The organism is Rhodococcoides kyotonense (assembly GCF_900188125.1).
Lineage (GTDB): Bacteria > Actinomycetota > Actinomycetes > Mycobacteriales > Mycobacteriaceae > Rhodococcoides > Rhodococcoides kyotonense.
Genome location: NZ_FZOW01000009.1, coordinates 115,133 through 172,803, shown reverse-complemented (window position 1 = coordinate 172,803; position 57,671 = coordinate 115,133). Strand labels below are relative to the sequence as shown.

Below are 57,671 nucleotides of genomic sequence, written 5' to 3'. Positions count from 1 at the left end.
ATCGTGTCGGTCATGAATGTCCTCGAATCTCGGAGCTTAGTTGTTCAGGAGCACGACTTTGGTGACTTCACCATTGTGCTGGGCAGTCACTGCGTCGTTGATCTTGGACAGAGGGAACGTGGTGATCATCTTGTCGAACGCGAAGCGGCCTGCTTTGTACAGATCGAGCAATTCGGGAATGAAGACATCGGGATCGCTGTCGCCTTCGACAATGCCTTTGATGGTGAGCCCGGCCTGCATAGTGGCAACGATGTTGATCGGAAGTTCGACGGAGAAGTCCTTGGGTACGCCCACGAGGCCGAGCATGCCGTTCACGGCCATCGATTCTATGGCAGCTTTGATCACCGCGACGTTGCCCGTGGTGTCGAAGGCGAAGTCCGCGCCGCCGGCGATGATGCCGCGCACCTGCTCGGGCAGCGGCCCGTCGGCGGGGTCGAGAGCGTGGGTTGCACCCAATTCCAGTGCCAGCGCACGACGCCCTGCGTGAGGCTCGGACACTATGATCGTCGAGCATTTCTGAACGACGGCACCCAACACAGCAGCCAGGCCGACGGGGCCTGCGCCCAGGACCAACAGCGACGATCCTTCGGGGGCTGACATCGATCGCATGATTGCTCCCGCACCGGTTTGAATGCCGCATCCGAGAGGGCCGACCAGTTCCAGTGGAATCGACTTGTCGATCTTGACCACGTTGCGCTCGGAGGCCATCGCGTGAGTAGCGAGCGAAGACTGGCCGAAGAAGTGACCGTGAAGTTCGGCGTCGCCGAATCCGCCGAGAGGATTGGAGCCGTCCGGGCGGCTTCCGATGTAGTTGTACGCAACGAACTCCAGACAGTACGCAGGGCTGCCTTTCGTGCACGACGTGCATTTGCCACAGCTGTTGAAGGACAAGGCGACGTGGTCGCCGGGCCCTACCTTCGAGACATTCGCCCCGACTTCGATGACCACTCCACTGCCTTCGTGGCCCAGGACCAAGGGGTAGGGGAGCCCGTAGACGCCGTCGCGTGCCGCAATGTCCGTGTGGCATAGACCGACACCTGTGATCTCGACCAGTACCTCATGGTCGCGGGGGCTCTCGAGTGTGACTTCTTCGAGCGCGAAATCAGTGTTCGGACCGACGGACACTGCGGCGGTGATCTTCATACGGGCTAGCCTCTCGCGACTGCGTCCGACTCGACTCGGAACGACTTAACTCGAACGAAACAATGGGCCAACATTAGAATGGTCAGTCCGAAGTGTCAAGGGTCGTTCATCGCTTGGTGCAGTGCCACTTCTGCCAGCTACATGAGCCTGATCGCCGGCATTTTCAGTTCGACAGTCCCTGAGCAGTCTTGGCAGGCGCGGTCGACGGAGCTAGCAGGATCAGCGAGCCGTACATCCGGGGGAGTGTCCCTATCGCCCGCGTCGAGCGCAAGAAGCGCGGCTCCGTACGCGCCGGTGGTCTGTGGATCCGCGGGCACGTCGATGGGCAATCCCAGCGCCTCGCTCAGAAAGTGCACTGCTGCAGCGTTTTTGGCGACCCCTCCAGTCATGACTACGGGCTTCTTCTTTCCCACCTGGGCGATGAGTCCCAGCGTTCGTGCAGATACCGCTCGATGAACGGACGCCGCGATATCCGTGCGCTCGGAACCCGACGCCAGGAGCGAAACGATCTCGGTCTCGGCGAAGGTGGCGCACATGCTGCTGACCTCGAGATTCTTGTTGCCTGCCAGCGCGAGGTCTGCCAATTCGTCGACCTCGCATTCGATTGCCCGGGCCAGCACCTCGAAGAATCGCCCGGTTCCGCTGGCGCACCGATCGTTCATGGCGAAATCGTCGACCAAGCCGTCCTCGTCCACGGCGATCACCTTGCTGTCCTGGCCGCCGATGTCGATGATCAATCGAACACCGGGGCACAGGGCTGCCACTCCGCGAGCATGACAGGTGATCTCGGTGAACGAGCGTCCGACGTTCGGAACCAGCCTTCGCCCGTACCCGGTACTGATGGTCCCGGCGATCTCACCCGGGGTCACCGAAGCTCGTTGCAACGCTTCGGCAATCGCGCGGTGCATACCCGCGCGACTCACCGCACCCATCTGGATGGCGCTCGATCCCAGGAACGCACCCGACGCATCGAGGACGACTGCTTTCGCCGACGTCGACCCCAGATCGACGCCCATGTAGTAGCCCGTCACCGGAAATCAGACCCGGCTGCGACGGACATCGATGCCTTCGAGCATCGCGGTCAGACGACTTTCGAGAATCTCGTCCTTGTAGAAGGACGCGTCGGCGACGTCGCCCTCGAAGAACATCGAGGGAATGCCGAGCTCCTTCTGCGCGGACTTGGCAAGCAGGTGCTGAGGATTGGTGAATGCACGGCATGTTCGCGACGCGTGAAATACGATCCCGTCGATGCCGTAGTCCTCGCAGTCACGGTTGGTCAGATGCTTCAGCGTCTTGACGCCGTGGTTGGTAGGGCAAAGCAGATAGTGCTGCGCCATACCGAGAATTGGGTCCTCGGTGTCGATCAGGTGGGGCTCCTGCCAGAACGCATTGTGCGTGTAGCGTCCGCAGACCACCGCGACATCGGCGTCGGCGAATTTGCGTGAGAGCCATCCGAGCTTGTTCCAGTTCATGATTCCGTCGAAGTACAACCGGTAGCGCTCGTTGCGGACACCGGGAATCGAATTGTCCAGTCGGCGCTGCACTTCGGCTTTGACGTCGGCGAAGTACTGGACCAATTCCGGTCCGGCAGGCATGAAGTTGATGTGCGCGATGCTGGCGATCCAGTCCCAGTAGGTAGCTGGAGTCGGGGCTGCCCGGCACAGCGCCATTGCCTCCCTACGAAGCTCCGAAGCGCGCTTGATGTAAAACATGTTCTGCCGCAGAGCATCCCAATCGAAAGGCCGCCCCGTCATCGCTTCCAGGAAAGCGATCAGTTTGTGTAGCTGATCGGCGACGTACTGAGACGCCTGCACCCACTCCTCGCCGCGGAGGTACCCGGCGTCGGGTTTGTTGCTCGGTAGGAAGGGGATGGAGACGTTGAAGATCGGCACCTCCTTGCCGAAGACGCGATACGAGATTTCGTCCCACTGCTGGCCGGTACTGCATCCGGCGTATGCGTTGACGAAGAAATCGGGTGCGGGAAGACGCGACGCGAGCTGCTGCTGGTCCACGAGTCCGACAATGCCGTTCTCGTCCTCTGACCTCGCCTGCTCGGTGAGCACTGCGCACCCGAGGTGCGTGCGCGCATAGGAGCAGAGCTCTCCGATGTAGCCGTACTCCTCACCCGCGAGCTGGGCGGGCTTCTCGAGCTGCTGCGCGGCCAGCCGTGCAGAGAAGGCCTCCCCATGGCACCATTCCAGGCCGGCTGCCTGGAAGATCGGGTTGACGGCCGAGCCGTTGTACCAGACCACCTGCTTGCCGCGTTCTTCCGCGGTGAACAGGTTTTCCCAGTAGTCGCCGACCATGTTGGTGGCCGTCGGGATGACGATCTTGTTCGCGTTGCTGATCGTGGGTGCAGACACAGTTGTTTCCTCCGAAGATCTTCGAGTTGGGGGTCAGACAGCCGACAGATGCTTGCGCCGAATCTTCTCGACCATTGCTTCGACACGGGTTCTGATCGATTCCATCGGCAAACCCTCGTGTTCAGTCTCTATGAGCAACAAGGGAATCGAGTGCGAGCCCAGCGCCTTACGCAGCTCTGGATAGAACAGCATGTGAGGTTCGCAGAACTTCGCCATCAACACGATGACGCCCTGCGCGCCGCTCTCTCGGACCGAATCGACGAGGAAGCCATCCCAGTCGACCTCGTGCTGGACCCGCGTCGGGCACGGTACTGCAGTGTTGCGCCGCAGGTACACCGATGCAAGTGCCTCCATCGGGCTATCGAAAGGACCGATATCCGTTGATACGTAACGGGTTCCGTGGAAAAGATCGTCGTCGACGACGATGGCGCCGCATTCTTCTATGACGTCGAGAAGTTCTGGCTTGGGTGCGTGGCAGAAGTGCCCCGACAGGTGAACTCGAATTCGTCCGTCGCGGGGCACCGGGTTCGAGTTCTCGATGACCTCGCGCAGCAGTTCCGTGTGCTCCTCCTTGTCCATGACCATGCTGGACTTGACGAGTATCTGTATCTCCGACGGCGACAGTGCGGCGTCGCCGGAGCGCCTGCTCTCGAAGACCTCTCTCATCGCACGACGGTTGGTATCGAAGACGGCGATGCTGCGTGCCACGTCGGAGTCGCTGATACGGACGTCGGCGAAAGCCTCGAGTTCGCGGCGAAAGTCGGCCATCTTGCTCAGTACCTGCGGGAACGCCCAGTCGTCGCTCAGCGACGACATCAATTGACCGAAGTAGACGGGCTTGTCCCCCTCGTCCTCGCGGACGACGTCGACAGCTCCGAGGAGCTGAATGCAGTGGTCGGCGTGGAAGAAGCCGTCGTAGACGTCGAGTCGACCGAGTGCTGCTTGGTCCGCGACACTTCTGGTGTAGCCACAATTGAAATCGCCCAACAGGTTTCGGCCCACGGTGATGGGCTCGCGGTCCTCCTGGATGACCACGGGCAGCACTCCGACGGCATGCGCCAGTTCGGCAGGAAAATTCATCGGAAACACTCCGAGGGATTTACGCCCGGTTCGTCGTTTCCAGTGTGCGACATAATCGTTCGGGTTGTCGGCTGCGGCCTTCATCGTGCGCATTGCCTGTGTGATCGTCGACGGCATGGATCCTCGCCTGTTCTTCTCGGGGGCGTCGTGAAGGTGGCGTCGGAGCGCGTTCTCGGCTGTGACGTGCCCGACTCCAGCGATCATGCGCCCAAGTTGCACAGATTGCAATAATTGGTTCGAAAAAATGTACAACGTTGCAGCTGGAGGGAGTAGTCTTCAGCTCGGCGCTCGCGCACGACGGGTTCGTACGGACTCCACTGGTGACACGGAAAGGTGGATCTCTTGTGCACGCTCGAACGGGGGGGCGACATGGCCGTGTGTCGAACTATATTGTTGCGCAGTGATATTCGGGACGTTGACCCCAAAACTTTCCTTGACGAGATGTGCATCACAATCTATGGTCGTACCAATCGTGGCGAACTCCGTGCGATACCACGGCCTCTCCTTTGGCCGCGGCCCCCCTTCCTCATCCACCAGCCCCCTCGCAACGAGCACAGGAGAAGATATGTCCTTGTCCCCGCCTCCCGATACCGCCGACGCCCCCTCGAAAACCACCTCCAGGCGTGCAGCGGTCGCAGCGTTCTCTGGATCTGCGATCGAGTACTACGACTTGGTCGCTTATGGAACGGCAGCAGCTCTGGTCTTCGGCAATCTGTTTTTTCGCGACGTCAGCACGCATGTCGCGTTGCTACTTTCTTTTGCGACATTCGCTGCCGGCTATGTGGCTCGTCCGCTCGGTGGTCTGCTCTTCGGTTATGTGGGGGACAAGTATGGCCGTCGCACCGCAGTGCTCCTCACTATCTCGGTGATGGGCGTAGCCACGGTGTGCATCGGGTTGTTGCCCACGTACGACACGATCGGAGCTTTCGCCCCAATCCTGCTGGTCGTTCTTCGTGTTCTGCAGGGCCTCGCCGTAGGCGGTGAGCTGGGTGGGGCTGTACTGATCTCGGTCGAGCATGCGCCGCGGAACAAGCGCGGTTTCTACGGTAGCTTCTCCACCGCTGGTGCTCAGGCCGGAACTGTGCTTGCGACCATCGTGTTCGCGATCGTCGCGCTCATGCCCGACGAGGCGTTCAACTCGTGGGGTTGGCGACTTCCGTTCCTGCTCAGCGCCGTCATCGTTCTGGTCGGCATGCTGATCCGCCGCGGTCTGGACGAAACCCCCGACTTCAAGCAGAGCCAGCGCGACCGTGCATCGACGACGGTCGAGCACAACCCGATTCGCGACGCGTTGTCGCAGCATCCGATGACCATCCTCGGCATCACCTTCATCATGGCCGGGATGATGTCCATCTGGTACGTCATCACGGTCTACAGCTTGAGTTACGCCGTCAACCACTCCGAAATCCCGCGTACGAGCATGCTGTGGGTCATCTCTGCGGCCACGCTGGTTGTTGTTCTGATGAACCCGGTGTGGGGGTCGTTGTCCGATCGAATCAGTCGCAGCCGTCTCATCGTCTTCGGGCTTCTGAGCGAGGCCACGCTGCTGTTTGTGTACTTCGCGATGCTCGACGTCGGCAACCTCACCCTGATCTTCGTTTCGCTGGTCCTCGTCGCAGGCTTCGGTCACGCGGTCGTAAACGGAATTTTTCCTGCCTTCGTCGTCGAGAGTCTGCCTCCCGCGGTCCGGTACACCGCAGGATCCTTCGGAATGCAGCTCGCCGCGCTGTTGGCTGGCTTTGCGCCACTGGTCGCGACGGCACTCGAACCCACAGCTGGCGGCATCTGGACCGTCTGTGCACTATGTCTTGCACTGTGTGCCGTCGGTGCCTTCAGTGCTGTGTGCATCGTCAAAATACATAAGCCCCAGGATGATTCGACCGTTGATCCGGCATCGCCCGCAACGAATAATGAAACGAGCAGTGCGCAGTGACACACGCATCCACGACGCCACAGCCCTCGCAGCATCGAGGCTACGATTTCTCCGGTTCCGGCATCGTCATCGCCGGTGGGACATCGGGAGTGGGCCTCGCGACGGCCAGGTACTTCGCCAACGCAGGGGCCGAGAAGCAGGTGTTGGTAGGTCGAAACGAGCAGCGCGGCAAAGAAGCGCTCGCGAGTCTCGCCGAAACCAACCCTGAATGCGATGCGCTGTTCGTCGCAGCGGACGTCAACGAAGTCGGGGCGGCCGACGACGTAGTCCGACAAGCGCACGAGCACATGGGAAGAGTTGATGTTTTGGTCAATTCGACTGTCGCGCAGTATCAACCGACGTTGTTACATGACATTCCGGCAGACAAGCTGGTGGACATCCTCGTGCAGCAGGCCGTCGGGCCGATCTTGATGAGCAGAGCGGTCGTTCCCGTGATGCGTGAACAACGTGTAGGTGCGATCGTCACCATCGCCTCCGACGCGGCCAAGGTCCCGACTCCCGGTGAGACCGGAATCGGCGCCGCGATGGCTGCCATCGTGACGTTCTCGCAAACCCTCGCAGTAGAGGCGAAGAGATACGGGGTACGCGTCAACGTGCTCACGCCGTCGCTCATCGTCAACACTGGATCGTACGACCGTGCGATGAGTGCCGAGTTCAGCAGGAAGATTTTCGACAAGATCGTTTCGCAGGCTCAGCTGGGACTGACCGAACCGGAAGATCTGGCTGATGCGATTCTCTTCCTTGCTTCACCTCTGTCGCGCAGAATAACGGGACAGGTGATCAGCGTGAACGGTGGTATCTCAGTTGTCTGACGTGAGCGTGCACGGACGTTTGGTACGCAAGCGTGTTCGGTCGCGCGGCGACATCGAGGACGTGGAGATGCGCGGTCACGAGGCACTTCTACCCGGTGCGACGATCCGGGCGTCCCTCGCTGAATCTGCCCGACGTCATCCCGACAAGAGCGCGATCATTCACCTCGAAGCACCGGACTTCATGACGCCTGTCCGGGAGGTCACCTATTCCGAGCTGGCAACTGCGGTCGATGCATCGGCGGCGGTGTTTCTCGACCGGGCCGCGGGCGCGCCCAGCGTTGTCGCGGTCATGGTGCCGATGGTGCCGGAAGGGCTGTACGCGACGTGGGGTGCTCAACGAGTCGGCGTCGCCGTTCCGCTGAACCCATTTCTCGAACTCGCCTCGCTTCTCAACATCCTCAGACGCACTCATGCCACGGTGCTGGTTACGACGGCCGACATCCTGCTCGAACGCGGCGTGGACGTGTCTGCCGTGCTCGACGACGTCCCAACGCTGACCGACGTACTCCTCGTCGGCGACGACACCAGTACGTTCTCCACTGCGCTGACATCTCACAGAGGCCGCCGCGTCGTCGACTTCCTCGACGACGCGGAAAGGGACGCGATGGTCATGCCGACTGGCGGCACGACTGGCGCACCCAAACTGGTGCGAATGTCGCAACGCGGTCAACTTGCCATCGCATGGAACGTCGGTGCGTTGATGGGATGCGAGGAAGACACCGTCATAGGCCATGGCATGCCGAACTTCCATTGCGGGGGGAGCATCGCTCTCGCGTTGCGTTCGGTCGTCTACGGACAGACGCTGCTCACCCTCACCTCGGGTGGGTTCCGCTCGCAAGAAGTGGTGGAGCATTTTTGGGCGATCGTCGAGCGTTACCGTATGACGTCGACCATGGCCACTCCGACAACAGCTTTCGCAATCCTCAATGCCGAGTCAGTGCCGTCGGCGGCTACGACCCTGACGGACTTCAACGTGGGTGGAAGCACGGTGTCCACCGCTCTCATCAGAGCATTTCACTCACGGTTCGGAGTCTGGTTGCGTGAATGCTGGGGTGGCACAGAGTTTCACGGCACCATCACCGGGCACCCGAACGACGACGCCACGCCCCGAGTGGGTTCGGCAGGAAGGGCACTGCCGCATTCGCGCGTCAGAGCTGTAGTTCTGGACGCCGACGGCGAGTGGATCCGTGACTGCGAGCCCGGTCAACACGGCGAACTGCTCGTCGGCGGCCCGACTGTCAGCCCCGGATACCTCGACGCGCACCTGAATGAGGGGTTCTTCGTGGCGAGTGTGCCTGGCGGCGGTGACTGGGGACGGACCGGAGACCTCGGCACCGTCGACGCCGACGGATACGTCTGGGTGTCCGGACGCAGCAAGGACCTCATCATCCGCGGCGGACACAACATCGACCCGCGCGACATCGAAGAAGCGCTCGGCGCGCATCCAGCTGTCGAGGTGGTTGCAGCGGTCGGCAGACCGGATCAGACGAAGGGAGAGATGCCGGTGGCGTACGTTCAGCTCAAGTTCGGTGCGGTTGCCGAGCCGCAGGAGCTGCTGGAGTTCTGCCGCGAGCACGTACAGGAGAGGGCTGCTGCCCCCGTCCAGGTCACGGTCCTCGATCGTCTGCCGTTGACGCCAGTGGGCAAGATATCGAAGCCAGCTTTGCGCACTCTCGCGCTGCAAGACGAAGTGCGTCAGGTGGTTTCCGGGTCCAGCCGCGCACGCGTCGACTGCGAGATCGCGCTCGACGACACAGGACTCCGTCGCGAGGTCACAGTCACTCTGACGCCGGAGAGCGCATCCCGCGTCGATCTGGAGTCGCTGCAGGACAAATTGAGTTCCTACGAGTTCTTCGCGAGGGTCGAAGTGAGTAGATTCGTGACGACGCCGTAGGAGGAGAGAACTTGATCGTGTCCAACCGACTTGCTCAGCAGCCGCTGCCACCGCCGAGCGCGCGGTCGATGCTGCTGACAGTGATTGGTGAGTTCTTGTATGACTCGGAAGAAGGCGCCTGGACTGCCGCTCTGATGAAGGTTCTCGGTGGCATGGGCATCGAGGATCATGCTGCACGGCAATTACTTTCGAGAGCGGCGACGGCGAAGTGGATCGAACGTGAACGCATCGGACGTGGGGTCCGCTGGCACCTCGCTGACCACGGCCGCGCTCTTGCGGCCGACGGCATCACACGTTCGCAAGCGTACCTCGACAGTCCTTTGCCGTGGGACGAGCAGTGGTTGGTTCTGACAATCACTGTGTCGCAGCGCAAGAGCACAGTGCGCAATCGACTCAACGGTGGCTTGTCGTGGCTGGGAATGGGAAACCCAACTCCCGGCGTGTGGGTGACGCCGCACGTCGAACGCGTCCACGAGCTGAGCGAACTCGTGTCCTCACTCGGTTTGTCCGAAACGTCACTCATCATGGCCGGAAATGTGCAAACAGGGGGCCTCGACAATCATGAGATCGTCGAGCGGGCGTGGGATCTCACCGAACTGGCCACCAGCTACCGAAAATTGCTGAACCAGGACGGTGCGTCTGAGCCGAGAGACAACGACGAAGTGCTGCTTGCGTTCATCGAGCTGATCAGTCTGCAACAGAGGTTCATGCGACTCGATCCGCAATTACCCAAAGAACTGCTCGCGGAGTGGGTTGGCCGCGACGGGGCGAGTCTCTTTCGTCGACGACGGGAACAGTGGTCTGAACTGGCCCACTCTCGCTGGGCCAGCGTCGTTGACGAGTCGGCTCCCCGTTAGAACCTGCCTGGCGGTCTTCGGGCTCGCTGTGGAGAGTTCGGTGGTGATGACGTCCGCCTGGCGCGTGGGGCGAGTTCGATTGGAAATTCGGTGGCGCTGGCCCAGGCTTCAGTAGACATCGACTTCTGTGCCGGCTGTGGAATAGCTGTAGTGGTCGATGGTGGGGTTGAGTTTCCCTCGCCGGTGTTCCGGGCTGTTTGGCTTCGAGCAGACGAGGTTGGTGGCTCAGTTCGGCGAGGGCATGGGCCCACCTACATCGTTTGGGTCTTCCGCGAGGTAATGCTCACCGGTGTTGCACCGTCGCTCCCGGATGCCGCTGATACCGGAATCATGTTTCGTCGAACTCATCGCAAATGGCCACGACGAGGTCGACCGTGTGTGCGTCATTGGCGCCTTAGACTGACCAACCGCAATCGCTTTTCGCGGTGATGGACGTGTGATCGGTGGGGGATTCGGGTGGGTTCGTCTGGAACATTCGTAAATCGAGCGTGCCGCGAGAGTGTCATTACTCGTTTTTCACAGGGTCGGAATCTGGGAATCGTCCGGTCCATGTGGACCCAGCGAAGGTTGGAAATCAGCGCCGGATGAGCCGATGGACCTGAGCCGACGAAGCCAATTCATTCGGGTATTTCGCTGTCAAGTAGCTATCGAGTCCAAAGGGATCCGTAGCCGACTCGGAGACTGCGGGTTGAAATCAGTGCTCCAGAACGGGTTTCGCTCAGATCCGGCCCCTTTGGACGCGATGGACAGCTCATCGAGACGGCACCGGGCATTCTGAGGAGCTAGTCGGGGGTGCCACCGGCGCGGCCTCTTCACATCTGATCGACGATGTTCGCGTAGTGCCGCTGAAGGACTGGGACAACTGACTTCGACGCGGCCCACGAGGGTGTGGGTCTGGGCCGCGTCGATCAGGTGGTCAGCGCGAACTCGCCGACTGTTGTGCCGCGAAATCGATTGCCGTCCATGCCATTGCGATTGCGCCGTCGAGTACGGCTCGGTCGGCCTCCTTGCCGATGCAGGCGTCGGCGAACTCGGGTTGGTGATTGGCTGCCGGCATGCAATTCAGTCCGAGCATGGGGTGGATGGTCGGGACCACGTGCGACACGTTGCCCATGTCGGTTGCGGCACCGACCATCGCAGCCGGCAGCGCAGGAAATGTCCGACCGAGGGATTCTGCATTTGCGCGGTACGAAGCAAGCAGAGCGGCATCGGGACGTAGATCGGCATAGTCCGGTCCGCTCGAGGTGATCGACAGTTCGCATCCGGTGGCGAGTGCACCCGCTTCGAAGCAACGTTTTACGCGCGCCGTGAGCGCCTCCAATGACTCGGCCGTGTCGGAACGAACGATCCATCGTCCGGCCGCCCTGTCCGGGATGACGTTGACAGCGGTTCCGGCGTCGGTGACGATTCCGTGAATCCGATCGGCGCCGCGCGTCTGCTGTCGCAGCTGACCTATCGCGACCTGTGCGATGAGCATCGCGTCGGCGGCGTTGACCCCCGACTCGGGGTAGGCACCGGCATGCGCAGGTGTACCCGTGTACGCCACGTCGAATTGGGACACGGCCGTTCCTGGCATGGCCGCCATTTCGACGGCGGCCGGGTGAACCATCATCGCGGCGTGGATTCCGTCGAAGGCGCCGCGTTCGAGCATGAGGATCTTCCCGCCGCCACCCTCCTCTGCAGGGGTGCCGAGGAGGGTCACGGTCAACCCCAGACTGTCGGCGCTGTCGGCCAGGCCGAGAGCTGCTCCCACTCCGGCTGCCGCGATGATGTTGTGGCCGCATGCGTGCCCGATGTCTGGAAGGGCGTCGTACTCCGCGCAGATGGCGACGTGCACAGGACCTCTCCCGATCATTGCGCGTACAGCGGTGGGGAGGTCATAGCATCCGTGCTCGACCTCGAAGCCACCCCGACGCAGCTCGTCGGCTATCCACGCGCTGGCGCGGTGTTCTTCGAACCCCAACTCGGGGTTCGCGTGGATGCGATGGGACAACGTCAGCAGCCCCTGTTCATGTTGTCGAATGCGTTCTTCGGCAGCACGTTTCGCATCCGCGATGCTGTACGTCATGATCGTGCGGGCACCGGCGCAGCGGCCGTGTGAATGGATGAGGGCCGCGTCGCGGCGTCGTACGCTGCCCGAGCGCCGGTCGCGCCCATACCGCTGTCACCAGCCGGCTCGTAAAGCCTTTCCGGGCCACCGCCCTGCCACTGATTGATCCAGGTGACGCCCGCTGGGATACCCGCGGCCGCGGCGGCGTGCTCGGGGTTGTGCGTGTAGACGGTGGCCCCGAGAGCGAAGCGCGACGCACTTGCGCGCTCCAGTGCTTCCTCGAACGACGAGACGACGACAACGGGAGCGATGGGGCCGAATGTTTCCTCGGTCATCACGCGCATCGAATCGTCGACGTCGACGAGCACGGTGGCCGGATAGAAGAACCCCTTGCGCGTCGGAATGGCACCGCCGGTGAGGACGCGAGCCCCGCGCTCGACGGCATCGGTCACGTGGTGATGGACGATGTCGCGTTGCCGTTCGTCGACCAACGGTCCCAATACGGTGTTCGCATCGTGGCCGTCCCCTAGAGCGTATGTGGAGGCGGCATCGACCAAGGCGTCGACGAACGCGTCTGCTATGTCCCGATGTACGTAGATGCGTTCCATGGACGTGCAGATCTGCCCCGTGTTGACGAACGCACCGAAGGCGATGGCCGCGGCGGTTGCCTGCGGATCGACATCGGCGTCGACGACGACGGGATCCTTGCCCCCGAGCTCGAGGATCGATCTGCACAAGCGACCACCTGTGCCTGCACCGATGCGTCGACCGGAGTCGACGGATCCAGTGAAATGCACCAGCCGGATCGAATCGTGCTCGACCAGCGGTGCCCCCGCGCGGGCGTCGCCGAGAACGAGATTTACTACCCCCGGGGGCAGGGTCGACGACAGCTCGAACAGTCGAGCAGTGGACAATGGGGAACGTTCGGATGGCTTGATCACCACGGTGTTGCCTGCCGCGAGCAGCGGTCCGAGAGCGCCGAGCACCATAGGTATCGGAAAATTCCACGGCGTGATCACCGCGGTGGCGCCCAGAGGGTGACGCACGATCTTCGTCTCGCTGCCGTCGGCGCCGGGGAGCGTCTCGACGAATGGATAGGTCAGCGCCTCGTCCACGGCGGCGCGGAATCCCTGAACCGCACCGGCGATGAACGACGTGGCCAATCCGACCGGTTTGCCCATCTCCTGGCATTCGAGTTCGCCGAGTTCCTCGGCATGTTCGGCGATCGCGTCGGCCCATCGGTTCAGCTGTTCGACGCGTTCGGCAACCGACAACGCTGCCCACGCGGGCTGCGCTTCGACTGCTGCGGCGACGGCGCGGTCGACATCCACGGTTGATCCACCTGGTACGCGCGCGATGACGTCTTCGGTGGCCGGATTCACCAGATCGCGGAGCGATTCGCTGTGGGAGTCTTCCCACCGTCCGCCGATCAAGTTCTGCAAGATTCTCATCGGAAAAGTGTTGCCTTCCTTTGTGTATCGATGTCAGCGGATGCGGTCGGCCATGAGCTCGCCGACCATGATCGCCGTCAGGTTGGTGTTCGCCCGGGGGACGGAAGGAAATATGGATGCGTCGACGACTCGCAGACTGTCGGTCCCGAGGACACGACAGGACGGATCGACGACGGTGTCTTCGTGACCGGATGCGCCCATCCGGCATGTACTGGTGGCATGTTGCACGTCGCTGACTGTCGCGAGCAAATGGTCGTCGAGCTCGCTGTCGCTGTCGAGCACCGCAAAGAGGGCCTTGTTCTCGGTCTCGAGCTGTCCGTGTGTTATCGCGGCGACTGCCGGGTCACGGGCAAGCTGGACCAAGTCACGAATCCCATCTCGTAGACGAGACACGTCGCGCTCGTCGGAGAGCATGCGGGTATCCATCTGTGGGTGATTCGCCGGGTCCGACGAGGTCAACGTCAGTACGCCACGCGAGTACGCTTGATTGACCCAGACCCCGAATGCACCTGCCAGTGCACGCATGTCGGGGTTGGCCATGGCTACGACATTCTGATTCTGTGACACGAACATCATGTCTCCGACGGGCGCGTCGGGCGCACTGGTGTAGCGGACGCAGACATTCGTGTGCCGGTCGTCGGGGCTCTGGATCCCGGCCTCGTCGATCAGCGGGATCGACACCACCGCCATCGGATGGTCCTGGAGGCCGTGACCGACCGGAAGATCCTGCCGCACAGTAATTCCCAGAGATCGCAACGTCCCGGACGGCCCGATGCCCGACCGCATGAGAATCGCTGGAGAATGGACTGCTCCGGCGCTCAATATCACTTCGTCGGCATACTCGGTGACAATGCCACCGTCGACGATGATGCGGACACCGGTCGCGCGATCACCGGAGAAGACAACCTGATCGACCAATGCGCCGCCTCGAATTGTCAGCGTCGAGCACTCGCGTGCGGCCTCGAGGTAGGCGTCGTTCACCGATACGCGCTGACCGGACCTCGAGTTGATGGGGTAGGGCGAGACTCCGATCGCATGGGGCGCATTGACGTCCGGGGCCCATGCATGGCCCGCAGACAACGCAGCAGTGCACAGTGCAGAGTCCACGGAACCCCAGTTCTCCTGTGGCATCCGGTATATCGGAGTCGGGCCACCGCGGCCGTGGTAGCTCTGGGCGCCATATTCTTCGTCGTCCTCGAGCTTGGCGAAATACGGCATGACGTCGTCGGGAGCCCAGCCCACACATCCCCAGCCGACCCAGTCGTCGAAGTCCTCCATCGGGGGACGAATCGCGATCTGCCCGTTGATCGATGAGCTTCCGCCGACGCCGCGTCCGCGCCAATACGGTGCAGCCGGCTGCTTTTCGGTTCGAGCTGCATCGAGGCCAGTCCACACCAAATCCTCGGTCGCGGTCGGGTCGAGCAAGGCCCGGATCGGGTTCGGTGAGCGCCACGCGGGATGCATCTGCGCCGAGCGATAGTCCGGGCCTGCCTCGAGCAGAAGTACGCGCTTGCCCTTGTTCGCGGAGCGGACCGCGAGCGCGGATCCCGCCGACCCCGCCCCCACAACGATGATGTCCCAACCTGTTTCGGTCACAGCAAACCTCCGTAGCGAGTTGCGTAAATGAGGTGTCCGGAAACGCCCGGGTCCTGACGAGTATGATTCCCAATACGGAGTGTTCAGTCAAGAGTGAAAGTTCATTTAATTCTGATTTAACAGGAAGTGGTGATATCGATGCCGGCCGATGACAGAGTCAGCGACAGCGACAGGATGTCCCTCATCGAGGACTTCGGGATACGTATCGGGGGAGCGATGGGCTGGCCCCCGATGGCCGGCCGAGCCGCAGGCGTGCTGATGCTCAGCGATGTACCCCTGACTCTGACGCAATTGCAAGAAGTGCTTGCGGCGAGCAAAGGGTCGGTGTCCGAGATGACGCGCCTGCTCATCACCACCGGCACCGTGGAGCGATTCAAGGAGCCGGGAAGTCGCCACTACGTCTTCCGGTGGCGTGACGACGCCTGGATCGGTTGCCTGCAGCACCAACTCCAGCAGACGGTCGATCTGAGAGAGCTCGCAGAGACAGCACAACAACGCGGCAGCGCGCTCGCACCCGAGCAGCGTGCACGCTTCGACGCAATGCACGAGTACTACAGCTTCATGGTCGGCCGACTGGAAGCGCTCCTGAATGAATACACGGCTCAGATCATGTGTGACAGTCCGAGGATTCCGCCTGTGGGCTGACGAGAGTTGCCCAACGACTAAGTATGGCTGTGAAGGGGTTTACCCGACAGCGCCATCATTGCCTCGCCGAGGGCTTCGTTCTGCGTGGGGTGGGCATGTACGAACGCGCCCACCTCGGACGGAAGAGCTTCCCACGCAACAGCGAGTTGTGCTTCACCGATGAGCTCACCGACCCGGTCGCCGACGAGGTGTACACCCACGATCGGGCCGTCGTCGCCGGCACGAATCACTTTGACGCCGCCCGCGGTGCCGAGAATGCGACTTTTGCCGTTGCCGCCGAGGTCGTACACCGATGACGTCACGCTTCCGTGTTTGTCCTTCGTGGCCTGCTCGGTCAGGCCGACCGACGCGACTTCGGGGTGAGAGTACGTAACCCGAGGTATCACGTCTCCATCGACGCGTATTGGACTCCGGCCGGCAATACGTTCGGCGACGAAGATGCCGTGCTGGAAGCCCCTGTGCGCAAGCTGATATCCGGCCACGATGTCTCCGACCGCATAGACACCGGGCACCGACGTCGTCAGATTGTCGTCGACGGTGACGAAACCGCGGTCGGTGATGATGCCATGTTCTGTCAGACCGAGTCCCTCGGTTCTGGGACCACGACCGACGGCGACGAGCACGATGTCGGTGGCGAGGACGTCACCGTTCGACAGTGCCACGGTGACACCGGTGTCTGTCTCCTGAACAACGTCGACTGTGGTTCCGACTCGGAGATCGATGCCGCGCTTCTTCAGGGCGCGACCGAGTTGTTTCGACGACCATTCGTCCTCGCCGGGAACGATACGGTCGAGGGCCTCGACGACGGTGACCTGTGCACCGAACGATGTCCAGATGCTTGCGAACTCGATACCGATCACCCCGCCACCGAGCACGACGACCGATTCCGGCACTCGTTCCAACGTCAAGGCTTGGTCGCTGGTGATCACCCGCGGTCCGAGTTCGATGCCCGGGACGGTGCGGGAGTAGGAGCCGGTTGCGAGCACCATCGACTTTCCGGTGATGTCGCGGTCGCCGACCGACACTGTCCTCGATGCCGTGAGATGTCCAGTTCCGTGGACGATGTCGATGGTCGGGCGCTCGAGGAGCCCCTGCAGTCCCGAATACAGTCCTGCGACTACCTTCGATTGGTAGTCGAGTGCCGCGCGGGCGTCGACACCGCCGAACGTCGAGCTGACTCCGACCTGTTCGGAGGTGCGCACCGAATCGGCGACCTCGGCGGTGTGTAGTAACGCTTTGGTTGGAATGCAGCCTCGGTGCAGGCAGGTACCGCCGAGTTTGTCTTCTTCCACCAGCGCGACGGACAGGCCGAGTTGCTCGGCTCTGATCGCACACGAGTAGCCTCCGGAGCCGCCGCCGAGGACCAGAACGTCGACATCGCTCATCGGACACCTGCCAGTGCCATGACCGGGTTCTCGATGTAGTCGGCGACCGTGCGGAGGAATCCTCCGGCGACGCCGCCGTCGCACACCCGGTGATCGAATGCCAGCGAGAGTTGAGCCACCTTGCGCACTGTGAGCTGACCTCCTACGACCCAGGGTCTGTCGATGATCCGGCCGATGCCCAGAATCGCCGCTTCGGGATGGTTGATGATCGCTGCAGAGCCGTCGACGCCGAAGATTCCGTAGTTGTTGAGGGTGAAGGTTCCGCCGCTCAGCCGGGACGCCGGCAGGGATCCGATGCGCGCGAGTTCAGTTGTCTCACTCAGCAGTTCGGCGAGCTCCTTCAAATCAGCCCGTCCTGCCCGGGAAATCACCGGCACCATCAGACCGCGATCGGTCTGCGCCGCAATGCCGAGATGAATGTCGTCGTATCGCACGATGTCACCGGCAGCGGTGTCGACCGTGCTGTTGAGCTCGGGGTACTTCGCAAGCGCCAGAGTGGTCAGCTTCGCCAACACTGCCAACAGCGATACCGTGGTGCCGTCGATCGTAGCGTCGAGGTCGCGACGCGCCTGTAGTAGCGCGGTGGCATCGACATCGACCCACACCGTGGCCTCGGGTATCTCGGATCGACTGCGAGAGAGCTTGTCCGCGATAGCTTTCCGGATACCGCTCAACGGAATTCGGGTGATTCCGGAACCGGTTGCGGCCTCGGCCTTCGGTTCGGATCGCTGCGACTGCAACGCCAATGCACGGTCGACATCGCTGCGTGTGATCACGCCGTGGCTACCCTCGATCTCGATCCGCTCGAGTTCGAGTCCACCCGAGAGAGCGAGCGCGCGAACGATCGGGGACAGCACTCGTGGTGCCGCGACCCATGTCGAACTCGGCGACGTCTCGCGTGTGGGGGTCGTTGCGGAGTTCACCTGCGCCGCTTGTGTTCTGGTTCGATGCCGACGTCGGCGCCCCGTGGGTCCGTGTCCGGTCCCGTAGCCGATGAGCACGTTGCCCGACCCGGCGCGTTCTTCCTCGCGATACTGCTGGTGTGCAGAGGGGGTGTCGCCGGTGGCAGCATCGGTGACGGTGATCAGCGGTTGCCCGACTTCGAGTACTTCGTTCTCTGCGCCGTGCAGTTGTGCGACAACGCCTTCGAAGGGGCAGGGGACCTCGACGGAGGCTTTGGCGGTTTCTACCTCGACGACGACCTGGTCGATCGTGACGGTGTCGCCTTGCTTGACCTTCCATTCGATGATCACGGCATCGGTCAGGCCTTCGCCGAGGTCGGGGAGATTGAATACTCTCGCGCTCATGCCGTGACCGCCCTGGACAGGTCCGGTGCGTCGTTCCACTGCAGGCGATCGATCGCGTCGAGGACGCGGTGTGCGGACGGGAGGTGGAAGTGTTCGAGTTTCGGTGCCGGATAGGGGATGTCGAGGCCGCTGACCCGCAGGACGGGGGCGTGCAGGTGGTGGAAGTGTCGTTCGGAGACTCGGGAGGCGATTTCGGCGCCCACTCCAGCGAAGCTCTGTGCTTCTTGGACGACGATGCAGCGGCCCGTCTTGTGTACCGAGGCGGCGACGGTGACATCGTCGAATGGGTTGAGCGAGCGGAGATCGACTACTTCGACGCTGCGGCCGTCTTCGGCAGCGAAGTCGGCCGCCTGCATGGCCACCGAGACAGTCGGGCCGTACGCGAGGACCGTGACGTCGGTGCCGGGGCGACGAACGACTGCAGTGCCGATGGGCTCGGTTTGTCCCAATTCGACGTCGGCCTTGGAGAAGTACAACCGCTTCGGTTCGAGGAAGACCACGGGGTCAGGATCGGCGATAGCGTCGCGCATCATCGAATACGCGTCCGCCACAGTCGACGGCGACACGACTTTGAGACCCGGAGTGTGTGCGTAATACGCCTCGGATGAGTCGCAGTGATGCTCGACGCCGCCGATGCCGCCGGCGAACGGGATACGGATCACCATCGGAGCTGTCAGCGACCCGCGCGTGCGGTTACGCAGTTTGGCGACGTGCGAGACGATCTGCTCGAAAGCTGGGTAGGCGAACGCGTCGAACTGCATTTCGACGACTGGCTTGTACCCCGACATTGCCATGCCGATCGCGAATCCGACGATGCCGGATTCAGCGAGGGGGGTGTCGAAGCAGCGGTCGTCGCCGAAATCACGGGTGAGGCCGTCGGTCACCCGGAAGACACCGCCGAGTGTTCCGACGTCTTCGCCGAAGACGACGACTTTGTCGTCCTCGGTCAGGGAATCACGGAGCGCCGCGTTGAGCGCGCCCGCCATGGTCAGTGTTGTCATGTCAGTTCTCCTCGGCTGCGATTTCGTCGGCAACCTGGTTGCTCTGTTCGATCAATGCTGGTGTGGGAGTGGAGTACACGAACCGGAACAGGTCCTGCGGATCGACACTCTGTTCAACGTTCATACCCGCGCGAAGTTCGGCGGCGTCGGCATCGGCGGACACGGTGATGTCCGAGCGCAACTCGTCGTTCAGAAGACCCTTGCTGGTCAGGTAGGCGTCGAGGCGGGACAACGGATCTCGCGCGAGCCAGCCCTCTACCTCGTCGGACTTGCGGTAGCGGGTCGCGTCGTCGGCATTGGTGTGCGCGTCCATGCGGTAGGTGTGGGCCTCGACCACAACCGGGCCTTTGCCTGCCCTGACATAGGCGACGGCTTCGTCCATCACGGCCATCATGGCAATCGGGTCGTTGCCGTCGACCTGCTCACTGCCGATGCCGTACCCGACACCCTTGTGCGACAACGACGGTGCGGCGCTCTGACGGGCAAGGGGAACGCTGATCGCAAATCCATTGTTCTGCACCAGGAAGATCACCGGCGCATGGAACACTGCAGCAAAGTTCAGTGCCTCGTGGAAGTCGCCTTCGCTGGTGGCGCCGTCACCACAGAACGCAAGTGCGATCGTGTCGCGTCCTTGCTTCATTTCGGCGTATGCGAAGCCGGTTGCGTGCAGCAACTGGGTCGCGAGAGGTGTGCATTGGGGAGCGACGCGGTACTGCTTGGGGTCGTAGCCGCAATGCCAGTAACCGGCGAGCATGCCCAACAGTTCGACTTGGTCGACGCCGCGCGCGGCCAATGCCATCGAGTCCCGGTAGGTCGGAAACATCCAGTCCGTCTCGCGTAGGCACGTGGCCGCCGCGATCTGGCAGGCCTCCTGTCCGCGTGCAGATGGATAGACCGCCAGCCTGCCCTGCTTGGTCAAAGCTGTTGCCTGCTGGTCGAATCGGCGACCATGGACCATCGTGCGGTACATCGAGAGCAAACGTTCGTCGGACGGCCGGGCATACCGCGCGGCACTGTCTACATCGGTGCCGTCCGCGGCAAGGTACTGGACAGGATGCTCGGCTGGCATGAACTGCTGATATGCCCGTGCCGAACCCTTCTCGACGGTAGTCATGGGTACTCTCCTGAGATCGACGTGTCCCATGATTCTGCGTCGGCGATCACAGAATTTACTTGTCGCAGGCCGATTCGTAGACTCATGGACGTCGAAGTTCTCGAATTCGATACTTTTGTCTTTCGAGGTCGACGACAAGAATGGAAGGGTGGACAGATGGCACGCATCCCAGAGCCGACTCAGCTCGACGACGTCGATCGGCAACTCTTGAAAGAGTTGGTCGTGGATGGCCGGGTATCGATGCGAGTACTAGCCGAGCGGGTCCACATCTCGCGCGCGCACGCCTATACCCGCGTCGAACGACTGAAGTCGGCAGGAGTCATCGACCGGTTCACGGTTCGGATCGACCACGCCGCAGCAGGTCTCGACACCGCGGCCTTCATAGCCTTGTCGATCCGCCAAGATTCGTGGCGGGCGGTGTCCAACGCGCTGCGGTCGATGCACTATGTCGATCATTTCAGTTTGCTGGGGGGTGATTTCGATGTGCTCGTGCTGATACGAACTCCGGACAACGAGACATTGCGGCGCGTCGTCTTGGAAGGTCTACAAAGCCTCGATGGTGTTCGCTCGACACGGACCTGGTTGGTGTTCGACGAAGCATACGGCGGCCTGGGGGAGTAGAAGGAGGGCGGCCACGGCTCAGCCGTTTGTCCAGCCATCGTTCCCGGATCCAACTGATGATGGACGGATGGCTCCAATTCTGCGAATGGAATTCGCGTATGTCTTCTATCGGCGATCTTGGGCAGACACTGCGACGACGAGAGTTCTAGTCTGCGAACGAGCGAATGCCAAGAACCTTGAACACTCGGGTCACGGAACGCTCTCGAATCGGTTATCGCGAAGGGACTTCGGCACATGACGAAATTCGATGGAGCAATGGAGTGGGACGGTGAACTGACAGTCACGCGGTTCGATCGCGAAACTGGGACCTGGTTCGTGATCCGGTTGGACTCGACCCGGCTCGGTCCCGCAGCCGGCGGCACTCGTGCACTGCAGTACCCGCATATGGACGACGCAATTGTCGACGCCGGTAGGTTGGCCGGAGCGATGACCCTGAAGATGGCCGTGAGCAATCTGCCTATGGGCGGTGGCAAGTCCGTGATAGCGCTACCCGCACCCCGCAAGGACATCGACGCCGCGACATGGCGACGCATCCTGAAGTTGCACGCCGAAAACTTGAACAAGTTGCACGGCAACTACTGGACCGGACCCGACGTGAACACCAACTCCGCCGACATGGACACCCTGAACGACACGACGAAGTTCGTCTTCGGTCGATCGGCCGAACGCGGCGGGGCCGGGTCCAGCGCGTTCACCACGGCGCTGGGCGTGTTCGAAGCGATCAAAGCAGCCACAGTCCGCCGCGGCCTGGGAACCCTCGCAGGCAAGAAGGTCCTCGTTCAGGGATTGGGTGCAGTCGGAGGTTCCCTCGCAACATTGGCTGCCGAAGCAGGCGCCGAACTACTTGTCGCAGATCCTGATCCTGCTCGTCTCGAACACGCCGTGGCGCTCGGACATCAGGTGGTAGACCTCGACGACGTACTGAGCACCGCCTGCGACATCTTCGCCCCGTGTGCAATGGGCGGAGTCATCACCTCGACGACAGCAGCACAGTTGCAATGCTCCGTGGTCGCGGGTGCTGCGAACAATGTGCTCGCAGACGACGAGGCCGGTGGCATTCTCAAGGACCGCGGCGTCCTCTATGCCCCTGATTTCGTCGCCAACGCCGGAGGCGCAATCCATCTCGTGGGCCGCGAAGTCCTCGGATGGACGGAGTCCGAGGTGTATAAGCGGACCCTCCAGATCGGTGACACCCTCGATCAGGTGTTCGCAATTGCAGAAACAGAAGATGTCACAACGGATGTCGCGGCCCGGACGCTTGCTGACAGACGAGCAAGTGAAGCTGCGGTCACTGCGTCATAGTTCAGACTCGATGACCACGTGGCCGGTCACCCCTTCGGCTACCTGTACGACGGCGTTCTCTCGGTGATCCCGTCCGAGAGCGACGTCTGCGTCGAGTTCGTTGTGAGTCAGGTCGGCGAAGGGCGACGCGCTACGGGTTCGCACCGGATTTCTGTCACGCCGCAACTCAACCCAAGGAGATCGTCCACGACTACCCAGCGCAGGTGGCTTCGATCAATGGTCGAATGCCAAGGCGTCGGCGAGCATGTGCATTGCCGCGGTGGTGGACAGTGAACGGACGCTGGTGCGGTCACCGGGAAGGTGGAGTGTTCGGGTGATGGTCGGTCGCCCGGTGAACGCGACTGCGAAGCAGACCGTGCCGACCGGTTTGAGATCGGTGCCGCCCCCTGGTCCGGCGATTCCGCTGGTCGACAGCGCGATATCGACGCCCAGTCTCTGCAACGCGCCTTCTGCCATGCTGGCTACCACTGGTTCGCTGACGGCTCCGAATTCGTCGATGATCTCGGGGGATACGTCGAGAAGACTCGATTTCACCTCGTTCGCGTAGGACACCACGGCGCCGACGACGTATGCCGATGAACCTGCGCGTTCGGTGAGGCGGGCAGCGATCATGCCGCCGGTGCACGATTCTGCGGTGGCGATTCGATGGCCGGACAACCGGTTGGCCACGATGTCGTCGATAGTGGATCCGTCGGTCGAAAAGACCTGCGTGCCATGATGTTCGTCGATCAGGCTTGCGAGATGCGCGTACGTGGTTGCCGCGGGGGTTGCATATCGGGTCACTATTTCGAGCTCTCCGAGCCTCAGGCAGGTGGTGATCTCGAGATCGCCGAATCTCGGGATCGTCCGTTCGGCCGTCCGTAGCGTTGCGGCGAGGTCGGCTTCGGACAATCCGTATGCGCGAATTGTGTTCTGACTTACCTGCGTTCGACGAACCAAGACGTCGGCGACCGGTGGGCTGTCGAGTGCGTCCTGCCACATCGCCTGTAGCTCGCGTGGCGGGCCGGGCAAGATCAGGATCGTCGGTAGCGTGCCGGAGTCGTTGGCTGGCATCGCAACTCCGGGTGCGGTTCCCGTCGGTGGGATGGAATGCGCACCGCGCGGAACCAAGGCCTGCTTGCGAATACCTGCCAGAAGCGGCTCGGAGTCGGCTGAAGAACTCAGCCGGCTTCGCCATCGCTGCACGATTGTCCGGATGCGTTGTTCGAGTTCGTTGTCGAGGTGTAGTTCGCGACCGTAGAGAGCGGCGACGGTCGCCACGGTGAGATCGTCAGCGGTCGGACCCAAGCCGCCTGTCGTGACGATCAGGTCCACGTGCTGATCGGCGAGAAACTGTAGTTGCGCGGTGAGGTCGAGGGGCCTGTCACCGCAGACCGTGATGTGTGCGACGTCCACGCCCATTTCCAGCAGCTGTCGGGCCACCCATGGGCCGTTTCGATCGGTGACACGTCCCGATAGAACTTCTGTTCCCGTGACCACTACACCCGCTCGGACAGTCATTCTCCGACCATACTTACGCCGAAACGGACTCGGATAGCCGCAGCCCGTTGTGCGATGTGAAGGACGTCTTCTCCCGGCCTGCATGGACTGCGCCGAATTACGGCTCCATCTGCGATACCAGAGTTCGTGGAGCTGTGTAACCCCGATCACCTGGCCCGATGGCGCGGCCCAGGCCAGGCCCGCGGGGGTCTTCTGTCGTGTTAATCGCACGTTACAAATCCCGAAGTCGTTTGTCCCGAACATTGCTGGCGCTTAGGCTTCTACCACGTAGTAAACACGCTTTCTATCAGGTGGGAAAATGCCAGGCACCATTCACGAGTTACTCGCACCGCACATGACGCTCGGCAACTCCGCACCAGCACAGCGATTCGCGACCGAGTCAGGCTGGACGCAGCGGAGCTACGGAGAGCTTCGAACACTCGTCGATTCCGCTGCCGACGTGCTCTACGCGGCCGGCGTACGACGCGGCGACCGAGTGGCGATCCAGGTCAGGACGCGAGCCGATTGGACCGTCGTCGATCTCGCGGCCGCGTCACTCGGGGCGGCGCTCGTTCCGGTGTATCCGACCGCAGCATGGGCGCAACTGCGCGACATCGTCGAGCGCACCAGTCCGGCGGTGCTGGTCGTGGAACGAGGGGCGTCGCTGCCGGAGTTCGGCGACCGTGGTCCGCACGTGCTACGGCTCGGCGATCCGGACGGCGACCTGGGTGACCTCGCCTCACAAGACGAGTTGGCGGCGCACGACGGTCCAGCTGCGCAGACCACGGATCTTTTCTCGATCTCGTTCTCTTCCGGGTCAACCGGAAAGCCCAAGGGCTGCATGCTCACTCATGCCAATTATGCAGCGGTGGTCACCATGGCGATCGAGGCCGAGACGCACCCTGTGCACGGGCTCGGGCATCGGGAACTGGCATTCGTATACCTTCCGCTCGCCCATGCGTCGGCGCGACTGCAACAGCTGACCACCTTTGCGGCAGGTGGCGAGCTCGCGTATGGATCGGGAGGCACGGCGGATATTCTCCGTCAGATCGCCGATGTCGCACCGACCTACGTTCCTGGTGTTCCACGTCTGTTCGAAAGTGCCTATATGCGTGCCGACAGGGACCCACTGACACTGCGCAACATGTTCGGAAACAGGCTCGCCTATGCACTGACCGGCGGCGCACCGATCGCGTCCGAAATGCTGGAAACATATGCGCGCGCGGGTATTTCACTCGTCGAAGGCTATGGACTGACCGAGACGTCCACGGCATTGACCATCGCGACGCCGCACGACAACAAGCCGGGAACTGTCGGCCGCCCACTATCCGGAGTGCAGATCCGCACGGCCGAGGACGGCGAGATCCTGGCGCGGGGACCGAATATCTTCCTGGGATATCTCGACGACGACGAGGCGACCGCGGATGTGTTGCGGGGAGGCTGGTTTCATACCGGCGACCTGGGAAGTGTCGACGTCGGCGGGTATCTGACCATCACCGGCCGGAAGAAGAACCTCATCGTCACCTCGACGGGTAAGAATGTCGCACCTGAGCACGCCGAGAACATCTTTCGTCGATCGTGCCGAATCGACGGTGTCGTCGTCGTCGGAGACGGTCGTCCGTTCCTCATCGCGGTGGTGTTCGCGGGCGACTACCCGATCGACGACGAGGAACTGGGCGACGTGGCATTCAGAGTCAATGCCGATGTCTCACCGCCCGAATGGATCCGCAAGATTCTCGTGCTGGATCGCGCGCTGTCCCACACGGACGGCGAGCTCACCGACAGCGGAAAGATCGTGCGCCACATAGTCCTGTCCACTCTCGACAGCGCCGTCGACGATGTCTACCGCGGACTCGTGCCCGCCGGTGCCCGTGTCATCGACACGGTCAGGCAGGCGCGCCCCGCCGCACTCTGACGCGCTTCGTCGCGTTCGACATCCCCCCTTCGAAAACAGGAGAACAATGAACACGACCTTTCGTGGTCGCTTCGGCGTAGCTATCGCCCTGGCAGCCACAGTCTCAGTCCTCGCGGCCTGTTCGTCCGGGTCAGGCGGAAGCGAGAGCGGAGCCGAGGCTTTCGCAGCACCGACATCCGAAGCGACCGCAGGCGATTCCATTCCCGAAGCCACCGTCAAGGCCGGATTCTCACCCTACGGCGACGAGCTGATGGGTGTCGCCGGAATTGCGCGCGGCTACTTCGATCAGGTCGGCATCACCATCGACCCAGCACCGAACGGAGCGCAAACGGACCTGATCGGATCGCTGACGCCGCTGATCAACGACCAGATCGAACTCGGCAGCGGCTACATTCCGGCGATCGCATCGCAGCTGGACAACGTCGACAACGTCGTCGGATTCGGCATCAGCGACGTGTTCTACGGGTACCGACTGCTCGCCCCGGCCGGCAAATACACCACGCTGAGCCAGGCGATGGCCGAAGGTCAGTCGTACGAGGAGGCGGTCACGACCGTCCTCGATCAGGTCAAGGGTCAGGACGTCATCCTGCGCCAGGGTGTCGTGCCCACCTTCTACAACCTGATCACCGGTACAGCAGGCGGCGCGATGACCGATTGGAACGTCGAATACCTCGCCAACCCCGACATCGTTCGCGCCGCGCAGGTCGGTCAAGCCGACTTCGTCTCGCCCACCGGTGCGGTCGAGATCAGCCGTCTCCAGATGGATGGATGGGAGCCACTGATCGACCTTCAGCAGGTCGTCGACAACATGCCCGAGGAAGAGACCGTCTCGCTTCGGTCGACGTTCTCCGGATACCTCACCACCACCGACTATGCGACCGAGAACTGGGACACGTTGCTGCGGTTCACCAGCGTCATGTACCGGTTGATCGACGACATGGAGGCAGACCCTGTCGGAGTCTCCGCCGACTTCGTCGACTACCTCAACAGCTACACCGGATCCTCGCTCACGCCAGAGGAGCTCGCGGCCACGTTCGACGGCTTGTATTCGCTACGTGACTTCGAAGCAGCTGCGGCGCTCTACGACGACGGCGACGACGCCTTCAACTTCCAGAAGGTCGCAGGCGCACAGGTCGCGGACCTCAGCGCGCAGGGGGTCATCGGCGAAGGCCACACTGCCGACCAGCTTTCCATCGCAGGAGCGATCTACGACGCTCTCGTCGAGTACCGGGCCAAGGCCGATGCAGCCCTGGCCAGCGCTCCGGACAGCGAACTGACCCAGCAGGCGCAGGAGCAGTACGACGCCAGGAACTATCTCGACGCGTACCGCCTCGCCGAAGCGGCGAACGAGACGTCATGACAACGACGCTGCGCGCGAAGCCGGTCGCTGCAACGCCCGCGTCCGGTGCGGCGGCGCGCCCGCGCCGGTGGCTCTCCATCGGGGGTGCGATCGGGTGGCGACTGCTCGGCGTCGTGGTCTTCGTCGTGGCGTGGCATGTCATCGCACTGAACGTCGACTCCCGCGCGATTCTGCCTGGACCACTGACCGTCCTCACCGATTTCACCGATAGCTTCTTCGACGACCCGGGCCTCCGTTACCTCGGAGTTCGATCGCCCGGAGTTGCGATCAATCTGGCGTGGACGGTCGGACTGGCCGTGCTCGCCTGGGCGATCGGGAGCACGTTAGGTGCGGCAGTGGGACTGCTCAGCTCGCGAATGCAGTGGGTGCGCAACGTCTCCGAACCGCTGTTCTTCGTCTTCGGCGCCGTGCCTGCACTCGTTCTCGCACCGTTCTTTCTGGTGTGGTTCGGCCAAGGACATCTCAACAAGGTCGTGCTGGTCGGGTTCTACTGCTTCGTCTCGGTCGGTCTCGTGGCACAGTCGGCCGCCGCCGCATTTCCCCGGACTTCCGAGGAATACGCAGCCACACAGGGACTCGACTCGCGGGCACGATTCCTGCACGTGATCGTCCCCGGCACACTGCCCTCGGTGTTGTCCGGGCTTCGAATCGCACTGGCCACGGGAATCGCGGTCCAGGCGACGGTGGAATTGCTCGGCTCACAGATCGGGATCGGGCGTCTGATCACGTTGCGCGCGGGTCAGGGCGACGTCTCCGGCGTTCTCGGCCTGTCGATCGCACTCGGCATCGTCGCGATCGTCGCGGATCTGATTCTCCGCCAATGTATTCGATTCCTCACTCGTTGGCAGTGACGACAGAAGTGGAACACAACATGACGACAACACCGATTGCGCGAATGGGCGGTCCTCGCCTCGATCTCGCGTTCGAGATCACCGACCTGACGGTGTCCTTCGGCAAGGGCGCCGCCTCGGTGACGCCGCTGAAGGGCCTCGATCTCGAAGTCCCGCGAGGGCAGTTCCTGTGCATACTCGGTCCCTCTGGTCAGGGCAAGAGCACGCTACTGCGCTGTATGGCAGGACTACAGGATGCGACGTCCGGGCTGGTCAGAGCGGAGGGACGCGAGGTCACCGGGCCCGACGCGAACCTGGGAATGGTCTTCCAGCAGGACGCCATTCCTGCGTGGCTGCGGGTGCGGGACAACATCTCGTTCGGTCCGCGCATGCGGGGAGTGCCCGAGTCCGAATGGAAGCCACGCGTCGAGCACTTCATCTCGGCAGTAGGTCTTGCGGGCAGGGAACGCGCCTGGCCGAAGGAATTGTCGGGAGGCATGCGCAAGCGAGTCGCGATCGGCGCGGTATTCGCGAACGATCCCGACATCCTGCTGATGGACGAGCCGTTCGGATCGCTCGACTACTTCACCAAAGCGACGTTGCACAGCACCCTGCTCGATCTATGGCAAGAGACCGGGAAGACCATCGTCTTCGTCACCCACGATGTCGACGAGGCCCTCAAGCTGGCCGATCGTATCGTCGTCGTCACGGATGGCAAGGTCGGAGCCGATCTCGACCTGGACTTCGCACGTCCACGCGACGATCGGCTTCGCATGGATCCCGAGGCGGACAGGATACGAACCGATCTCCTGGCCGTGTTGCAATCACCAGCGAAGATGCAATCATGACGACGCGACAGGCACTGGTGCTACGCACCCGGTCCAGTGGCGTCGGCATCGCCGTCGGCCTCGTGGTCGCACTTCTGGGCTGGGAGATCGCGGCGAGAGCGTTGGCCGCGACCAACGATCAGGCGGATCGGGTTCTGCCGTCCCTGGTGACCATCGCCGACCGCGGATTCCTCGGGCTGGGCCACTACTACAGCGGCGGCCTCGGAGTTGCCGCGTCCGGCGACGGCAGCATCGTGTCCTCGTTCGCGGCACTGTTCTACAACGGGCTGGTCACCACCGGCCGCGTCGCGGTGGGACTGGTCTTGGCCATCGTCTTCGGAATTGTGCTGGGTCTGTTGGTCGCTGCGGTGCGCTCGGTGCGGCTGAGTGTGTCCGGGGTGGCCGAACTGATGCGTATGCTTCCCGCCCTCGCGATGGCGCCGCTGTTCACGTTGTGGTTCGGCGCCACCTCGACGGCGAGTGTGGTGTTCATCGTGTTCGGTGCCGCGTTCATCGTGCTGATCGCCGTCGTCAACGCGGTGGCGAATCTGGCCCCACATGTCACGGAATATCCTCGAACTCTTGGTGTTTCGACGCTTCGGCTCTACTCCCGTGTCGTACTTCCCGCGATACTTCCCGAGCTGCGCGGACCTCTGGTCTTCGCCGGGTTGGTGGCGTGGACGAGCGTGCTCGCGTCGGAGATGTACGGACTGCAGTCCGGGCTTGGATGGATGCTCAACGACACACTTCGGTTCTCGCAGATCGACCGCATGTTCGTCGTCGCAGTCGCGTTCTCGGCGCTGGCACTGGTGACGATGAAGCTCCTCGGTGCCGCGGTCAACCGTGCGACGAGGTGGAACGCCTAGTCCGCAACAACGAGTACGACAGGAAGGGGCGCAGCCGAATCGGCTGCGCCCCTTCCTGTCGTCGTGTCCGTGACTAGAACGGTGATGCACTCAGCGGCAGACGAACCCCGATGGCCGACGCCGTCTCCCGCAGCTCGGGAAGCCATCCGAGCATGCGGTCCTGCGTGACCCGGAATGCGGGCGCCGAGATGCACACCGCGGCGCGGGTTTCGCCACGCCCGTTGCGAACCGGAACGGCCATGGCTCGGACGCCCGGATCGAATTCCTCGTTCGACGTGGCGAAGTCATCGGCACGCACGCGACCGAGTTCGGCGAGCAGTGCGGCGCGGTCGGTGACGGTGTTGGCCGTCCACGCGTCGAGCGAGACATCGTCGAGTGTGGCAGTGAGTCGGTCGTCGTCGAGTTGGCCGAGAAGTACCTTGCCGGTCGACGTCGCGTGCAACGGCTCGCTCTCGCCGACCGAACCGCGGATACCGATGGCCTGATCGGTCCCGACCTTCTCCACGAACAGTGCTCGGTTGTTGCTCAGCACGGCGAGCTGAACCGTCTCACCGGTGAGACGGCTCAGCTCGCTCATGATTGGTCGTGCCGTTTCGGCGAGCGAGAGGACTCCGGAGACCTTGGTCGCCAGCTCGAACACTCGAACGCCCAGACGGTAGGTCTTGTTCGACGGGTCGAAGCTGACGAAACCGTGCTCGACCTCGGTGTGCAGCAGGCGATGCACCGTACTGACCGCCAACTTCGTCTCACGGGAGATATCGGTCGCGGTCGCTCCTCGGGGATGGTCGCCGAGGGTTTGCAACAGTACGAGCCCCTTCGACAGCATTCCCTGGGATTCGGCGGGTGGCATGGTCCTCCTTCGTCTTCGCTGAGTTGGATTCTTGTTTCTCAGAACACCGATTTGCCGGTGAAATCCGGTGCGCGCTTACCCATGAACGCTTCAGCTCCTTCGGCCGCCTCGTCGGTGCCGTAGTAGAGCAGGCAGCTGTCGTTGGCGAGCTGTGCGATGCCGTGCAGGCCGTCCTCTTCGGCATTGACACTGCTCTTGAGCAGCCGCAGAGCGGCAGGTGACATAGCGACGAGCTCACGCGCCCAGTTGATTCCTTCGTCGAGCAGTTCCGCGACCGGAACGACGGCGTTCACCAGGCCCCAGTCGAGGGCTTTCTCGGCACCGTATTGACGGCACAGGAACCAGATTTCCTTGGCGCGCTTGTGGCCCACTTGCTTGGCCAGAAGGTTGATTCCGTATCCGCCGTCGAAACTGCCGACCCGCGGTCCGACTTGACCGAACACTGCGTTGTCCGCCGCGATGGAGAGATCGCACACCTGGTGCAGCACCTGGCCACCGCCGACCGCATAGCCGGCGACGAGTGCGATGACCGGCTTCTCGATTCGCCTGATGGCGACCTGAACGTCGAGCACATTGGCCGGAGCCACCGCGCCCGGAGTCGGTGTCTCGCCGTCACCGGTGCGCTCGGACAGGTCCGCTCCCGAGCAGAACGCCTTCTCTCCTGCGCCCCTGAGGAGTACGACGCGCACTGCCGAATCATGCCGGGCAGTTGCCAACGCGTGCACGAGTTCTGCGCTCGTACGCGGTCGGAATGCGTTACGCCGATGTGGCCGTTCGATGGTGACCAGGGCGATGCCTTCGTCCGACGTGCGATACGAGATGTCGGCGTACTCGCCACTGGAGATCCAGGTGGCGATCGCGGCGTCCTGGGTGTTCGGGATGGTTCTGGCGTCGGGCATTACTACTCCTCGTGCGTTCGCTCAATGGGAAACTTTTCCGTACTACAGCAATTGAGGCAACTTCCAGTCCCACTTCCGTTTGACGGCTTGGTGAGCCCGTGCCTACGATGATTCTACACAGTAGATACACATTCCATCAGATGAAAAAAGCTCAGTTCTTGCACTGATGGATCACTTACGAAGGGCACGACGTGAAACGCATCGGTATCGACGCGGGTGGAACGTTCACCGACGCAGTCCTGTGGGACGAAGAGACCGGTTTGGTCAGCAGCACGAAAGTGTCCTCTCGCCGCGGCGACCCTGCAGGCGCCGTACTGGCCGCGGCGCAACGCGTCGTCGAACTGGCACCCGAAGACGAGCGGGCCGACATTCGGGACCTCGTGCACGGCACAACCATCGGCACGAACCTGAGCCTCGAGCGCAACGGTCCCCGGATCGCGTTGATGACAACGCATGGATTTCGCGACATCCTCGAGATCGGACGCCTCACCCGCCCGGCGCACAGTCTCTACGATCTGCTCGACACCGGCGCGGCGCCGCTCGTCGCACGTCGTGACCGCTTCGAGGTCATCGAGCGTCTCGACGGAGACGGTACGGTGGTCACCGCACTCGACGAGGAGTCGGTACGTGCCGCTGTCAGGGCGATCGTCGGCCGCGGAATCACAAGTGTCGCAGTCTGTTTCCTGTATTCCTATCTCGACGACACGCACGAGCGGCGTACTGCCGAGATCATCGCCGACGAGGCGCCCGGCCTGGCGATATCCCTGTCGTGCGACGTCATGCCGCAGGTCCGCGAGTACGAGCGAACCTCGACGACCGTGCTCAACGCCTATCTCAAGCCCGTCTGCGCGCCCTACCTCGCCGAGCTCGAAGACAGCGTCGAGACCTGGAAGCCGGACGTCCGCACTTGGATCATGCAGTCCAACGGCGGCGTCACTTCCACCGACCGCGCCGCCGAGACTCCGGTGAACCTCCTGCTCTCGGGACCGAGTGGCGGCGTCGTTGCAGCACGGTCCATTTCACGGCAGACCGGGCTGCGCAACACCATCACCGTCGACATGGGCGGCACGAGCTTCGACGTATGTCTGGTCTCCGATCACGAGATCCCGCTGACGACGACGAGCACATCGATGGATCTGCCGGTCCAGGTTCCGACCGTCGACATCGAGACCATCGGCACCGGCGGGGGCAGCATTGCGCACGTCGATCCGGGTGGACAGTTCCTCGTCGGCCCCGCGAGTGCAGGCGCAATGCCCGGCCCAGCGGCGTACGGACGCGGCGGCACCGAGCCGACCGTCACCGATGCCAACGTAGTCCTCGGGATCCTCGCCGACGGCACGGTCCTCGGCGACGACGTCGTGATCGACCGTGCGGCCGCGCTGGCCGCATGCGAGGCTCTCGGCCTGAAACTCGGCCTGTCGGCCGTCGAAACCGCATTGGGTATTCGCCGCATCAGCACTGCCGCGATGGCGGGCGCCGTACGCGCGATGAGCGTCGGCAAAGGTCACGATCCGCGCACATTCGCGATGAACGCCTTCGGTGGGGCAGGCCCGATGCATGCGGCCGACATCGCACTGGAACTGTCGATCCCGACCCTCGTCGTACCGCCGGTTGCAGGGGTGCTGTCGGCGGTCGGCCTCGTCGTTTCCGATGTCGTACACAATCACGCGTCGAGCTTCATGGACCGCCTGAGCGTCGACGTGGAGGATTGTCTCGCGAGGGTGTTCGGGGCGATGACCTCGCGTGCGAGCGCCGAACTCACCGACGACGGCGTCGCGAACGACGGCCGATCACTCGTTCTCGCGCTCGATCTGCACTACGCCGGACAGAATTCCTCGATCACAGTTCCGGTGGGCGATATCTCCGCGCGCGGCTGGACTGTGGCTGCCGCGGAACGATTCCACGCGATGCACGAGAAAGCCAACGGCTTCCGCGTCGACACCGAGCCGATCGACATCGTCGTCGCACGTGTCTCTGCCGTCGGTCTGTTGACCGATACATCGCTTCCGCCGGTCGACGTCTCGGTGCCCACCACACCAGTGCCGTCGGGATCCAGAGATCTGATGGTGTCCGATTCGCTGACCGTTGCCGTGCCGCGGTACATCCGCGAGAACCTGCGTCCCGGAGATGCCTTCACCGGCGCGGCGATCGTCGATTCCGCGAACACCACAGTCGTGATACCCGACGGTTCGGTCTCACGTATCGACGGCTACGGCAACCTCTTGATCGATCTGAAGGGACAGGCATGAGTACGACCACCGAGACAACGCGTCTCGACCCGATCACGTTGTCGGTTCTGGACGCCGGACTCCGCACCGCCGTCGCCGAGATGAAGGCCGTGGTACTGCGTACCGCATACTCCAATCTGTGGCGTGAGGCAGGCGATCTGTCCTGCGGCCTTCTCGATCCGCACGGCAACATCGTTGCCCAGGGCATCGGCGACATTCCCATTCACCTCGCCAGCATGCCGATGTCGCTGCGCGGCATGCTGGCGAGGATTCCAGCCGAGACGATCCGGCCGGGAGACGTTCTTCTGCAGAACGATCCGTACCAGGGCAACAATCACATGCCTGACTTCTTCATGGCGAAGCCGGTCTTCTCCGAGGATCGACTCATCGGATTCGCGGCTGTACGAGGACATTACGTCGACATCGGTGGGCCGACGCCCGGTAGCTACTACACCCTCGCCAAGGACGTCTATGGTGAGGGACTGCGCATTCCGCCGGTCAAGCTCTACCGCGAGGGCGTCGCCAACACCGAGATCCTCGACATCATCACCGCGAACGTCCGCAACTCGGCCGAGCGGCTCGGCGACATGCGGTCGCAGTACGCCGGATGCCTTGCCGCCGAACGTCGCTTGCTGGACTACTGCGAGCGTTACGGAACTGCGGCTGTGGAACAGGCCATGGCTCAAGTGCTCGACGTCAGTGAACTGCGAGCGCGCGCAGCGTTCACCGAGATCCCGGACGGCACCTATGTGTTCGAGGACGTCTGCGACGGAGACAGTTTCGATCCCGACCCGATCACGATCAAGGGAACTCTCGTCATCTCCGGGGGCGACGTCACCATCGACTTCACCGGGTCCTCGCCCCAATCTCGCGGTGGTATGAACAGTCCGCTCGGCGTCACGCACTCGGCGACACTGTTCGCGCTGAAGGCGATCGCCGAGCCGGCCAGCGCATCCAACTCGGGATCGTATCGACCCGTCACGATCGTTGCGCCGACCGGAACGATCGTCAATCCGCACGAGCCGGCTCCGGTGGTCTCGGGTAACCACGAAACATCGTCACGGATCGCCGACGTCGTACTCGGGTGTCTGGCGCAGGCGGTGCCCGATCGGGTGCCCGCAGCGGGAACCGGCAGTGCCACTGTGCTCCTCGTCGGCCGCGAGGATGCCGTCGACGACACGATCATGTACGAGGTGCACGGCGCGGGGCAGGGAGCGAATGTCGGTGCCGACGGCTCTCACGCGCGTCGCACCAGCATAGGCAACACCGGTAACACCCCCAACGAACTGCTGGAGGCCGCCCACCCGATTCGCGTTCTCGGGTACGGCCTCACCACTGACGGCGGCGGCGCTGGCACACACCGCGGCGGAAACGGCATCACACGGTTGCTCGAATTCACCGAGGACGTCACCGTCACGATCGTCTCCGACAGAGATGTCAGCGCCCCATACGGCTTGCTCGGCGGATTGCCGGGTGGCAATGCGAAGTTCGTGTTGACCGATCAGGGCGGACGCGTCACCGACCTCTCCAGCAAGACGCCTCCGACAGTGGTTCGGGCCGGGTCGCGGATGCTCGTACGGTGCGCGGGTGCAGGCGGATACGGTGCTCCCTCCGAGCGGGCGCTGGCCGACATCCAGAGCGATATCGACGACGGGTACATCACAGTGTCGGCTGCCGAGCGCGATTACGGCGTTCTCGCGCAACGAGATCCCGCGCGCGTCGACGGTGCTGACGTGGTGGTACGGCGATGAGGTTCGACGACCGGGTGGTCGTTGTGACCGGCGGCGCGGGCGGAATCGGACGGGTCACAGCCGAGAAGTTCAGCAGCGAGGGCGCAACCGTCGCGATTCTGGATCTCGACGGCGAGATGGCAGCGCGCACCGCCGACGCGTTGAGCGGTCCTGCCGTCGGCATCGCAACCGATGTAGCAGATTCGGAATCCGTTCAGACTGCAGTGGATTCGGTTGCGAAGAGCTACGGGCGGGTCGATGTCCTTGTCAACAATGCCGGCGTCACCCGCGACAACCTACTGTTCAAGATGACCGAGAACGATTGGGACCTCGTGATGTCAGTCCACCTCAAGGGCGCATTTCTCGTCACCCGCGCTGTGCAGAAGTACATGGTGGACGCCGGATACGGTCGCGTCGTCAACCTGTCGAGCATTGCCGCACAGGGTAATCGCGGTCAGGTCAACTACTCCGCCGCGAAAGCCGGTATGCAGGGATTCACGAAGACTCTCGCCATCGAGTTGGGTCGGTTCGGAATCACCGCCAATTCCGTCGGCCCTGGTTTCATCGTCACCGAGATGACAGACGCGACCGCACGGCGTGTCGGCGCCACCCCAGAGCAGTATCGTGCCGATGCGGCGAAGGCGACGCCGGTACGACGCGTCGGCGAACCGAGCGACGTGGCGTCGGTCATCGCGTTCCTTGCGAGTGAAGAAGCCGGTTTCGTCACAGGCCAGAACCTCTACGTCGACGGAGGAATGGGACTGTGAGTACGTCGGACACGAGCAGACTGTACGAGATAAGCGATCTGTACGACTACGAATCACTGCTGACCACACCGGAAACGAACGCGCTGAGCCGACTTCGCGGGTTCCTCGCTGCCGAAGTGGCTCCCATCGTCGACGAGTACTGGGAGCGAGGCGAATTCCCCGAGCATCTCGTCGAGGGGTTCGTGGGACTCGGCATGCTGGCGCCGAAGGAACTCGGCGACGACATTCCGCGACCCTTGTTCGAGGGGTTCCGCACCCTCGAGATAGCGCGCGTCGACGCCTCCATCTCGACGTATTTCAGCGGGCAGGCAACGATGATCACAAGCGCTGTGCTGCACGGAGGTTCACCGGAGCAGGTAGCCAAGTGGATGCCGCGCATCAGGAACTACGACATGCGCGGCGTGTTTGCCATCACCGAACCGGACCACGGCAGCGATGTCGCGCGGGGACTCGAGACCACCGCGACGCGCCACGGCGATACCTGGATTCTCGACGGCGAGAAGAAATGGATAGGCAGCGCGGCGTACGCGACGCATGTCTGCGTCGTCGCAAGGGAAGCAACGGGGGAGACCCGCGCATTTCTCGTTCCCACCGACTCCGACGGCGTGCAGCTGGAGAAGATTCGGGGCAAGGCGTCGCTGCGCATCGTGAACAACGCGCACATCACGCTGTCCGGTGTTCGTGTGTCCGAATCGCTACGGCTGCACGGCGTCGAGCGGTTCTCCGACATCGGCGCCATGCTGCGGCACATGCGCGCGAGCGTGATCTGGCAGGCAGCAGGTGTCCAGGTCGGTGCCTACGAAGCGGCGCTGCGGTATGCGGGCACGCGTCGCCAGTTCGACCGTCCCATCGCATCTTTTCAGTTGGTTCAGGAGAAGATCGCCCACATGCTGGGCAACATCACCGCCTCGATCGGTATGGCCGCGCGGTTGGCACAGCTGCAGGAAACCGGTGTCTACCGTGATGAGGATTCGGCGATGGCCAAGTACTGGGTCAGCGCTCGCATGCGTGAGACCGTCGCGCTCGGTCGTGAAATCTGTGGCGGCAACGGCCTTCTGCTCGAACACGGCGTCATGCGTTTCTTCGCCGACGCCGAGGCCATCTACACCTACGAGGGAACCAACGAGATCTCTGCTCTGGTTGCGGCGCGCGCAGCCACCGGAATCAGCGCATTCGTCTGACCTCGACCACCCGCTCGACAAGGAGTTTCTCGTGAACAACAGCAAGCTGGTCCGCGCAGGACGTAACACCGTGGGCCCTCGCCCGGCCGCCCTCGTCGGTGGCGAAGGTGCATACCTCGACTACTCCGACGGAACAAGGATTCTCGACGCCTCCAACACCGGCGGCCCACTAGGACACGCCCACCCCGCAATGGTCGAGGCGGTAGTCGAATCGGCCCGCTTTCCCGTCGCAACAGAAGGCCAGATGTGGGCCGAACGTGACGCGGCAGCTGACGAATTGGTGGATATCGCGTTCGCCGGGGAAGACGATTGGGTAGGCGGTGTTCGCTTCGGTCTCAGTGGAAGCGAGGTGAACGACATCGCATTGTCGTTGGCGCAGGCACTGACCGGCCGCGACGGACTCGTCGCTCGCGAGCGCGCCTACCACGGGCTGGTCGGGTTGTCTCGAGACGTGACAGTGCAACCTCAGTGGCACGGTGGCCTGTCACTGCTCTCGGGCGGTGTCAGTGTGCCGTCACGCAGCGCGGACGTCCGCACGATCGCAGGCCCCGACGGTGCGATCTGGACCAACGGCGACTCGCGCTCACCGAACGAGCTGAGCGACCGCGATCTCACCGACGCACTGACCGGCGCTGCCGCCGTCATCGTCGATTACACACAGGGCGGCCGCTATTACGAAGCGGACTACCAGGAACACGTTGCCGCGGCGGCGCGTGCGGCAGGTGCGATCTGGATTGCCGATGAGGTCGTGACAGGCCTCGGTCGATCAGGTAGCTGGTTCGCATTCCAGGGGGCTCCGAGCCGGCCGGACATGGTCACCATGGGCAAACCTCTCGCTGGTGGCGCGGCGCCCGCAGGTGCCGTGGTGCTGTCGAAGGCGATGCTCGAACTCCTTCGAGATGTCAAGTGGCAGAACTACAGCACCTTCCGTGCACATCCGGCGATGATTCACGCGGCTCGTGCCCACCTACGCGTGGTGCAGTCCGAGGGCCTCGTCGAACGCGCCGAGGTCGCGGGTGTTCGATTCGCCGAAGGATTGCTGGCCATCGCGGACCGGCACCCATCCGTGGAGCGCATCGCAGGTAAGGGCATGCACTGGACGATCGAGCTACGAGGCGTGGACTGGAAGGACTGGCTCTCCGATACGTCGGAAGTACAGATCGCGGACTCCGTTGCAGCCGTTGCTCGTTCGAAAGGCGTACACGTCGGGACGAGCGACGAAGCGACTTCGCTGTTCGTCGCGCCGCCATTGATCGTCACCGACGCTGAGATCGATCGGATTCTCGACGCCGTCGACGAGGGTCTCTTCGCTGCCGATACTGCTCTGGCGCAGGCGGTTCGATGAGCACCCGTCGTGAGGTCATTGCGCCCGCATACATGTCCTCGCTGGTCGAGACGTCCAACTACGCGCCCGCGGTTCGAGCAGGGGACTACGTGTACGTTTCCGGCCAGGTCGGTAGAGATCGGAATCTTGTTGCTGTGACGTCGAGTTTGACGGACCACATCGCAGCAGCATTCGCGAATCTCGTTGCGGTATTGGATTCTGCGGGTTGCTCACCCGACGACGTCGTGGAGCTCGTCAGTTATCACACGGATCCGGCGGGGCAAATGGCTACATTCCAGGAACAGAAGCGCAAGCATTTCTCGAATAGCGCTACGTTGCCTGCATGGACTGCCGTCGGAGTGTCGGCATTGAATCACCCTGACTTTCTCGTCGAGATCAAAGCCGTGGCGTTTGCACCTCGGTGATGAGAGTTGTGAGTGCAGACCCATGCGATGATCGGTCCTGGGTTGCAGGAAAGACAGGCGACCGGCACGACGCATCTTGATGGACTATCGGAGGTTTCGCGGTGAAAGCGGTTCGAATATCAGTGGTCTGCGCGCTGGTGATGGTGGGTTCGGCACTGACGTCGGCAGGTATTTCGACAGCATCGGTGACTGTCCCGTTCCAGATCGATCCGGCGCCATTCGGGAACCCCAACGGTAGTTTCGATGCGCCCGCAGTTCGATGCGTGGCCGTTATCGGCGAAAGCTCCGGTGCGGTGACCATTACGGGCGGGAAAGAGGACAGGTGGGGTTGCTTGCTTTCCTCCGACGTGCGCTGGCTGAATTTGTCGACGGGTGAGGCTGGGTTCGCTCGGACGTCCGACGGATTGCACGGATTGCCCTCCGAGGCGAACCTCGCGACGGGGTCGGGGCAGGTCGTCGTCACGGTCACGTCCCCCGTCGGCGTTATTACCCCGGGCGTCGCGACCTTCCAAGTGCCATGACTCGGTCCGAGATTCGCGGCGTATCCGACCGGTGAGGTTTCATGCACGTTCTGTCGGCAAATCGGATGTGTCACAAGATGGTGTAGGCCTTGCGGAGGGTGCTACTGCAATTGTCTTGACAAAGTGTTACTAGAACGTACTAGTATCGCCTGAACCCACACTCTCAGGAAGTTGCGCAGCATGAAGATCGGTCTCATCACGGACTCCTTGAGTCATCTTCCTCTCGACGACGCACTCGACGTTGCCGCACGTCATGGGCTCGATTCTGTCGAGATCGCCACTGGTAATTGGTCCGCGAGCCCCCATGCGAACCTGTCCGATCTGGTGACAAGCGCGAAGTCCCGCAACGAATTGCTGGAGAAAGTGGAGTCGAGGGGACTGTCGATCAGCGCGCTGAATGCAAACGGCAATCAGCTCCACCCTGTGACCGGTGCGCAGCATGACGACGTGGTCAGACAGACGATCTCGGTCGCCTCCGAGTTGGGTGTGCCCACAGTGGTGCTGATGTCCGGTCTCCCGGGCGGAGGGCCGTCGGATACCTCGTCGAACTGGGTCACCACGTCGTGGCCACCGGAGAACCTGCACGTGTTGGACTACCAGTGGAACGAGGTTGCTCTTCCGTATTGGACTTCCCTGGCGACCTACGCGCGAGATCTCGGTGTTCGCCTCGCTGTCGAAGCCTGTGGATCCCAACTCGTGCACAATGTTTCGACACTGGAGAGGCTCGCCGACGCGACCGATCCCACGGTCGTCGGTGCGAACCTCGATCCGTCACATCTCATGTGGATGGGCGCCGACATCCCATCGGTGATCCACGGTTTGGCGGACAGAATCTTTCACGTGCACGCGAAAGATGTACGGATCAACGGTCGTATCGCAGGCAAGGACGGTCTACTCGACACGGTTTCGATCACGCGCCCGCACGAGCGTGCCTGGAACTACGTCACACTCGGCCTCGGGCATCCCGCCGGGGCAACGTTCTGGGCAGACTTCGTGTACAACCTGAGGGCAGTCGGATACGACGGAACCCTGAACATCGAGCACGAAGACGCGTTGGTCAATTCAGTCGAGGGTGTCGGCAAGGCGGCGACACTCTTGCGGCAGGTGGCACTCGTCGACGCCCCGGACTGGCAGCCGGCCGACGTCTAGAGCAACAACCATCTGCTCTCACTGACTTGGCGCGGGTGCTGTTGCGCGCGAAGCGAGTTCCGCACGCAACGCGCTGATCTGTTCGGTCAGTTCGGCGACCTGTCGTTGCGTCACCGCCTGATTGGCATCATCTTGCTCGGCAACTTTGTGGACCAACCACGACGCGAGTGTTGCAGTGACGACGCCGAGCAGCGCTATGCCAGCGACCATCAGGGCCACTGCGATGAATCTGCCTGTTGCTGTGGTGGGTGTGTAGTCGCCGTAGCCGACGGTGGTCACGGTCGCGACGGCCCACCATAGAGCGTCGGGAAAGGTCTGGATGTTCGCGCCCGGTGCATGTCGTTCGGCGTCCAACATCGCAAGTGCTGCCACGAAGACCAAAAACAGGGTGCCGATGACGGCATAGGTGACGACCCGACCGCGCAGAGCACCACCGACGGAACGCTGCAGGAGACTCACCAAGGTGAGTAGACGTAGCAACCGCAGCGGACGAAGGACCGGGAGGGCGACGATCGCGAGTTCGTGCAGGTGGAAGAGGAACCACCGGGTTCGTTGCTGCGCGAGGGTCAGTCGCGCGACGTAGTCGATTGCGAACAGGGTCCAGATCGCCAACACGACGTGCTCTGCAACCTGTGCACCGACTCCGACCGGTTCGGTAAGGACAGTCCAGGTGTAGATCGCAAGAAACATCAACGCGGCACCGGCGAGCGGCCATTCGGTGGATCGCTCCCACCTCTCGTACGTCATGGAAAGGCACTGTACTGGCGCAACCTGTTGCGGCCGGTCGCATTACGTCGCGCAACCGAGCGTCGTCGCAATTGTCATTCGATCATATGAACTTGTTTTGCCATGGACACGATGCGGCATTCTCGCCTTTAGTCTGACCTGTTCAAGGGAGACCGACGAGGAGCGTGCATTCGTGAGTTCACCGATTCTGACCAAAGGCCAGAACATTCCGTTGCCGGCCGAGACGACTGAATTGGATGTGATCGTCTCGTGGGTCGATCCGGAGCGCGACCTCGATGCGTCGGCGTTGCTGGTCGATTCGACCGGGCGGGTTCGCTCGGACTCCGACTTCGTGTTCTACAACCAACCCGAATCTTCTGAGGCATCGGTGCGGTACCTGGGCAGCAGCAGTACCGACGAAGGCAAGCAGGAGCGGATCTCGGTTCACCTCGGGTCGGTACCTGCCGATGTCGTCAAGATCGTCGTCGCCGGTAGCGCCGGTGAAAGTTCGCTGGGGGAGTTCGGCAAGCTGGCATTCCAGGTGCGTGATCAATCCGGGTCGGTGCTCGGCGAATTCGCGACCGCAGACGCCTCGTCCGAACGCGCTTTGGTGTTCGGGGAGATCTACCGGCGAGACGGGTCCTGGAAGCTTCGCGCAGTCGGGCAAGGTTGGGAAGCCGGACTCGCCGGGCTTGCGAAGGACTTCGGGGTCGACGTCGATGACACCGAGGCGAACGAATCGGACGACGACGTCGTCGTGGTCCAAGTGCCCGACGCCCACGCGCGTGCTGTGACCACCGCCGGTGAGCCAGTCGATGTAGCGATCGTCGACGTCGATCGGCCGAAACGTGGTGTGCGAACCAAGAAGCCGGTGGCGAGGAAGGCCGTAGCGCCGCAATTCACTCTCGCCGGCGGCGACGGGTGGAACACTGCTCGGTTGTTTTCCGTCTACGGAGTGGGATCGGGGGAGGAGCAGGAGAAGCGCGCGACGTCGGCGCTGATGGCGACGATGCAGGCTGTTCGTCCGTTCGCTCGTGCGATCTGTTCTCGCGCCGGCGCTCCCGCGGGGCCGTTCGAGGGCTACCTGGAAGTTCCGTTCACCAAAGGCGACGGCAAGGTCATTCCCGACGGGGTAATCCGGGTCTCGCGTGCAGGGCACATCTGGACTGCACTGCTGGAAGTCAAGACCGGAACGGGAAAGCTTCAGAGGGAGCAATTGGAGAACTACCTCGACGTCGCGAGACGACACAAGTACGAGGCCGTTCTCAGTCTGTCCAACGACATTCCGGCGTCGGTGGGGGAGTTGCCGATCCAGGTCAACAAGAACTTGTTGAAGAAGGTTGGACTGCGGCACATCTCGTGGTCGGAGGTGATCCACGAGGCCCGTATGGTGCTGTCGCACGGCGAACTCGCCGATCCTCTACAGGTATGGATACTGAGCGAGTTCGTCCGGTACCTGACCCATCCGAAGTCCGGTGCGGCCGAGTTCGTCGACATGGGCAGGCATTGGGTAGCGGTGCGCGATTCGGTCACTGCAGGCACGTTGCGCAGCCGCGACGTCAAAGCAGTAGCGGTCGCCAACACCTGGGCGTCGTTGTCGCGGCATCTGGCGCTGAGGATGACCGCCGAACTCGGTGTCCCGGTCAAACACCATCTCCCTAGAAAACTGGCCAGCGATCCGCAGGCACGCAACGAGTATCTTGTGGACCAACTTGCCTCGGCCGGGTGCTTGTCGGCCACCTTGCGGATCCCCGATGCAGCAGGTGATCTGACTGTCGACGCGGATCTGCGCACCAACAAGATTCAGTGCACCACGAGTATCGGCGCTCCGGAGGAGGGTACTGCGCTGCGTCGGACGAATTGGCTACTGAGGCAGCTGAAGAATGCCCCCGCGGACATTCTCGTCGAGGCTGTGTTCAGTGACGTCGGTGAAGTGTCGTGCGAGAACCTGGCGACGGTGCGAGCCGATGCCAAGTCGTTGACCGGCGGGCGAGTCAGTACTTTGCAGCGATTCACGCTGACATCGTCGACGAGGATGGGCAGCAAACGATCGGGTTCGGCGGCTGGTTTCATCGCCAGCGTCACCGACGGACTCGATGGCTTCTACCGAGATGTCCTGCAACCTTTGAAGCCATGGGTTCCGTCGGCGCCGGAGGCCGTTTCCGAGGAAGACCAGACCTGACGGATGGGCAACTACGGCTCGACGACGAAACTCTCGCCTTCGCAGAGGTGTCGCTGTCTGTTGGACGAGTGGCAGGACCCCGACAGTCCCGCAGTCATCCCTTCCAGGGCAGAGCTGTGGGCCCTGGCCTTCGCCGAGCCTCTCAGCCGACTTGGAAGAACGGCTAGTGGTCGCCCCCTCGACGCACACGTGACGACGCATATGAGCACCGGGGAGCACGCTCTGACACTATGTGCGGCATGACGTTCGCGCCGCGGTTGTCGACCTCGTTCACGGTCGGAACCATGACACTGCTTGCTGCGCTTTACTTCGCGCAGGGACTGCCGTTCGGTTTCTTCACCACCGCACTCCCGGTCGTGCTGCGTCGATCCGGATATTCGCTCGTCGAGATCAGTGCGACGGGTGTGCTGTTCCTTCCGTGGGCGCTGAAATTCCTGTGGGCACCGTATGTCGACCGATACGGCAGTCGTCGACGGTGGCTGCTGTCGTTGCAGTTCGCAGCGGCCGCCGTCGCGATCGGATTGTCGTTCTTGGATCTGTCCACGACGATGCGGTGGCTGTTCGTGGGCATCTTCGTCGTCAATATTCTGTCGGCAACGCAGGATATTGCGACCGACGGTCTGGCTGTTCGCTTGCTGAGTACGGAGCAGCGCGGTCTCGGCAACGGTATCCAGGTCGGTGCGTACCGGATCGGCATGGTGTGCGGCGGGGGAGTGTTGTTGTGGCTGTTCTCATTTGCGGGTTGGCAGATGTTGTTCATCGCGATGGGGCTGCTGTTGTTGGTGACGACCATTCCAGTGTGGCGTCTACGCAGACAACTGGATGCCGCGGACGAAGACACGGAGAAGTCCGATCCGGATCACGCCGAATCGGCGGCACGACTGGCCTTCGGTTGGTGGTCCCGGTTGCGACGGCCGGGGATGGTTGCGTTCATCCTCTTGGTCGGCGGCTTCAAGTTCGGTAACTCCATGGGAAGTGCGCTCGTCGGGCCGTTCATGTCCGACAGCGGACTGACGTTCGGACAGATAGCTTTCATCGATGGCGGATTGTCGTCGGTAGCCGCGTTGGTCGGGGCCGGTCTGGGTGCGTGGTTGTCTTTTCGCTACGGACGGCGGCACGCCCTGCTCGTCGGCGGTGTCGCCCAAACTCTGAGCCTTGGTCTCTACGTTCTCGCAGCGCTCGGCATCGGAGGCTTCCCGCTGCTGGTATCGGCCAGTATCGCCGAGCACGTTCTCGGCGGCGCGGCCACGGTGGCAGTGTTCGCGCTGATGATGGATGCCGCAGAGAAACGTTTCGCGGGAAGTGATTACACCCTGGTGGCGTGCGCAGTGGTGTTCGCGCAGGGCGCCGCCGGTCTGGCAGCCGGGGTGGTGGGGGACCAGTTCGGATTCACCGCCTTGTTCGTCGTCGCGTTGGTTCTGTCGGGTATCGGCTGCGCGGTGCTACTGATTGCTTTGGACCGAGGCGTGGGCCCGGCGGGAGTGAAAGAGGCTGTTCCGCCGCGTAACTCGTGAACGTCAGTGGCCTTTCAACGCGAGAACGGATGCGAACGCCTCCCCGAGTGATGCTGCGACCGAGGAGGCCTCGCCGAGGTAGCCGCTCACCATGGCCCCGTCGCGCAGCATCATCAGCTGCTGTGCGGCCGAGCCCGAATCCTCTACACCGGCTACGTGTGCGATAGCGGCAAAGTGGTCGAGGACCCATCGCCGGTGCGTCTCGACGGCAGTTCGTACGGGGTCGGCAGGGTCTGCGAACTCGGCGGCCGCGTTGATGAAAGCGCACCCACGGAAGCCTGGACGGCAACTCGCCGAACCGATTCCGTCGGCGAGCGCTTGGAGTGAGCCCGCTGGGTCGTCCTCGCGCCGAATGCTCTGCATCCAGTCACGCTCGCCTGCCGCTTGCTGTTCGAGATAGGCGACGACCAGGTCACTCTTGCTACGAAAGTGGCGATAGAACGTGACTTTCGTGATGCCGACTTGCTCGATGATGCGGTCTGCGCTCGTGGCTCGAATGCCGTGTGCATAGAACTGCTCGCTGGCGGCATCGAGAATGCGCTCTCGGGTGGACGCCGATGACGTGCGTGTCGCGGGTGCCGCGGTGTCGGCGGGCATTCGGTTCTCCGGTTCTGGTGGTGAAAGTTGCGTCGAGCCTCGAAGCAGTCTACTTTCTGTCATGTAGACGAACTAGTAACTCTACACTGGTACGGCACACGAAGCCCATCCCGAAAAGGAGATCCACGATGATCACGACCGAGACGGCCACGCGCCTGACCTACGATCTGCCGATGCGTCGCCTCTACCTCGTCAGATTCGGCTTCGCGCTCCTCTGGGCGGTCGTGCTGGTGTCCAGTTCGCCCTCGGTCGGTCCTGTGCTGACGACCGTGCTCGTGGTCTACCCGCTGTTCGACGCGGCTGCTGTTCTCTGGCAGGTGAGATCCCACCGCGGCGCGCAGAGTTCCCACCTCGCGGAACGGATCAACATTGCAGTCAGCATCCTGGTTGCTGTTGCAGTCGGATGGGCGTCGACGGTTTCCCTGTCGAGCGCTCTGGTGGTGTGGGGTCTGTGGGCAGTCGGCTCGGGCATCCCGCAATTGTTGACCGCAATGCGTAACCGTCGCTCGGGAGGCCAGGTGTTCCAGATGGTCAGCGGCGGACTGTCCGTCGTCGCCGGCGCGGGGTTCGTGGTGCAGGGACTGAACGGGGCGGACACCATCACCGGTATCGGTGGATACGCTGCGCTGGGTGGCATCTTCTTCCTGATCTCTGCTGTCCTCATGGGGAACCGCCCGAGCGCCACCACTTGGTGACGATCAGTCGAGTACGTTCACGTACACGACTCGACACCTGACCCACGCCCGGAAGGATTCGAAGGAACCCTCATGTCCATGATCAAGGTCGAAGGCACAGTCGTCGAACTCGACGGCGACGAAATGACGCGCGTCATCTGGAAGTCCATCAAGGACAAGCTGATACATCCGTTTCTCGATGTGGATCTCGAGTACTACGACCTCGGCATCGAATCTCGGGACCGAACCGACGACAAGGTCACGGTCGATGCCGCTCGCGCGATCGAGAAGCACGGTGTCGGTGTCAAGTGCGCGACCATCACTCCGGACGAGGCCCGTGTCGAGGAGTTCGGCCTGAAGAAGATGTGGCGTTCACCGAACGGAACTATTCGTAACATGTTGGGTGGCACGATCTTTCGCGCACCCATCATCGTCTCGAATGTTCCGCGTCTTGTTCCTGGGTGGACGAAGCCGATCGTCATCGGACGACACGCGTTCGGCGACCAATATCGCGCGACGGATTTCGAGGTTCCGGGGCCGGGTACGGTGACCATCACCTACACACCTGCCGACGGCGGCGACACGATCCAACACGAGCTGGTCAGATTCACCGAGGACAGCTTGGGTGGCGTCGTACAGGGTCAGTACAACTTCGATCGGTCGATCATCGATTTCGCTCGCGCATCGCTCGATTACGGCTTGCAACACGGTCTTCCCGTGTACCTCTCGACCAAGAACACGGTTCTCAGAGTGTACGACGGGAAGTTCAAGGACACGTTCCAACACATCTTCGACACCGAGTTCGCGTCGAAGTTCGACGCCGCAGGTCTGACGTACGAACACCGATTGATCGACGACATGGTGGCATCCTCACTGAAGTGGGAGGGTGGCTACGTCTGGGCGTGCAAGAACTACGACGGTGATGTGCAGTCGGACATCGTTGCACAGGGGTTCGGTTCACCGGGGCTCATGACGTCGGTCTTGCTGAGCCCGGATGGGCGAACCTGCCTGACCGAGGCGGCGCATGGCACCGTTCGTCGCCATTTTCAGGATCACTTGGAGGGTAGGCCCACGTCGACGAATCCGATCGCATCGATCTTCGCGTGGACGCGCGCACTCGAACACCGCGGAACGCTGGACGGCACCCCCGACGTGATCGAATTCGCCCGGACGCTCGAAACCGTCGTCGTAGAGACCGTCGAGGCGGGCCGGATGACCAGGGACCTCGCGCTGTTGGTCGGCGAAGATCAAGAGCACATCGGGACGGAGCAGTTCATCGACGACGTTGCTGAGGCGCTGAAGATCGCACTGTCCGCATAGCTCTTCGTCGACCAAATCGATGGCGCTCGGGACTTTGGCCCCTGGCCCCCCTCTCACTGTTCGAGAACACTCGACTGTGGGGAGGTGGGAGCAGGTGGGGGACTGGAACACGACTCTCGTGGTGCGGTGGTGGCGACTGGCGCCGTGGAGCGGTAATGCTTTGATGCGCCGCGGCGACAGAGTCGTCTCTTTCGCAACGATTCTTGCGGTCTTCACCGCGCTACTGCTCATACCGATCGCTGCTGTGTTCGGTGTGTCGACGTATTCGAATCTCGATGCCGAGTCCGTACTCGAGCGTGCGGAGTTTCATCGAATCGACGCCGTGGTGGTCGACGCTCCGGTGCCCGTGGAAGTGCCGATGGACTATGGCGTAGTGACGAGCAGCTACGCGACCGCAAGCTGGACCTATCGTGACGGCATCGTTCACACCGGTCGTGTTCGGCTGCCCGTGGACGCGTCGCAGGGGCAGCGTGTTCCGGTCTGGGTCGACGACGCCGGCGCCTTGGCACGGCCACCCAGAACGGGAACCGAGAATGCGGCGTTGGGCGTATGTGCGGCCCTCGGGTTTTGGAGTGTCGCCACCATGGTCACACTCGTCGGCGTCGCAGGGGTTTGGGTGCTCGCCCGTCGCTCGGATTCGAAGCAGTGGGCGCGGGAGTGGCGACGACTCGAGCGATCGAGTTAGCAGCAGTGCCTGGAATGGGATCGCTCAGGAGTTTTCTTCGATGTACTCCTGAGGATCGCGATCGGACGTGTCGATTCCTTTGCCCTTGGGGTGCTGGGCATAGAACTCGATCCACCGTTGTGCGAGCTCGGCGCGCAATTCGACGGGCGCATTCTTGCGGAAGTCAGGAAGTACTTCGTCCTCTTCCTCTGCAAGGTGCTCGGAATTTTCTGTACGGGCCGTGCCCACGGCTTCGAACCACTCGTGGCTCCCGACCTCCAGCGTCGCGGCCTTGGCAACGGCGTCCCGAATTTTGTTGTGGTCACCGATCGCGTCGTCGGTCTCGTCTTCTGCGTCGTCGCTACCCTTCTTCAGCAATGACGGATAGAAGACGTCCTCCTCGGCCTGCGCATGGGTGTCGAGACGCTCCGCGAGTGGCGCCCAGGCGTCGGAGAGTTCCTGCTTGGTTCGCGCATCGTCGAGACGTGCGAACGCCCGCCGAAGCCATTCGTGGTCGTCCATGATGAGTGACGTGATGTCGGCGGTTCCGATGTCGGGCAGGGCATTCGTCATGAACACGACCTTAGAACCGCACCGACAGTTCTGCCAGTAAAGGTAGGCACACCGAAATCTTTGGCGTGCGGGCATTTTCGCGAAACTCAGGCACGGATATCGGACGAGCTGCGCCCGTCGTGGCCCATCTGAATCGGACCCACACGTAAGCGAGAACGCTGTGACCACGGGGGACAACTGGTGCCTTTGTGCCCTGTGCCATCGGCACGAGTTCTGCGAACGTTCCTGTGATGACGCCACAGACGGGCACCGATCGGATCTCTCGCGTACAGGAGCGATGGGGTCCACTCGTGTTTGGATCACTCGCGGGCGCGGGTGCCTTCTCGGTCGTCGTGGGGCTGTCGGTCTGGTTGGTGGCGCTGTTCGGACTGCTCGCACTCGTCGAAGCGGTGGATGTCATGTCGACGATGACCGGAGACTGGGACGCTGCGCGAGTGTTCGAGACGACCACGAGTTCGTCGCAGGAGGACAGCTGAGGAGTCGTCAGGGAAAGGGCACCACCCGGCGTGGAGAAGCCATTCCGACTCCGAACGGTTGCTCGTTGTTTCGCTTCAGGACCACTGTCGCTTCGTCCACTGGTGACACAGTGATCGACTATGGCATCGAAATGGCTGAGGGCGATACCTGCGGTGTCCGTCGCAGGATTGGTGGGCGTCGCGGCATACGACCTGGCGCAGAAAAAGCACGCAATCCTGCGGAACTTCCCCGTCGTCGGGCATGCGCGATATCTGCTGGAGGCTGTCGGCCCCGAACTTCGGCAATACATCGTGAGCGGAAACGACGAAGAACGCCCATTCAGCCGGAATCAACGGCGTTGGATCTACTCGTCGGCCAAGTTGCGGAACAACTACTTCGGTTTCGGAGCAGACAACGACACCGAGTTCGCTCAGGGGTGTTGCGACGCAGGACAAATGGCTGGCCCGTGGCCTCGACCCGCTGAGCAAGGCCGATCGTGCGACGAACTACCTGCGCACCCTCAGGCGGGACTTGCTGAAGGTCTCGGAAGCCTGCGGTGTAGCGCACCCGGGCTTGATCACTGCGGACGACCTCGACATTCTCTACGGACACGAGTCGGCAACATCCCTGCGGCAGGTATACGGCTACGAGTCGAAGTGGGGAGTTCCCAACGAGTTCGACGCCGCAGAAATCGTCAACCTGATGCAGGGGTGACGGTCGACCGACATCGAGGTTGTGCGCGGAATTCGGGTGCTTTCGGCGCACAACCTCGATCTGGGCGGAACGCTGCTATTGAACCGGCGTCTTCTCGAATGCGCTGAACGGCGTCGGGTCGTCGACATTCAGTTTACCGTCGGCGATGTGGCCGGCGAAGGCCCACAGGTTCGCCTGACGCGGCGCGGTGAGGACCGGACCGTCCTGGATGGTGAAGTCGATGTCGTGCAGCACGTCGGTCTGGAAGTCCGTCAGATTCTGCGTGTGCTCACGGAAGGTGTCGCGGTCGACGGTGTCGAGCTTGCGGGCCTCCTGCGCGAACGTCCAGACGGCCAACCAGTCGGTGCTGACGCTACCGTCGTGCGGCGTCTTGACCTTGCCTTCGGGGTCGTACTCGGCTAGCTGGTCCTTGTACTCCTTCCACGTGGGGAACAGAGTCTCGTCCTCACCCTTCTCGAGAGCGACCGAGTTCGGGATCCCCGAATCGGAGATGACCTTGATCGTCGCGTCTTCCATCACGTTGTTGCTGAGTACCAACGGAATTCGAAGGTTCTGCTCGACAGCGGCCTGGACGAGTGCGGTCAGCTTCTCGGGCGTGTAGATCATGCCGCCCCAGACGTCAGGGTTCGCCGCTTTGATCTTCGCGATGACGGGTGCGTAATCGGTTGTGTCGGGAGCGATCTCGATGACCTCGACGTCGTCGACCCCTGCGTTCTCGTATCCCAGTTTCGCGTTCTCGATGTACGGGGTGTTGCCCGCGTAGGCGACATAGACTGCCTTCTTCGGCTTGAACCTCGTTCCGCCCAGGTACGTTCCCTGTGCAGCGCCGGCGCAGTTCAACGCAGCGATCATCGACAGGTCGTTGGAGACGTCGGCCGCGGCGCACCCCATCGGGAACCAGTTGACTACGCCCGCCTGCTTGCCGATCTCGGCCAGACCGTCACCGCTGTTGCCGCCGATGAACGCAACGACGTTGTCCTCGTTGACGAGCTTGCGCGCCCCTGCGATCACGTTGGCCGGTTGACCCTTCGTGTCGTAGACGATGACGTTCAGGTTCTTGCCGTTGATACCACCCTGGTCGTTGATCGCTTTCTCCGCGATCTCGGCGACGAGAGCCGGATCCTGGAACGCGGACGGTGAGGACGACAGCGGTGCGATGAACCCGACGTTGATCGTGTCGGAGTCGCTCTCGCCGCTACCGGAGCATCCGGCGGCGAGAAGCGAGAGTGCAGACAAGCCGATCAGGCCTGCACGAAACTTGCGTGTGAACATTGTTTTCCTTCGTGATCAGGGGTGGAGGTAAGTTCGTTCGACATGATCTGTGGCAGTGGCGAGTTCATCGCGGGTCAGTTCGAGTGCCGTACGGCCGTCCGCAAGCACCAGGGTCCGATCGGCAATAGCCACCGCCGTCTCCACGTGCTGTTCGACGACGACGACGCTGATGCCCCGTTCCTTGGCCTGCTCGCCGACGACCCGGGCGATCAACGTTCGAACGGCAGGACTGAGACCGAACGTCAGCTCGTCGAGTAGTACGACACGCACGTCTCGCAAGAGTGCGCGCCCGACCGCTGCGAGTTGTTGCTGACCACCGCTCAGACTGCCGGCGGGAACGTCACGACGATCGGCGAGCTGAGGGAAGAGGTCGAAGAAGTCGCGTTCGTCGATATGCGCGAGGGCCAAATTCTCGGCGAGAGTGAGGCTTCCGAACAGCGAACGTCCCTTGACGACGAGTCCGATGTGCTCCTTGCATCGCCGATATGGGGTGCCTGTAAGGGGCTTGCCGTCGACGGTAACCACACCGGACGCCGGCTTCACGAATCCGGAAATGCCGAGCAGTGCACTGGATTTGCCGGCGCCGTTCCTGCCGATGACGCACACTACTTCGCCGGGGGCGACATCGAGATCGAAATCTCGAAGTCCCGTGCCGTTGCCGTAGTCGACGGTCAGACCCTTCACATGGAGGCCGGAAGTATCGATCGCCGTGGTCATGCGGTCACCTCGGTTGGTAGTGTGCCCGGCTCTTCTTCACCGAAGTAGATGGACCGCACCGTCGGGTGGTCGAGTATCTCCGCGGTGGCACCGTGCGCGATGACGGAACCGGCTTCGAGGACGTAGATGTCGTCGCACACTTCGGTGACGACATCCAGGTTGTGCTCCACCAACAGGATCGCGGTGTCGGACGTGTCGCGAATGTTCTTGATGGTGTCGACGACGCGCCGACGAGCATCGAGGCTGAGCGCTGCGGCGGGTTCGTCGAGTAACAACACCGAAGGCTCCTGGACGACAGCGCGAGCAAGGTTCACTCGTGCATGCCATCCGAGCGACAGTTGTTCGACGCGCTTGTGACGAATGGCGTCGAGACCGTGAGCCACGAGAAGCTCGTCCACTCGTGCGAATTCGCCGACTCCTGGCCTGCCGAATCGAACGATGCTCGCCGCGACCGACTTTCGACTCCTGACTTCGGCTGCCGAGAGGAGATTCTCTTCCACGGTGAGGTCCTCGAACAGCAGATAGTCCTGGAATGTGCGACTCAGACCGTGCCGAGCTCGCGCGGGGGCACTCACGGACGTGATGGGCTTGCCGTCGATCTCGACGGTTCCCGACGTGATTCGTTGGTACCCGGTGATCGCATCGATGGCAGTGCTCTTACCCGCACCGTTCGCGCCGAGCAGCCCGACAATCCGGCCCGCAGGCACGGACAACGAGACATTCTCGAGGATGCGGTGTCCGCCGATGTGGACGGACAGGTCACTGACGTTCAGACGTGACATGCACCTTCTCCTTCTGTGCGGGAGCGGAACGGAACCTGTCGAATGCTGCGCCGCGAAGCCTCAGGAATTGACCGACGACACCGTCGGGTTCCGTGGTGAGTACGAGGACCATGTTCGCGGCGAAGAACAACGACAACCAGTCGTTGATGTCGGGAGTGAAGGACAGGATGCTCGCGAGAAGGCCACCGGGAGCGAACAATCCGGCCAACACAGCGCCGGCGAGGTGGCCGGTACCTGCGAGAATCGTGAACGCGATCAAGGCCAACGAATCGCTGTAGGTGAAGCCCTCCAACGTGATCTGGCCCTTGGAGATGAACCCTCGTTGTACGGCCAGCAGGATCCCTGCGAGTCCCCACACAGTGCCGGAGAGCAATATCGACGTGAATTTGGCTCGGACAGCGTTGATCCCGAGGGCGGCGGGCAGACGCTCGTCCTGACGCACCGACAGCAGGTAGCGCCCGACGGCGGACCGTCGGATGTTCGCGACCACCACGAGCCCGGCGATCAACACGGTCCACGACAGGAGGGCGAAATTCCGGGGTTCGGTGATGTTGCTGAACGAGATTCCGAACAGCGACGTGTCACCTACGGCCCACCCCGTGGTGCCGTTGAAGAACTTGTCGACCGAGAACACGACGACTTGGACGATCGACGCGATGGCGAGCGAGCCGATCGTGACCTCGTAGATGCGTGCGCGGACGAACACAAGCGAGGACAGACCTGCGACGACGAGTGAGACGACCAGAGCGGTCACCGCCGCGACGAGCAGCGATGCACCGCCGTGGCTCGCGGCACCGAACACGAGCATCGAGATGCCCGCGAACGTGAGTGGGAGTGCGTTGACCTGGCCGGTGTACCCCGTCGACACGACGATCCCCAGCGCGACGAGTCCGAAGATCGCTGTGAGGCTCAGTGCATCGACGGTCGAGCCGTTTCCGAAACTGACGAGTGTGACGACGACAGCGATGCCGATCACCACGTACAGGGGGCGGATCCTGCCCGACCCGACGTGAAAGACGGCTTTGACTTCACGGGTCCCGCGGCTCATGTCGGTCCGTGCGAAGACGACGAGCACGCCGAGCGCGATGATGTGCGGGACGGCACGCGCCAGTTGGGCGTCGTACAGACCGGTGACGAGACCCTCGAGAACTCCCGCCGCGATCGCGACGCCGAACGCCACCCAGAATCGGCGGAATTTCGCGGCGAGCGCCGCGCCGAGTGCGGGAACGAGGAGAGTGGCAGCCGACGTCGGCGACAGCTGGGTGATCGGCAGGACCAACACGCTACCGGCGGCCGACAGCACTCCCGCCAATCCCCATGCGGCCGAGCCCCACTTGCGCGGATCGATGCCGATCGACTGTGCCCCGAGGTCGGTGTCCTGAATTGCCATGGTGATGAGCCCGAATCGAGTCCGGGTGAACAGTGCATGCAATGCCGCGGTCGCGACGAGCGCGGTGAGACCGAGCAAGATGGAAATGTTCTGGACGCGCACACCACCGACTTCGAAGCCGCCGCTGACGAGGAACGGGTCGACGGTGATCTGATGGTTCGTCCACACCAGTCGGACGATCGCTTCGAGAACCAGCAGCAGGCCGAGCGTGATCAGGATCTTCGTGACCACGGGTGAGTGTGCCAGGCGCTTGCCGACGACCCCGAAGAACACGATCCCGATCAGGCCACTGACCACGACGCCCGCGACGATGGCCAGCGGAAGTGGGAGCCCGGCTTCGTACGATTTCCAGAACGAGTACGCGCCGAACGTACCGAGCGCGCCCTGGGCGAAGTTGATGACTCCGGTACCGCGGTACGCCGCGATCAAACCGAGCGCGACGAGAGCGTATGCGCCTCCGGTCGACAGCCCCAGAGAGGCGTAGGTGAGAAAGTCCACGGCTAGCTCGTCCTGTCGCGCAGGTCGATACCACTGAGCCACTGGCGGAACGGAGACGTGCCGTTCAGATCGAAGTCGCCGATGCTGGCCAGACGGTATGGGATCGGGTTGTGGTTCGACAGAGTGCGGGCGTTGCGCCAGTGGCGATCCCAGCCCTTGTCCACACCGAGGGCGGACGCGCCACCGACGTCGAACAGGCGTGTGACCGCCTTCAGCACGGTGTCGACCACCGATACCTGTGCGCGGTAGATCTCGATCTCGGTGGCATCCTCGAGATCCTGACTCGTGTGACCCGAGAGAACGGCCGAGCTGTGGTCACCGAGGGTGCGTGCCGAGTGCCGAACCAAGGTCTCGGCGACGTGTCGAGCCGCACTGACTTCACCGACCACCTGCTGCACGAGTGCGTCCTGACGGGGGAGCACACGTGCGCCTTGGCTGAAGAAACGTGCGCGTCCCTGGACGTACTCGACGACGTCCACGTGCGCCGCACGGACGATTCCGGCAAGAGCAAGCAGGTGCCAGAATTGTGCGATGGACGTGCCGTAACTTCCGAGTTCGACGTCGTCCGGCAGCTGAGGTGCATCGGTGACGTCGACGGAATCGAATACCGTTGTGCCACTTGCGGTCAACTTCTGACCGAATCCGTGCCAGTCGTCGACCAGCGTGACGCCGTCCGCCTTCGCGGGCACGACGGCCTGTTCGACAGTGTCGTCGTCGCCTTCGCCGGTGGTGAGAATCCAGTCGGCGTAGAGCGATCCGGTGCTGTAGAACTTGCGGCCGGTGACGAGGCGTCGTCCGGACGTCGATTCGATGCGCGTCGAGAAATGCGTCTGATTCTGCGCATTCTGTTCGGTGTACGCGCCACCGAACAGGTCCCCGCCACCGATGCGCTGCAACCACGCCGAACGGGCGTCGGACTCGGGAGAATGGATGATCGCCTCGGTGAAGATGAAATGCGTCCGAAGTAGTTGTACGACGTTGGAATCCGCAGCACCGAGATCGAGCACCAGCTCGGTGAGTTCAGGGACCGACACACCCGAACCGCCGAACTCCTTCGGTACGCGCACCGCACCGAATCCGCGTTCGGCCAGGCGCCGAACGAGGTCGTAGGGCAGCTCGCGGTCACGGTCACGCTGGACCGCCGTTGCGGCGATGTCGGTGAAGATGTCGTCGAAACTCAGGTTCGTCTGGTCGACGGTGGACGCAGTCATGAAGCATCTCCGGGTATGTCGTTGTGGGTCATACGGTGTGGTGAGCGCCGAGCCGAAGCGAGCGGGCGCGATGGTCGTCGCCGAGTCGGTCGCCGCGGCCGAAGAGTTTCTCGCGCAACGTGCCCGGTGCATATTCACGCTGGGCGAGACCGCGGTCCTGCAGGACTGGAACGACATGGTCGACCCATTCGTCCCACCAGCCCAGTGTGGTGATCGGGACGACGTTGAAGCCGTCGACCCCGGAATCGGCCCATTCCTGTACGTGGTCCGCGATCTGCTCCGGTGTGCCGGCGAAACGGCCAGGTAGGAGGGACTTGTCGACGAGGTATTCACGCCAACTCACCTTCGACGGGTCTTCGAGCGAATCGGCCGCGGCGCGAAAGTTCGACTGCACGTGGTTGCCGAGCTGGGCCCGTCCCGCGAGTTCCGACAGCGGCGTATCGGGGTCGACGGAGGACAGATCGATGCCCGACCCGCCACTCCAGAATGCCTGTAGCGCTTCGAAATCGATGTTGTCGCGGAAGTATTCGCGCTTGCGTTTCGCTTCCTCTTCGGTCGAACCGATGATCGTGGACAGCATCACGATCTTCTTGAGCGACGACGGATCCCGGCCGATCGCGCGGGCATGCTCGTCGAGGATGGCAATATCGCGCACCGCCGAAGCCGGGTTGTACGACGGCAGAAATGTCACCTCGGCATTCGTGACGGCGAAAGTCCGCCCGGCAGGGGAATTTCCGGCCTGAAACAGAACGGGCGTACGTTGCGGTGACGGTTCGACGATATGCGGGCCCTGCACCTTGTACCGCTTGCCGACGTGATCGATCGTATGGATCTTGGCGGGATCGAAGAATTCGCCGGTGTCGTGGTTGTGGAGAACGGCGTCGTCCTCCCAGGAGTGTTCCCACAGCTTGTACGTGACATCCACGTATTCCTGTGCCCACTCGTATCGATCGTCGTGGCCGACTATCTCGTCGTAGCCGTAGTTCCGGAAACCATTGCTCAGGTACGACGTCACGATGTTCCATGCGACGCGACCGTTCGTGAAGTGGTCGAGCGAGGACAGGCGTCGGGCAAAGGAGAAAGGGTGGTCCTGAATGATGTTGCTGGTCACTGCGATACCGAGATGTTCGGTGGCATGACCGAGCGCGGAGACGATGGTGACGGGGTCGTTCTCGGGGAACTGCGAGCCGGCGCGGATGGTGGTAGTGCCGTCGCCGAAATCGAGGTCGTACACCCCGACCACGTCTGCGATGAACAGTGTGTCGATGCGGCCCCGTTCGAGCGTCTTCACCACATCGATGTACGGCTGCAGATCCTTGTAACCGTATTGGACGCGACCTTCGGGGGTCCGCCAGTAGCCATGGCTGTGGTGGTTGGGAGTGAGGTGCAGGAAAGCGTTGTACACGAGCGGTCTCGGCATCGACAGAACTTTCTTCTTGGACTGTGCAGTTCCGCGGGGAAGAGTTGCACCAGTGA

At 62.5% G+C, this 57,671-nt stretch carries 52 protein-coding genes and 1 pseudogene (1 of these 53 cut by a window edge); 28 read left to right on the top strand and 25 right to left on the bottom strand.

Going from position 1 to position 57,671, the window contains the following annotated elements; all coding sequences use genetic code 11:
* From CHB96_RS16555 to CHB96_RS16535, 5 genes are all read right to left on the bottom strand, one after another.
* A protein-coding gene (locus tag CHB96_RS16555) for an Rv3169 family protein (protein WP_089248119.1) crosses the window boundary here: on the bottom strand, positions 1–14 show its 5' end (the start). 1,054 nt of this gene lie to the left of the window's left edge; the window shows 14 of its 1,068 coding nt (coding positions 1–14); it begins with the start codon at positions 12–14; its stop codon lies off the left edge, out of view.
* A 22-nt stretch (positions 15–36) separates the two neighbouring features.
* Entirely contained in the window at positions 37–1,143 is a 1,107-nt protein-coding gene (locus CHB96_RS16550; protein WP_089248117.1) for an NAD(P)-dependent alcohol dehydrogenase, read from the bottom strand.
* Between the two features lie 137 nt (positions 1,144–1,280).
* On the bottom strand, positions 1,281–2,174 hold the full coding sequence (locus CHB96_RS16545) for an acyl-CoA dehydratase activase (RefSeq protein ID WP_089248115.1): 894 nt from the start codon (positions 2,172–2,174) through the stop codon (positions 1,281–1,283).
* A gap of 6 nt (positions 2,175–2,180) precedes the next feature.
* Positions 2,181–3,506 carry a 2-hydroxyacyl-CoA dehydratase subunit D gene (locus CHB96_RS16540; protein ID WP_089248113.1) on the bottom strand — a complete coding sequence of 442 codons (1,326 nt, stop codon included), beginning with the start codon at positions 3,504–3,506 and terminating at the stop codon, positions 2,181–2,183.
* A 33-nt stretch (positions 3,507–3,539) separates the two neighbouring features.
* The gene (locus CHB96_RS16535; protein ID WP_089248343.1) at positions 3,540–4,703 is read right to left on the bottom strand and encodes a 2-hydroxyacyl-CoA dehydratase subunit D; all 1,164 of its coding nucleotides are present in this window, start codon (positions 4,701–4,703) and stop codon (positions 3,540–3,542) included.
* A 448-nt stretch (positions 4,704–5,151) separates the two neighbouring features.
* Between CHB96_RS16535 and CHB96_RS16530 the strand changes: the two genes are divergently transcribed.
* From CHB96_RS16530 to CHB96_RS16515, 4 genes are read left to right on the top strand one after another with little or no spacing between them, the layout of a single operon-like run.
* Entirely contained in the window at positions 5,152–6,519 is a 1,368-nt protein-coding gene (locus tag CHB96_RS16530) for an MFS transporter (RefSeq protein ID WP_089248111.1), read from the top strand.
* Positions 6,516–7,331, top strand: coding sequence for an SDR family NAD(P)-dependent oxidoreductase (locus CHB96_RS16525; RefSeq protein WP_089248109.1), 816 nt, complete (start codon positions 6,516–6,518; stop codon positions 7,329–7,331). The genes CHB96_RS16530 and CHB96_RS16525 overlap by 4 nt, the downstream gene beginning before the upstream one ends.
* 1 nt (position 7,332) lies before the next feature.
* Positions 7,333–9,225: an AMP-binding protein gene (locus tag CHB96_RS16520; protein ID WP_245865794.1), complete on the top strand. Its 1,893-nt coding sequence runs from the start codon at positions 7,333–7,335 to the stop codon at positions 9,223–9,225.
* Positions 9,226–9,242: 17 nt separating this feature from the next.
* Complete coding sequence (locus CHB96_RS16515; protein WP_245865773.1) at positions 9,243–10,082, top strand: PaaX family transcriptional regulator; 840 nt, start codon at positions 9,243–9,245, stop codon at positions 10,080–10,082.
* A 916-nt stretch (positions 10,083–10,998) separates the two neighbouring features.
* Here CHB96_RS16515 and CHB96_RS16510 read toward each other — a convergent pair.
* Genes CHB96_RS16510 through CHB96_RS16500 form a run of 3 tightly spaced genes read right to left on the bottom strand, consistent with a single transcriptional unit; the run spans position 10,999 to position 15,179 of the window.
* A complete protein-coding gene (locus CHB96_RS16510; protein ID WP_089248105.1) occupies positions 10,999–12,150 on the bottom strand; it encodes a M20 family metallopeptidase in 1,152 nt (383 codons plus the stop codon).
* Complete coding sequence (locus CHB96_RS16505; protein WP_089248103.1) at positions 12,147–13,583, bottom strand: aldehyde dehydrogenase family protein; 1,437 nt, start codon at positions 13,581–13,583, stop codon at positions 12,147–12,149. Before CHB96_RS16505 ends, CHB96_RS16510 begins: the two co-directional genes overlap by 4 nt.
* Positions 13,584–13,616: 33 nt before the next feature.
* A complete protein-coding gene (locus CHB96_RS16500) occupies positions 13,617–15,179 on the bottom strand; it encodes a GMC family oxidoreductase (RefSeq protein ID WP_089248101.1) in 1,563 nt (520 codons plus the stop codon).
* A gap of 138 nt (positions 15,180–15,317) precedes the next feature.
* On the opposite strand from CHB96_RS16500, the gene CHB96_RS16495 reads away from it, so the two are divergent.
* Positions 15,318–15,824 carry a GbsR/MarR family transcriptional regulator gene (locus tag CHB96_RS16495; RefSeq protein ID WP_089248099.1) on the top strand — a complete coding sequence of 169 codons (507 nt, stop codon included), beginning with the start codon at positions 15,318–15,320 and terminating at the stop codon, positions 15,822–15,824.
* Between the two features lie 17 nt (positions 15,825–15,841).
* Here CHB96_RS16495 and lpdA read toward each other — a convergent pair whose 3' ends face one another.
* Genes lpdA through pdhA form a run of 4 tightly spaced genes read right to left on the bottom strand, consistent with a single transcriptional unit; the run spans position 15,842 to position 20,631 of the window.
* Positions 15,842–17,209 carry a dihydrolipoyl dehydrogenase gene (gene lpdA, locus CHB96_RS16490; RefSeq protein ID WP_089248097.1) on the bottom strand — a complete coding sequence of 456 codons (1,368 nt, stop codon included), beginning with the start codon at positions 17,207–17,209 and terminating at the stop codon, positions 15,842–15,844.
* Positions 17,206–18,516: a dihydrolipoamide acetyltransferase family protein gene (locus CHB96_RS16485; RefSeq protein ID WP_089248339.1), complete on the bottom strand. Its 1,311-nt coding sequence runs from the start codon at positions 18,514–18,516 to the stop codon at positions 17,206–17,208. Before CHB96_RS16485 ends, lpdA begins: the two co-directional genes overlap by 4 nt.
* Positions 18,513–19,517 carry an alpha-ketoacid dehydrogenase subunit beta gene (locus CHB96_RS16480; protein ID WP_089248095.1) on the bottom strand — a complete coding sequence of 335 codons (1,005 nt, stop codon included), beginning with the start codon at positions 19,515–19,517 and terminating at the stop codon, positions 18,513–18,515. Before CHB96_RS16480 ends, CHB96_RS16485 begins: the two co-directional genes overlap by 4 nt.
* Before the next feature lies 1 nt (position 19,518).
* Positions 19,519–20,631, bottom strand: coding sequence for a pyruvate dehydrogenase (acetyl-transferring) E1 component subunit alpha (gene pdhA / locus CHB96_RS16475; RefSeq protein WP_089248093.1), 1,113 nt, complete (start codon positions 20,629–20,631; stop codon positions 19,519–19,521).
* A 156-nt stretch (positions 20,632–20,787) separates the two neighbouring features.
* Here pdhA and CHB96_RS16470 point away from each other — a divergent pair, with 156 nt between their 5' ends.
* Both CHB96_RS16470 and CHB96_RS16465 read left to right on the top strand, forming a co-directional pair.
* Positions 20,788–21,252, top strand: coding sequence for an Lrp/AsnC family transcriptional regulator (locus tag CHB96_RS16470; protein ID WP_089248337.1), 465 nt, complete (start codon positions 20,788–20,790; stop codon positions 21,250–21,252).
* A 234-nt stretch (positions 21,253–21,486) separates the two neighbouring features.
* A complete protein-coding gene (locus CHB96_RS16465; RefSeq protein ID WP_089248091.1) occupies positions 21,487–22,554 on the top strand; it encodes a Glu/Leu/Phe/Val dehydrogenase family protein in 1,068 nt (355 codons plus the stop codon).
* Here CHB96_RS16465 and CHB96_RS29715 read toward each other — a convergent pair.
* Both CHB96_RS29715 and CHB96_RS16460 read right to left on the bottom strand, forming a co-directional pair.
* Positions 22,549–22,698, bottom strand: a complete 150-nt coding sequence (locus tag CHB96_RS29715; RefSeq protein ID WP_176444330.1) for a hypothetical protein — start codon at positions 22,696–22,698, stop codon at positions 22,549–22,551. The genes CHB96_RS16465 and CHB96_RS29715 overlap by 6 nt on opposite strands.
* 69 nt (positions 22,699–22,767) lie before the next feature.
* On the bottom strand, positions 22,768–24,054 hold the full coding sequence (locus CHB96_RS16460; protein ID WP_089248089.1) for a competence/damage-inducible protein A: 1,287 nt from the start codon (positions 24,052–24,054) through the stop codon (positions 22,768–22,770).
* 298 nt (positions 24,055–24,352) lie between these two features.
* On the opposite strand from CHB96_RS16460, the gene CHB96_RS16455 reads away from it, so the two are divergent.
* The 5 genes from CHB96_RS16455 to CHB96_RS16435 are packed head-to-tail and all read left to right on the top strand — an operon-like array spanning position 24,353 to position 29,831.
* Positions 24,353–25,948, top strand: a complete 1,596-nt coding sequence (locus CHB96_RS16455) for an AMP-dependent synthetase/ligase (RefSeq protein ID WP_089248087.1) — start codon at positions 24,353–24,355, stop codon at positions 25,946–25,948.
* 46 nt (positions 25,949–25,994) lie between these two features.
* Entirely contained in the window at positions 25,995–27,308 is a 1,314-nt protein-coding gene (locus CHB96_RS16450; RefSeq protein WP_089248086.1) for a substrate-binding domain-containing protein, read from the top strand.
* On the top strand, positions 27,305–28,159 hold the full coding sequence (locus CHB96_RS16445; protein WP_089248084.1) for an ABC transporter permease: 855 nt from the start codon (positions 27,305–27,307) through the stop codon (positions 28,157–28,159). Before CHB96_RS16450 ends, CHB96_RS16445 begins: the two co-directional genes overlap by 4 nt.
* A gap of 20 nt (positions 28,160–28,179) precedes the next feature.
* Positions 28,180–28,986, top strand: coding sequence for an ABC transporter ATP-binding protein (locus CHB96_RS16440; RefSeq protein WP_176444329.1), 807 nt, complete (start codon positions 28,180–28,182; stop codon positions 28,984–28,986).
* Positions 28,983–29,831, top strand: a complete 849-nt coding sequence (locus tag CHB96_RS16435; protein ID WP_176444328.1) for an ABC transporter permease — start codon at positions 28,983–28,985, stop codon at positions 29,829–29,831. The genes CHB96_RS16440 and CHB96_RS16435 overlap by 4 nt, the downstream gene beginning before the upstream one ends.
* Positions 29,832–29,904: 73 nt before the next feature.
* On the opposite strand, the gene CHB96_RS16430 is transcribed toward CHB96_RS16435, so the two are convergent.
* Together CHB96_RS16430 and CHB96_RS16425 are read right to left on the bottom strand one after the other, a co-directional pair.
* Positions 29,905–30,681, bottom strand: a complete 777-nt coding sequence (locus CHB96_RS16430) for an IclR family transcriptional regulator (RefSeq protein WP_089248078.1) — start codon at positions 30,679–30,681, stop codon at positions 29,905–29,907.
* Between the two features lie 38 nt (positions 30,682–30,719).
* Positions 30,720–31,580: an enoyl-CoA hydratase-related protein gene (locus CHB96_RS16425; RefSeq protein ID WP_089248076.1), complete on the bottom strand. Its 861-nt coding sequence runs from the start codon at positions 31,578–31,580 to the stop codon at positions 30,720–30,722.
* A 191-nt stretch (positions 31,581–31,771) separates the two neighbouring features.
* Between CHB96_RS16425 and CHB96_RS16420 the strand changes: the two genes are divergently transcribed.
* From CHB96_RS16420 to CHB96_RS16385, 8 genes are all read left to right on the top strand, one after another.
* Positions 31,772–33,829: a hydantoinase/oxoprolinase family protein gene (locus CHB96_RS16420; protein WP_089248074.1), complete on the top strand. Its 2,058-nt coding sequence runs from the start codon at positions 31,772–31,774 to the stop codon at positions 33,827–33,829.
* A complete protein-coding gene (locus CHB96_RS16415; RefSeq protein WP_089248072.1) occupies positions 33,826–35,559 on the top strand; it encodes a hydantoinase B/oxoprolinase family protein in 1,734 nt (577 codons plus the stop codon). The genes CHB96_RS16420 and CHB96_RS16415 overlap by 4 nt, the downstream gene beginning before the upstream one ends.
* Entirely contained in the window at positions 35,556–36,305 is a 750-nt protein-coding gene (gene fabG / locus CHB96_RS16410; RefSeq protein ID WP_089248070.1) for a 3-oxoacyl-ACP reductase FabG, read from the top strand. Before CHB96_RS16415 ends, fabG begins: the two co-directional genes overlap by 4 nt.
* On the top strand, positions 36,302–37,486 hold the full coding sequence (locus CHB96_RS16405; protein WP_089248068.1) for an acyl-CoA dehydrogenase family protein: 1,185 nt from the start codon (positions 36,302–36,304) through the stop codon (positions 37,484–37,486). Before fabG ends, CHB96_RS16405 begins: the two co-directional genes overlap by 4 nt.
* Positions 37,487–37,517: 31 nt before the next feature.
* Positions 37,518–38,831 (top strand): aminotransferase class III-fold pyridoxal phosphate-dependent enzyme, encoded by a 1,314-nt coding sequence (locus CHB96_RS16400; RefSeq protein WP_089248335.1) that lies wholly within the window; start codon positions 37,518–37,520, stop codon positions 38,829–38,831.
* On the top strand, positions 38,828–39,235 hold the full coding sequence (locus tag CHB96_RS16395) for a Rid family hydrolase (RefSeq protein WP_089248066.1): 408 nt from the start codon (positions 38,828–38,830) through the stop codon (positions 39,233–39,235). Before CHB96_RS16400 ends, CHB96_RS16395 begins: the two co-directional genes overlap by 4 nt.
* Before the next feature lie 140 nt (positions 39,236–39,375).
* Complete coding sequence (locus CHB96_RS16390; protein WP_089248064.1) at positions 39,376–39,756, top strand: hypothetical protein; 381 nt, start codon at positions 39,376–39,378, stop codon at positions 39,754–39,756.
* A 180-nt stretch (positions 39,757–39,936) separates the two neighbouring features.
* Positions 39,937–40,905, top strand: a complete 969-nt coding sequence (locus tag CHB96_RS16385; protein WP_089248062.1) for a sugar phosphate isomerase/epimerase family protein — start codon at positions 39,937–39,939, stop codon at positions 40,903–40,905.
* 18 nt (positions 40,906–40,923) lie between these two features.
* Here the strand turns inward: CHB96_RS16385 and CHB96_RS16380 are convergent, their stop codons facing one another.
* Complete coding sequence (locus CHB96_RS16380) at positions 40,924–41,652, bottom strand: potassium channel family protein (protein ID WP_089248060.1); 729 nt, start codon at positions 41,650–41,652, stop codon at positions 40,924–40,926.
* A gap of 172 nt (positions 41,653–41,824) precedes the next feature.
* Between CHB96_RS16380 and CHB96_RS16375 the strand changes: the two genes are divergently transcribed.
* Together CHB96_RS16375 and CHB96_RS16370 are read left to right on the top strand one after the other, a co-directional pair.
* Positions 41,825–43,813: a TerD family protein gene (locus tag CHB96_RS16375; RefSeq protein WP_089248059.1), complete on the top strand. Its 1,989-nt coding sequence runs from the start codon at positions 41,825–41,827 to the stop codon at positions 43,811–43,813.
* Positions 43,814–44,052: 239 nt separating this feature from the next.
* A complete protein-coding gene (locus CHB96_RS16370; protein ID WP_176444327.1) occupies positions 44,053–45,327 on the top strand; it encodes an MFS transporter in 1,275 nt (424 codons plus the stop codon).
* Positions 45,328–45,330: 3 nt separating this feature from the next.
* Here CHB96_RS16370 and CHB96_RS16365 read toward each other — a convergent pair whose 3' ends face one another.
* Complete coding sequence (locus tag CHB96_RS16365) at positions 45,331–45,924, bottom strand: TetR/AcrR family transcriptional regulator (protein WP_089248055.1); 594 nt, start codon at positions 45,922–45,924, stop codon at positions 45,331–45,333.
* Positions 45,925–46,052: 128 nt separating this feature from the next.
* Between CHB96_RS16365 and CHB96_RS16360 the strand changes: the two genes are divergently transcribed.
* The 3 genes from CHB96_RS16360 to CHB96_RS16350 all read left to right on the top strand — a co-directional run bounded on the left by CHB96_RS16360 (position 46,053) and on the right by CHB96_RS16350 (position 48,603).
* On the top strand, positions 46,053–46,619 hold the full coding sequence (locus CHB96_RS16360) for a hypothetical protein (RefSeq protein WP_089248053.1): 567 nt from the start codon (positions 46,053–46,055) through the stop codon (positions 46,617–46,619).
* Positions 46,620–46,691: 72 nt separating this feature from the next.
* Positions 46,692–47,918: an NADP-dependent isocitrate dehydrogenase gene (locus tag CHB96_RS16355; protein ID WP_089248051.1), complete on the top strand. Its 1,227-nt coding sequence runs from the start codon at positions 46,692–46,694 to the stop codon at positions 47,916–47,918.
* 94 nt (positions 47,919–48,012) lie between these two features.
* Complete coding sequence (locus CHB96_RS16350; protein ID WP_089248049.1) at positions 48,013–48,603, top strand: Rv1733c family protein; 591 nt, start codon at positions 48,013–48,015, stop codon at positions 48,601–48,603.
* Positions 48,604–48,627: 24 nt separating this feature from the next.
* Here the strand turns inward: CHB96_RS16350 and CHB96_RS16345 are convergent, their stop codons facing one another.
* The gene (locus tag CHB96_RS16345) at positions 48,628–49,155 is read right to left on the bottom strand and encodes a hemerythrin domain-containing protein (RefSeq protein ID WP_089248333.1); all 528 of its coding nucleotides are present in this window, start codon (positions 49,153–49,155) and stop codon (positions 48,628–48,630) included.
* 230 nt (positions 49,156–49,385) lie between these two features.
* On the opposite strand from CHB96_RS16345, the gene CHB96_RS16340 reads away from it, so the two are divergent.
* The 3 genes and pseudogenes from CHB96_RS16340 (at position 49,386) to CHB96_RS29710 (ending at position 50,325) form a co-directional block, all read left to right on the top strand.
* On the top strand, positions 49,386–49,631 hold the full coding sequence (locus CHB96_RS16340) for a hypothetical protein (RefSeq protein ID WP_089248047.1): 246 nt from the start codon (positions 49,386–49,388) through the stop codon (positions 49,629–49,631).
* 120 nt (positions 49,632–49,751) lie between these two features.
* Positions 49,752–50,048: pseudogene (locus tag CHB96_RS30150) on the top strand (FMN-binding glutamate synthase family protein); the annotation flags it as partial.
* 94 nt (positions 50,049–50,142) lie between these two features.
* Positions 50,143–50,325 (top strand): hypothetical protein, encoded by a 183-nt coding sequence (locus tag CHB96_RS29710; RefSeq protein WP_176444326.1) that lies wholly within the window; start codon positions 50,143–50,145, stop codon positions 50,323–50,325.
* 75 nt (positions 50,326–50,400) lie between these two features.
* Here CHB96_RS29710 and CHB96_RS16330 read toward each other — a convergent pair whose 3' ends face one another.
* The 6 genes from CHB96_RS16330 to CHB96_RS16305 are packed head-to-tail and all read right to left on the bottom strand — an operon-like array spanning position 50,401 to position 57,615.
* The gene (locus CHB96_RS16330; RefSeq protein WP_089248045.1) at positions 50,401–51,597 is read right to left on the bottom strand and encodes an ABC transporter substrate-binding protein; all 1,197 of its coding nucleotides are present in this window, start codon (positions 51,595–51,597) and stop codon (positions 50,401–50,403) included.
* 15 nt (positions 51,598–51,612) lie between these two features.
* Positions 51,613–52,314: an ABC transporter ATP-binding protein gene (locus CHB96_RS16325; RefSeq protein WP_089248043.1), complete on the bottom strand. Its 702-nt coding sequence runs from the start codon at positions 52,312–52,314 to the stop codon at positions 51,613–51,615.
* Complete coding sequence (locus CHB96_RS16320) at positions 52,311–53,096, bottom strand: ABC transporter ATP-binding protein (protein WP_089248331.1); 786 nt, start codon at positions 53,094–53,096, stop codon at positions 52,311–52,313. Before CHB96_RS16320 ends, CHB96_RS16325 begins: the two co-directional genes overlap by 4 nt.
* The gene (locus CHB96_RS16315; RefSeq protein WP_089248041.1) at positions 53,074–54,984 is read right to left on the bottom strand and encodes an ABC transporter permease; all 1,911 of its coding nucleotides are present in this window, start codon (positions 54,982–54,984) and stop codon (positions 53,074–53,076) included. Before CHB96_RS16315 ends, CHB96_RS16320 begins: the two co-directional genes overlap by 23 nt.
* Before the next feature lie 2 nt (positions 54,985–54,986).
* Positions 54,987–56,195, bottom strand: a complete 1,209-nt coding sequence (locus CHB96_RS16310; protein ID WP_089248039.1) for an acyl-CoA dehydrogenase family protein — start codon at positions 56,193–56,195, stop codon at positions 54,987–54,989.
* Positions 56,196–56,223: 28 nt separating this feature from the next.
* Positions 56,224–57,615 carry an NtaA/DmoA family FMN-dependent monooxygenase gene (locus CHB96_RS16305; protein WP_089248329.1) on the bottom strand — a complete coding sequence of 464 codons (1,392 nt, stop codon included), beginning with the start codon at positions 57,613–57,615 and terminating at the stop codon, positions 56,224–56,226.
* Between the last annotated feature and the right edge of the window lie 56 nt (positions 57,616–57,671).

What these genes read in the sequence shown, in the direction of transcription:
- CHB96_RS16550 (WP_089248117.1), bottom strand. Translation starts at nt 1,143, where the DNA reads ATGAAGATCACCGCCGCAGTGTCCGTCGGTCCGAACACTGATTTCGCG.
- CHB96_RS16535 (WP_089248343.1), bottom strand. Translation starts at nt 4,703, where the DNA reads ATGCCGTCGACGATCACACAGGCAATGCGCACGATGAAGGCCGCAGCC.
- CHB96_RS16530 (WP_089248111.1), top strand. Translation starts at nt 5,152, where the DNA reads ATGTCCTTGTCCCCGCCTCCCGATACCGCCGACGCCCCCTCGAAAACC.
- CHB96_RS16510 (WP_089248105.1), bottom strand. Translation starts at nt 12,150, where the DNA reads ATGACGTACAGCATCGCGGATGCGAAACGTGCTGCCGAAGAACGCATT.
- CHB96_RS16505 (WP_089248103.1), bottom strand. Translation starts at nt 13,583, where the DNA reads ATGAGAATCTTGCAGAACTTGATCGGCGGACGGTGGGAAGACTCCCAC.
- CHB96_RS16495 (WP_089248099.1), top strand. Translation starts at nt 15,318, where the DNA reads ATGCCGGCCGATGACAGAGTCAGCGACAGCGACAGGATGTCCCTCATC.
- lpdA (WP_089248097.1), bottom strand. Translation starts at nt 17,209, where the DNA reads ATGAGCGATGTCGACGTTCTGGTCCTCGGCGGCGGCTCCGGAGGCTAC.
- CHB96_RS16485 (WP_089248339.1), bottom strand. Translation starts at nt 18,516, where the DNA reads ATGAGCGCGAGAGTATTCAATCTCCCCGACCTCGGCGAAGGCCTGACC.
- CHB96_RS16480 (WP_089248095.1), bottom strand. Translation starts at nt 19,517, where the DNA reads ATGACAACACTGACCATGGCGGGCGCGCTCAACGCGGCGCTCCGTGAT.
- pdhA (WP_089248093.1), bottom strand. Translation starts at nt 20,631, where the DNA reads ATGACTACCGTCGAGAAGGGTTCGGCACGGGCATATCAGCAGTTCATG.
- CHB96_RS16470 (WP_089248337.1), top strand. Translation starts at nt 20,788, where the DNA reads ATGGCACGCATCCCAGAGCCGACTCAGCTCGACGACGTCGATCGGCAA.
- CHB96_RS16465 (WP_089248091.1), top strand. Translation starts at nt 21,487, where the DNA reads ATGACGAAATTCGATGGAGCAATGGAGTGGGACGGTGAACTGACAGTC.
- CHB96_RS16460 (WP_089248089.1), bottom strand. Translation starts at nt 24,054, where the DNA reads ATGACTGTCCGAGCGGGTGTAGTGGTCACGGGAACAGAAGTTCTATCG.
- CHB96_RS16455 (WP_089248087.1), top strand. Translation starts at nt 24,353, where the DNA reads ATGCCAGGCACCATTCACGAGTTACTCGCACCGCACATGACGCTCGGC.
- CHB96_RS16450 (WP_089248086.1), top strand. Translation starts at nt 25,995, where the DNA reads ATGAACACGACCTTTCGTGGTCGCTTCGGCGTAGCTATCGCCCTGGCA.
- CHB96_RS16445 (WP_089248084.1), top strand. Translation starts at nt 27,305, where the DNA reads ATGACAACGACGCTGCGCGCGAAGCCGGTCGCTGCAACGCCCGCGTCC.
- CHB96_RS16440 (WP_176444329.1), top strand. Translation starts at nt 28,180, where the DNA reads ATGACGACAACACCGATTGCGCGAATGGGCGGTCCTCGCCTCGATCTC.
- CHB96_RS16435 (WP_176444328.1), top strand. Translation starts at nt 28,983, where the DNA reads ATGACGACGCGACAGGCACTGGTGCTACGCACCCGGTCCAGTGGCGTC.
- CHB96_RS16430 (WP_089248078.1), bottom strand. Translation starts at nt 30,681, where the DNA reads ATGCCACCCGCCGAATCCCAGGGAATGCTGTCGAAGGGGCTCGTACTG.
- CHB96_RS16425 (WP_089248076.1), bottom strand. Translation starts at nt 31,580, where the DNA reads ATGCCCGACGCCAGAACCATCCCGAACACCCAGGACGCCGCGATCGCC.
- CHB96_RS16415 (WP_089248072.1), top strand. Translation starts at nt 33,826, where the DNA reads ATGAGTACGACCACCGAGACAACGCGTCTCGACCCGATCACGTTGTCG.
- fabG (WP_089248070.1), top strand. Translation starts at nt 35,556, where the DNA reads ATGAGGTTCGACGACCGGGTGGTCGTTGTGACCGGCGGCGCGGGCGGA.
- CHB96_RS16395 (WP_089248066.1), top strand. Translation starts at nt 38,828, where the DNA reads ATGAGCACCCGTCGTGAGGTCATTGCGCCCGCATACATGTCCTCGCTG.
- CHB96_RS16390 (WP_089248064.1), top strand. Translation starts at nt 39,376, where the DNA reads ATGGTGGGTTCGGCACTGACGTCGGCAGGTATTTCGACAGCATCGGTG.
- CHB96_RS16385 (WP_089248062.1), top strand. Translation starts at nt 39,937, where the DNA reads ATGAAGATCGGTCTCATCACGGACTCCTTGAGTCATCTTCCTCTCGAC.
- CHB96_RS16380 (WP_089248060.1), bottom strand. Translation starts at nt 41,652, where the DNA reads ATGACGTACGAGAGGTGGGAGCGATCCACCGAATGGCCGCTCGCCGGT.
- CHB96_RS16370 (WP_176444327.1), top strand. Translation starts at nt 44,053, where the DNA reads ATGACGTTCGCGCCGCGGTTGTCGACCTCGTTCACGGTCGGAACCATG.
- CHB96_RS16365 (WP_089248055.1), bottom strand. Translation starts at nt 45,924, where the DNA reads ATGCCCGCCGACACCGCGGCACCCGCGACACGCACGTCATCGGCGTCC.
- CHB96_RS16360 (WP_089248053.1), top strand. Translation starts at nt 46,053, where the DNA reads ATGATCACGACCGAGACGGCCACGCGCCTGACCTACGATCTGCCGATG.
- CHB96_RS16355 (WP_089248051.1), top strand. Translation starts at nt 46,692, where the DNA reads ATGTCCATGATCAAGGTCGAAGGCACAGTCGTCGAACTCGACGGCGAC.
- CHB96_RS16345 (WP_089248333.1), bottom strand. Translation starts at nt 49,155, where the DNA reads ATGACGAATGCCCTGCCCGACATCGGAACCGCCGACATCACGTCACTC.
- CHB96_RS16340 (WP_089248047.1), top strand. Translation starts at nt 49,386, where the DNA reads ATGACGCCACAGACGGGCACCGATCGGATCTCTCGCGTACAGGAGCGA.
- CHB96_RS16330 (WP_089248045.1), bottom strand. Translation starts at nt 51,597, where the DNA reads ATGTTCACACGCAAGTTTCGTGCAGGCCTGATCGGCTTGTCTGCACTC.
- CHB96_RS16325 (WP_089248043.1), bottom strand. Translation starts at nt 52,314, where the DNA reads ATGACCACGGCGATCGATACTTCCGGCCTCCATGTGAAGGGTCTGACC.
- CHB96_RS16320 (WP_089248331.1), bottom strand. Translation starts at nt 53,096, where the DNA reads ATGTCACGTCTGAACGTCAGTGACCTGTCCGTCCACATCGGCGGACAC.
- CHB96_RS16310 (WP_089248039.1), bottom strand. Translation starts at nt 56,195, where the DNA reads ATGACTGCGTCCACCGTCGACCAGACGAACCTGAGTTTCGACGACATC.
- CHB96_RS16305 (WP_089248329.1), bottom strand. Translation starts at nt 57,615, where the DNA reads ATGCCGAGACCGCTCGTGTACAACGCTTTCCTGCACCTCACTCCCAAC.